The following is a 57,671-nucleotide window of genomic DNA, read 5'->3' as shown; positions in this document are numbered from 1 at the left end:
GCCCCCGACCTCGCGCGCCGCCCGTCAGGGCGAACTCGCGATCGAGGCGCGGCGAAGCTCTCAGGCCATATGACAGAGGGGGAGGCCCGTCGCGGCGCCGATGCGTCTCTGTCGGTTCTGCCTGACCTCCGGAGCGGCCTCTCATGCATGACGGCAGCGAGCAGAACGTCCCGCCGGTGGTGGTGCCACCCGGGTCCTATCCGCGTTTCGCCGATCGCCACATCGGCCCGGACCACAGCGCCCGTAAGGCGATGCTGGCCACGCTTGGTCACGACTCGCTGCGGTCCCTGACGGATGCGGCCGTGCCCGCGCTCATCGCCGACCGGTCCCTCGACCTTCCGCTTGCGCTCGACGAACCGGCCGTGCTGGCCGCGTTGCGGGCACTCGGTCGGGCGAACCGGCCGGTGCCCTCGATGATCGGCCTCGGCTTTCACCCGGCGGTGATGCCCGGCGTCATCCAGCGCAACGTGTTGGAGAACCCCGCCTGGTACACGGCCTACACGCCGTACCAGCCGGAGATCTCCCAGGGCCGGCTCGAGGCCCTGCTCAACTTCCAGACCATGATCACAGATCTGACCGGGTTGGCGGTGGCCGGCGCGTCGCTTTTGGACGAGCCCACGGCGGCGGCCGAGGCCATGCAGATCGCGTTGCGCCGGGCCAGGGGCGGGCGGCGGGTCTACCTCGTCGACGCCGACACCCTTCCGCAGACGATCGCGGTCGTGGCGACCCGCGCCGAGGCCCTGGGTGCCACCGTCCACCTCGTGGACCTCTCGGACGGCCCGTCCGGCGGCGACGGGCTTGCGGCGGTGCCGGCGGAGCTGCTCGACGCGGCGTTCGGGCTGCTGGTGTCCTACCCGGGGCCCAGCGGAGCGCTGCGTGAGCACCGGGAGGTGTTCGCGCGGGCCCGTGAGCGTGGCCTCCTCGTCACCGTCGCCGCCGATCTGCTGGCGCTCACCCTGCTGCGCTCACCCGGCGAACTCGGCGCGGACATCGCGGTCGGAAGCACCCAGCGGTTCGGTCTGCCGCTGTCGTTCGGCGGGCCGCACGCCGGTTACCTCGCCGTGCGTTCCGGCCTCGAACGCACGCTGCCCGGTCGGCTGGTCGGGGTGTCCATCGACGCGGCCGGTGACCCGGCCTACCGGCTCACCCTGCAGACCCGGGAACAGCACATTCGCCGGGAGAAGGCGACGAGCAACATCTGTACGGCCCAGGTGCTGCCCGCGGTGCTCGCCTCGATGTACGCGGTCTACCACGGCCCGCAGGGCCTGGCGGGGATCGCGCGGCGGGTCCACGGGCTCGCGGTGCGCCTCGCCGAGGGGCTGCGCGTCGGTGGAGTCACCCTCGGTGACTCGTCGTTCTTCGACACGGTCATCGCCGCGGCGCCGGGCCGTGCCGGCGAGGTGGTGGCCGCGGCGCTGGAACACGGGGTGAACATCCGTCTCGTCGATGACGACCACGTGGGCATCTCCTGCAACGAGACGACGGTGGAGGCGGATCTGCGGGCCGTCTGGGCCGCCTTCGGGGTGCCGCCGGCGGCGGCGGCCGAGGTGACGGCGCAGGCCGAACTGGACGGGCCGATCCCGACGACGACCGCGGTCGCGCTGCCCACGGAACTGGTGCGCACCGACAGGTACCTCGAGCATCCGGTGTTTCACGAGCACCGCTCCGAGACGGCGATGCTGCGCTATCTGCGCCGGCTGTCCGATCTCGATCTCGCCCTCGACCGCGGCATGATCCCGCTTGGTTCCTGCACGATGAAACTCAACGCCACGACCGAGATGGCCGCGGTCACCTGGCCGGAGTTCGCTGACATCCATCCGTATGCCCCGCTTGACCAGGCCGCCGGTTATCTCACCCTGATCCGCGATCTGGAGGAATGGCTCGCCCGGATCACCGGATATGCCGGTGTCTCGGTGCAGCCGAACGCCGGCAGTCAGGGCGAACTGGCCGGGCTGCTGGCCATCCGCGCCTATCACCGGGACCACACACCGGCCGGTGCGCCCGTGCGTGACGTGTGCCTGATCCCGTCGTCCGCCCATGGTACGAACGCGGCCAGCGCCGCGATGGCGGGAATGCGCGTCGTCGTCGTCGCGTGTGACGCTGACGGAAACGTCGATCTCGACGATCTCGCCCGCGCCGCCCGCACGCACACCGAGGTCCTGGCCGCGCTGATGGTCACCTATCCGTCGACGCATGGTGTGTACGAGGAGGGCATCGGTCAGGCCTGTGCCCTCGTGCACGAGGCGGGCGGTCTGGTCTACGTCGACGGGGCGAACCTGAACGCGCTGGTCGGTCTGGCCAAGCCCGGGCAGTTCGGTGCGGATGTCAGCCATCTGAACCTGCACAAGACCTTCTGTATTCCGCACGGCGGTGGCGGTCCGGGGGTCGGGCCGGTAGCCGTCGGCGAGAAACTGCTGCCGTATCTGCCGAACCATCCGCTGCGCGCCGAGGCCGGTCCGGCGACCGGGGTCGGCCCCATCTCCGGGTCGCCCTGGGGTTCCGCCGGCATCCTCATGATCCCGTGGGCGTATATCCAGATGATGGGGGCGGACGGTCTGCGGGAGGCCACCTCGGTGGCCGTGCTCAACGCCAACTACATCGCCCACCGGCTGCGCCCGCACTATCCCGTCCTCTACTCCGGACGGGGCGGCCTCGTGGCACACGAGTGCATTCTTGACCTGCGGCCGCTGACGCGCGCCACCGGCGTCACCGTGGACGACGTGGCGAAACGCCTCATCGACTACGGCTTTCACGCACCGACGATGTCCTTTCCGGTGGCCGGCACCCTGATGGTGGAGCCCACGGAAAGCGAGGACCTGGGCGAGATCGACCGCTTCTGCGATGCGATGACTGCCATCCGGGCGGAGGCGGACAAGGTCGGCGACGGCACCTGGCCGCTCGAGGACAATCCGCTGCGCAACGCGCCGCACACCGCGGCGATGGTGACCGCCGACGAGTGGGCGCATCCGTATCCGCGTTCGGTCGCCGCCTATCCGGTGGCCACGCTGCGTACCGGAAAGTACTGGCCACCGGTGCGGCGTATCGACGGGGCCTACGGCGACCGCAACCTGATGTGCACCTGCCCGCCGGTCGCCTCCTTCGCCGAACCGGTGGACGAGCCGGCGACGCTCGCGACCGTCGGCTGACACCCGACCGGTCGTCCCCGGGCGGTGGACGGAGGTCCCTGGGCCGACGCCCCCGCCGGGGATCGCCGTGCGGGCATGTCAGCCGCCCGCACGGCGATCCGCGCGCCAGCGGCCGCGCTCCGCCCCGGGCGTTGGCATGTAGCTGACCCACGGCGGGCCCTGTCCGGGTGGGGACGCAACGAGACCGGCGCACGTCCGTCCCGTCACTTGTTATTTTTTGCGTGATGCTGCGGTGCGTTAAAGTAGTGAATCCTCGCGGAAAGTAGCCGGCTTTGCGGCTCAGTGTCATTTCTGGTCGTTCTCGGCAGCTCTTCCCCAGCGTGAGGTATTGCTCGCCGGCTGGCGTTCCGTGGTCGAGGAACCGCCCTGCGGAAGGGCCTGCGGGCCCGTTGGGCCACCCTGCTGTTGACCACGGATGGACCGGCGCCAATAGTTGGACCCACCCGTCCGGTGGAAATCGGGGTCTGCTGCACTCGGGCGGGTCGTAGCTGGGACAACGGAAGGGCGGGGCCAATGGATCCGCGAATGGAGAAACAGCTTGCCGCACTCCGCCGTAAGGCGGTGGATCTGGGGCTCGGGCCGGCGCTGAAGCTGGTCCGAGACAATGTTGTGCCGACTGCGCGGCGTAACCGAAACGATGATCGACATCTGGCGTTGCTGATGTCGTTCGTACTCACCGAGACGTCGAACTGTATTGATGTGGGTGCGCACCGTGGCGATGTGCTGCGGACGATCCTGCGGCACGCGCCGCACGGAACCCATGTCGCCTACGAGCCGCTGCCGCACATGGCCGCCACTCTGCGGGCCGACTTTCCCACCGTCGACGTGCGTCAGGCCGCGCTGTCCGACACGCCGGGTGTGCTGCCCTTCACCTATGTGCGCAGCCGGCCGGCCTACAGCGGGCTGCGCGACCGGGTGCCGGACACCGAGGATGTCGAGCAGATCGAGGTCACCGTCGAGGTTCTCGACGACGTGCTGCCGGTGGACTACCACCCGACACTGATCAAGGTGGACGTCGAGGGCGCCGAATACGGCGTCTTCCGTGGTGCCACCAAGCTGATCGCAAACAGCCGCCCGCACCTGGTGTTCGAGTTCGGCGCCGGGGCTCGCGACTACGGGACGTCGGCGGACGACATGTATCTGCTGATCGACGGTGATCTCGGCCTTCGGATCTTCGACCTTGATGGCGAGGGCCCTTACACCCTGCCGAAGTTCCGGGACACGTTCGAGACGGGGCGGCACTTCAACTTCGTCGCGCACCCCTGAGCCGGCACGCCCGGGTGGGCACGCGCACCCACCCATGATGTGATGAAGATCACATAAGCTCCTTTCGTGTAGTGCTCCGCTCGTTCCCCCGCTTCGGGTCGCGCCGTGGCCGGTGCGCTTCCTGGGCGGGGGTGCGACCGGGACGGGGCAGGTCCGGGCGGGCCCATCCCGGCGATGCCGGCCTGGCATCGCCGGGTCGATGTGCGGGTACTTCTCTCCCACCCACCCAGACGGTCCTGACGCTGAGTGCCTGCTTGGATGCGAATAGTGCTGATTTCGCCGAATTCGCCGCTCGCGGACGGCGCGGCGTGATCGCCACCTGCCGGGACGGCAGCGGCGGATACCAGCCGGTAAATGGGGGGAGTGACGGATTCGGTCGCAACGCCGATACTTTGACGCTCCGGCACGTGTCATGTGTCGGAGCGGTCGTACCCGGGAGACCGTGAAGTCGATGCGGCGAACCCGGCGTACGGGAGGTACTGGAAACGGCCAGGTCACCGGAATCCAGGTGATGGTCGGACCGTAGCGGACGGAGGTGGCTAATCCACGGTCGGCGGCACGACCGGAAATTCCGCCAGGCTGTGTGATTCACCCCGCTGTCCACCGACGGATCCCCACCCCACCCGCTCCGCTGCCGGGCGATCCGTACCCCCACAAAGGTCACGAGAGAGGGGCGTCCGTGCGAACGCTCGAACCCACCGGCCTCGACCTCGACGCGATCGAGGCGGACAAGCTTGCCAAGGGCATCACCCTGAGCCTGCTGATCCCTGCCCGTGGCCCGGAGGCCGCCCGAACACTCGGCGATATCATCGCGCGGGATCGGCAGCACTGGATGCAGGAACGCCGGGTCCTGGACGAGATCGGCGTGGTCGTCGATCCCACCTCCGACGGCGATGAGCATGATCTGATGCGCATCGCGACCGAAGCCGGCGCGAGCTGGGTCGTGCGGGGAAACTCGGTGCTGCAGCGGCATGCCGGCCGCGAGGACACGACGACCGGCGGAAAGGCCGGGGCGATGCGCAGCCTGGCCTATCTCGCCTTCGGAAACCGGCTGATCTTTCACGACGCCGACCTGGAAAGTTACGATCCCGCGACGGTGGGGGTTCTCGCCGCGGCCACGACCGCCGGCAATGCCCCGCTGTTCGTGAACGGTAGTTCGCGACGGGTGACCGGTGACGGCCAGCCCGGCGGGCGCACGACCGAGATGCTGCGGTCGTTGCTGTCGAAACAGCTCGCCCGCTACGTGCCGTCGATCACCCGCACGCTCCAGCCACTGATCGGCGAGTTCGTCATCGACGCGGATGTCTTCGCCTCGCTGGCCTTCTCGCGCGGCTATGGGGTCGAAACATCCCTGAAGGTACTGGCCCTGGATCTGTTGGACTTCTCCGACAGCCTGCAGATCGAACTGCCGATCAAGTACCAGGTCGGCCAGCACTACCACGCGCTGGTAAAGCAGTTCCATGAGATCAGTTTCACAATCGATGTTCTTGAGGCCTACTTCCAGCGGCGTCGGGTCGACCCGCATGTGGCGATCTGGCAGATCGCCGACAACTACGACCTGTTGTTTCCGGGTCGTACCTACTCCCTGCACCGTCCGTCGGGTTACGACGACGCGGACTTCGTGCCGCGCATGGGGTTCTACCAGCCACTGGCGACCGCGCCGGCCTACCAGGCCCGGCTTCCCGAGATCAAGAGCTCTCGCCGACAGGCCCTGGACACCCTCGGCCGCCAGCTGCGGGCCTCCGCCTGACCCTGCTCGACGTGACCGGTCCGATCTCCCGAGTCAGACACTGACAGGGGGACGGACCGGTCATTGTGTGCACAAACGACCTTGACGTGGCGCACCGGTCGCGAACAGTGTCTCTCCCTGAGAGCCCGATCGAGGGAGGACACCGTGTTCGCGATCCTGGTGGCGTTGACCACGCGACGGACACGGCTGGTGCTCGCCGGCACGGCGGTCCTGGTGGTTCTCGGGGCGCTGCTGGGCAGCACCGCGTTCGGCAAGCTGCAGACCGGCGGGTTCGACGACCCCCGTTCGGATTCCAGCCGTGCCGTCGACGTCCTCGACGCGCACTTCCACGGACGGGCGAACGTGCTGCTGCTCGTCACCGCCCGGGTGGGCGAGGTCGACGACCCTCGGGTGGTCGCCGCCGGTCGGGCGGTCGCCGCGGACCTGGCCGCCCAGCCCGGCGCCCGCGACGTCGTGTCCTACTGGTCCGGCGCGGGCAGCGCGCTGCGCTCGCAGGACCGCCGTTCGGCCCTGGTGGTGGCCAGCGTCGCCGACGACGATGACGCGTCGGACGTGGTGAAGCGGTATGCCTCCCGGGCGTTCGACCCCCCCGAGGTGACCGTCGAGCCCGGGGGCGCGGCCGCGATCAACAACGACATCGGCGATCAGGTCTCCAGCGATCTCGCGGTGGCCGAGTCGATCGCCATCCCGATCACCCTGGTCCTGCTGGTCGTGGCGTTCGCCGGGGTGGTCGCGGCGCTGCTGCCGCTGGCCGTGGGTCTGCTCGGGATGGTGGGTGGCCTCGCGATCCTCGCGGTCATCGGTAGCGTCACCGATGTCTCGATCTTCGCGGTGAACCTGACCTCCGCGCTCGGCCTCGGCCTCGGCATCGACTACTCGCTGTTGATGGTCAGCCGATTCCGCGAGGAACTGGCCGCGGGTCATGACCGTGCGTCGGCGGTCTCGATCACCGTGCGCTCCGCCGGTCGAACCATCTTCTTCAGCGGCGCCACAGTGGTCGTGAGCCTGGTCGTGATGTTGCTGTTCCCGCCGTTCTTCCTGCGCTCCATGGCCTATGCCGGCATCTCGGTCACGGTGGTGGCGGTGCTCGCCGCGGTGGTCGTGCTGCCCGCGCTGCTCATGGTGCTGGGTGAGCGGGTGAACGCCTGGCACGTGGGTGGCCTGATCGGGCTGGTCCGTCGGCGCCGGCAGAAGGCACCCAAGGCCGCACCCGAGGCCGCGGAGTCGGCGTTCTGGCGGCGGGTGGCCTCGACCGTCATGGCCCACCCGGTCCTGACCGGACTACCGGTGATCGTGATCCTGCTCGTGCTCGCCGCCCCGTTCCTGCACGTCCAGTTCGGCACGCCGGACGACCGGGTGCTGCGGCCGGGAGCCGCCGCCAGCCGCACGGTCGGCGACGCGCTGCGCGAACGCTTCCCCGCTGACCTGTCCGGATCGATGGAGGTGGTCGTCCAGCAGGACGGGCGCGGCGCGCTCGATCCCGCCGCGCTGTCGGCCTACGCGAACACCCTGTCCCGGCTGCCTGACGTCGCCCGGGTGGACTACGCCCTCGGCACCGTCGTCCGTGGGAGCCAGACCGCACCCCCCAACGCGACCAGTGTGCGTTTCCGCGCCGCGGGTGACGACCTGTTGCAGGTGGTCCCCGCGGTGGACTACGCGTCCACCCAGGCCCGGGCGCTGGTCCATGCGACGCGTGCGCTGCCCGCGCCCAGCGGCAGCACCGTCCTGGTGGGGGGTGCGCCCGCCGTCCTCGTCGATGGCCGGTCGGCGATCGGTGATCGGCTGCCGCTGGCGCTCGGGCTCATCGCGCTGGCGACGTTCGTCCTGCTGTTCCTGTTCACCGGCAGTGTGCTGCTGCCGGTGAAGGCGATTCTGCTCAACGGACTGTGCACCTGCGCGGTGTTCGGCGCCGCGGTCTGGATCTTCAGTGACGGTCATCTGTCCGGCCTGCTCGACTTCACCCCGGGCCCGCTCGACACCTCCATGCCCGTGCTGCTGTTCTGTATCGCCTTCGGCCTGTCGATGGACTACGAGGTGTTCCTGCTGTCGCGGATCAAGGAGGTGCGTGACACCGGGGCGAGCAACGTCGAGGCGGTCGCCACCGGCCTCGCCCGGGTCGGCCGGATCGTCAGCACCGCCGCCGCCCTGCTCGCGGTCACCTTCGTCGCGTTCGCCACCTCCTCGGTGCGCTTCATCCAGATGTTCGGGGTCGGCACGGCGCTGGCCATCGTGCTTGACGCCACTCTCATCCGGGGGGTGCTGGTCCCGGCGTTCATGCGGGTCGCCGGCGGCGCGAACTGGTGGGCGCCCGGCCCGCTGCGGGTGCTGCACCGCCGGTTCGGACTACATGAGCACGTCGAGGACGTCCCCCAACCGGTGGCTGCGCCGCCGGCGCCCCGCGACAGCGCCACCGCCGACACCCCCGTCCGCTCGTCAGGCCCAGCCCACCAGCCCTGACCAGCCCGCCCTGACCTACCAGCCCTGACCCGCCCGTCAGTCCTGACCCGCCCGTTCGCTCGTCCGCTTGGGTGGTGCTCGGAGCGGTCCGTCCGGGCCGGGTCCGGAGCCGGCGGGGTCAGCTGCGCTCGAAGCCGCGCTGGCGCTCCCAGTCGGTGACGGTCCGCTCGTAGCCGGTCAGTTCGACCTCGCCCGCATGGGCCAGGTGGGCGACGACCCGTTCGCCGAAGGCCGCCCGGGCGACGGGGCTGGACCGCCACCGGTCGACGGCGGCGCGCAGCGTCGTCGGCAGCGGAGGCAGGCCGGGCATCGTGAACGCGTTACCGACCCGTCCGGGCTCCAGTTCCAGCCCGTGGCGAACTCCGTACAGGCCGGCGGCGAGGATGCCTGCGACGGCCAGGTACGGGTTCGCGTCCCCACCGGGCACCCGGTGCTCGATGCGCAGGCCTGCCCCGGCACCGACCACCCGCACCGCGCAGGTCCGGTTGTCCCGGCCCCAGCTGATCCCGGTCGGGGCGAACGCCCCGGGAGCGAGCCGCTTGTAGGAGTTGACGTTCGGCGCGAACAGCAGCGTGAAGTCGGCCAGGCAGGCCAGCTGCCCCGCCACGAAGGAGCACATCAGGGGCGACATGCCGACGGTGTCCGTGCGGGCGGGCCGTCCCGGTCGGTGAGGAGGCCGCCCGGTCCCAGCACCGGCTCCGGCCCCGTCACCGGGTGCGTCGTGCTGGTCGGGGGCGGCCGTGTTCTGGTCGGGGGTGGCCGCGAAGACGGGTTCCGCGCTGGTGGCGTCGCGCAGGGACAGGTGGATGTGGCAGGAGTTGCCCTCGCCCTGGTCGTACTTCGCCATGAAGGTCAACGCCTGCCCGCCGGCCGCGGCGATCCGCTTCGCGGTGATCTTGTACAGGGCGTGGATGTCGCAGGCCGCCAGCGCCTCGGCGTACCGGAACACGATCTCGTACTGGCCCGGATGGACCTCCCCCCGGGCCGATTCCACCGCGATGCCGGCCTCGCGCATCGCCAGCCGGATGCGCCGGGTCAGATCGTCCAGCCCCTCCGTGCCGAACAGGGCGTAGTCGATGTTGTAGCGGCTGGCCGGGGTGAGTCCGGCCCACGAACGTCGGGCCGCGCGGTCGTAGGACTCGCGGAAGGCCAGAAACTCCAGTTCGGTGCCGACCAGGGCCTGCTGGCCCGCCTCGCGCAGCACGTCGAGCTGACGGCGAAGGATGGCCCGGGGAGAGACATCCACCACCGTCCCGTCGGGCCAGTAGGCGTCCGCGAGGACCACCCCGCACGAGCGGCGCCACGGTGCCCGGCGAAGACTCGTCAGATCGGGACGCAGCCGCAGGTCCCCGAAACCACCGTGCCAGGGGGTGTGCGGAAAGCCGTCGTCGGTCCGCATGTCGACGTCGACGGCGTGCAGGTAGGTGCAGGCCCCGAGCCCCTGGGGGAGCACCTCGTCGGCGAAGTGCTCCGGGGACACCGCGCTGCCGACCAGCCGGCCCTGCAGGTCGACGGTGGCCACGACCATCTCGTCGATCGGGTCGTCACCGTGCGTCAGTTCGTGCAGCGTCTGGGTTCCTCGACGGTCGGTCGCCTCTGCGGGTGCGGCGGCCGGGGGGGTGAGCTCCTGCCCCGACCGGGCGGGTGGAATCGGCGCCGGCAACGACGTCATGTGCTCTCCGTTCGTCCCGTCCGTCTGGGCGGCGCCGGTGGGATGGGGCGGCCGGGCACACTGGCCACCGGATTGGCGACGGTACCCCGCATCAGGTCGAACCCGCCGTCACGTGCGGGTCGGTCGTGGAACCCGGCACCGGCGAACTGCTCTCGGTTCAGACAGACCCGGTCGAATCGGGGGATGAGCAGGTCGACCTCGCCGAAGCGGGCGGCGAGCTCGGGGAAACGGGCGTGGTAGTCGTCCATCGTCGCGCGGACCAGCCCCCAGAACTCCTCCTCGTCGACCTCGAGATGATCGGCGACGAGGACCGAGAAGTAGCGGAAGTGCCCGGCGAAGACGGCGGAGAGCACCGCATGTGCGAGCTCGCGGCCGGGCCAGCGACGGCAGTGCTCGTCCACCGCCGCCGGCAGCGGCCCACGCTCGGGGAAGTGGCCGTCGACCAGTTCGACGTCCGCCCCGAAATCCTTGATCGCGATGCGCCGGGGGATCTGCTCGGCGTCGAAGACACACAGCACGTTCTCGCCATGTGGGGTGAACGCGACGCCGTAGCGGTACAGGAAGTGCAGCAGGCCGGGGAGCAGCGCGGTGAACAGCGCCCGTAGCCAGACCCGGGGTTCCTGGCCCGATCGGGCCACGAGTTCGGCGAGCAGCGATCTCCCGTCCGAGCCGATCATGAGCAGCGCCGCGAGGCTGCGGGCCCGCTCCCCCTCGGCCAGGTAGGCGTCCACCGGCTCCCGCCAGATCACCCCGAGCAGTTCGTGCAGGCGATACGGCGCCGCGGGCAGGGCCTCGTAGGCGCTGTGGCTGACGGCGGCCCCGGCGACCTCGGGCAGCGGCTGGAGACCGCTGACCTCACGCAGGAACGGGTCGGCGGCGCACAGCGCGAGCAGCCAGCGGGACACCGGCGGCCCGGCGAGGGCATCGGCGGCCGACATCCCACGCCAGACCAGCGTGTTGCGGATCATCAGGGCGAGTTTGACGTTGCGCCGCCTCGGCCGGTCGACGTTGGCCAGGGTGCGCACCGCCTGCATCGGGACATAGCGGTCCGGCGCCTCGCCCAGATGGACCAGGCGTCCCGTGGCCAGTTCTGCCGCGAACAGCGCGACGACCACGTTCTCCCACTGCCAGGGATGCACCGGAAGCCACACGTACACCGGACCGGCCGGATCAGCGGTGGCGGCGGGCCGTGCGCTGCCCGAGGACGCCAGTTCGGCCAGGGTCGCCCTGAGCACCTCGGCGAACCGCAGCCGGACCGGCTCGTCGAGTTCCTGTGCCAGGAACCCGACCTGGCTCGGCTGACCGGAGAGTTCGGACCAGACAGCCAGGTCCGGATGGGCGGCGACCCACACCAGCCGGAAGGGACGATGGCTTTCGGGGCTGTAGCGCTCCACCGCCGCGGCGAAGCCGATGCGCCCCTTGTTCGCGACCAGGCAGGGGTGGCCGCTCTGAGATCCCTCGAGGTCGGTGAGGGACAGGTCCGCGAGCCGCGCCGCGGGCCGTGCGCCGGCCAGGAGCCGCGCATCGGCGGCCTGGGTCGCGAGCAGGTCCCGGATGACGTCGGCGAGGACGGGATCGGACCAGCCGAGCAGGGACTGCGCCTCCCGCAGGAACATCACCGGATCGTCCGCGGCCTGGTCCGCGCCGGCGGTGGGAGTCCGCGCCACGCTGGCGGGTTCGATCCACCATGAACCGAACGTGCCGCGCCGGGCCTGGAAGCGGTAGTCGGCGTGGGCGGTCGGCACCCGGTAGGCATGCACCGGACCCCGCCCGATCGCGGCATCCGCCGGTCGGATGTCCGGGGGGCTCGTCACCCGGCCCGACCGGCCGGCCGCTGGCCCGATCTCCGGTTCGGTCAGGGGGGTGATCAGCTCCTCGTAGGCCAGCTCGGCGAGAAGTCGGACCAGCAGGGCCCGACCGGCCTGCCGCCAGCGCGCGGCGGTCTCGCCCGCGGACGTCCGGGGATCCTCGACCAGGCCCGTCACGGTCGTACCCGGTCGAGGATCCCCGGATCGGGCCGGGTGGCACCTGGGACGTCGGCGGTCCGGACGCTGGCCGCGGTGTCGGTGTCGGTGTCGGTGGCAGAGCCGGTGTCGGTGTTGGTGGCCGCGGGCGGTGGCGCGGGCGGCGGGGCGCCGAAGGTGGTGAACGCGTTGGGCGGCGGGAGCCGGTGGGCGCGCCCACCGGTCAGGTCGTCGAGGATCACGGCGGATCGCCACGCACCGAGACCCAGATCGGGGGCGCCGACCCCATGGGTGTGCAGCTCGGCGTTCTGGACGTAGATGCGTCCGGTGACCTCGGAGGTGGTCGCCACGCGATAGCGGTCGTCGACCACGAAACGTCCGCTGGCATCAAGCTCGAGCAGGCCCGCGATCGGACCCAGCAGGCTGGGGCGACGGGCGGCGTACCCGGTGGCCAGCACGACGGCGTCCGCGGCCAGCGCGAAGGGGACGTCCTGCTCCCGATGGCGGCAGGCGAGGGTGATCTCGTCGTGCTCGTGGCACTGGCTCGCCGTCTCGACCGTGACACCCGGCAGCAGCGTGGCGCCAGGCTCGCCTCCGTCGATGGTGCGCTCGTAGAGCAGGTCGTAGATCTGCGCGATCGTGTCCGTGTCGATCGCCCTGTGCAGCTGCCACTGCGCCGGCACGAGGGCGTCCTTGCGGTGCTGGGCCAGACCATGGAAGTAGCGCACGTGGTCGGGGGTGAACTGTTCGAGTCCGAGCTTGGAGTACTCCATCGGGGCGAAGGCGGGGGTGCGGGTCACCCAGGTCAGATGGCGGCCCGCCGGCGCGGGGCCACGCAGCAGGTCGGCGACGATCTCCGCCCCCGACTGGCCCGATCCGACCACGGTGATCCTGGGCCGGTCGGCCAGTTCCGCCCGGCGCTGCCGGTAGTGCGCGCTGTGGAAGGCCCGATCGGGGGAGACACCGGTGAAGGCGGCCGGAACGGCCGGTTCGGTGCCGATGCCGAGGACCAGATTCCGGGCGTGGATCACCCGAGCGGACCAGGCCCTGGTCGGTTCGGGGGACGCGTCCCCACTCTGGCGGGAACCGCTGCGGCGCAGCGCGACCCGGAACAGGCCGGCGGTGGCGTCCCAGTGGACGGCCTCGGCCCGGACACCGAAGTGCGTCGAGGGCAGACCGCGGGCGACCCAGCGGCAGTAGGCGTCGTACTCCCGCCGCGGAATGTGGAAGCGCTCGTAGAAGTAGAAGCGAAACAGCCGGTCGTGGGCCCGCAGATAGGACAGGAACGACCACCGGCTGGTCGGATCGATGAGTGTGACCAGATCGGCCAGGAACGGCACCTGCAACGTGGTGCCGTCCAGCAGCAGCCCCGGATGCCAGCTGAAGGCCGGCGCCTGGTCGACAAAAACGGACCGCACGGCGGGCAGGCCGTCGGCGAGCGCGGCCAGCGACAGGTTGAACGGACCGAGCCCGATCCCGACGACGTCGTAGACGGTGTCCTGCGGCCGGGACGGACCGGCCCCGGCCGGCTCGCTGGCCGGCACGCTCCGGTCACCGCCGGTGGTCGCAACGGGGGATCTCACGGGGTGCCCTCCAACAGCGGATTCGGAATCTGCACGTAGACCGACTGGGTGGCCACCGGCCCGATCAGTTCGTCACGTCCGTCGACCAGGGTCAGCAGATTGCCCTTGCTGGGCAACGTGGTGGCGCCGAGCAGAGTCGACAGCAGCCGGCGACGAGCTCGCGGCGGGCGGTGGTCAGCCTGGCCCGTGCGGGCGGTGCGGTCCAGCCGCGTGAGCAGCGCGCGGACCCGGCCAAGGAGGCGGTGTTCGTCGGCGACACCGGCCGCTCCCAGCGCGCCGACGACCGCGAACACGTTGTTCACGAACAGGTAGTAGATGATCCGATCGATGATCAGCGTGTCCGGGAACACCACGTCGAGCCCGGTGGCGAAGCCCGGGAGCAGACGGCGCGTGGCCTCGACGGCCGACTCGCCGATGTAGTAGCCCTGGCTGTCGCGGTACCAGCCGGCCACCGGCCAGCCATCGTCGTCCAGGCTGACCAGGGTGTTCTGCAGATGTGCCTCGATCCCGACCCCGTGGTGCAGGTAGAGGTCCAGCACGGGGGTCACCAGGACGGCCAGGTACCGGTCGAACCACGCCTCGGCGAGGCTCCCGAGCGACTCGGCGTGGCGGGCGTGGCGGGCGATCAGCAGCGCGGGAAGCATCGCGGCGCGGGCCCGGCCGAGGCCGTCCACCGCCCGATCGGGCCGGATGGTGAGCAGGGCGGACAGGCACACCGCCCGATCGGCGGGCCCGAACGGATTGGTCCGCAGGGCCGTCTCCAGGCCCGGTGCGTCGACGGCGACCCAGTGCGGCTCCCCGATCAGGTGGAAGGCGGGATGCCGGGCGGCGAGGGCGGCGCCGAGCCCGGCGTCGACCAGCCGGGTGATCGTCTCGGCCAGGCGCAGCTCGTCACGCAGCAGGACCCGCCGGGAGTTGGTGATGCGCAGGCCCAATGACAGTTTCAGCATCACCGCGCGGTCCGGCCGCCAGACCGACCGCACCGAGGTGGTGGCGTGCCAGGCGGCACCGGCGACGCCGAGGTCGACCAGCCGGCCGTCCGCGAGCAGCGACCCGACCGGCCCGGCCGGGTCGGAAAGCAGCTCCCGGGCCTGCCAGGGGTGCGCCGGGATCGGCACGAACCCAGCCGGCGATGGGCCGCCGTCGTACAGGTCGGTGAGCAGTCGGATCAGGTCCGTGTGGGGGGTGGCACCGGACATGGCCAGAACGGTGGGGTGCGCGGCGAACCAGTGCAGGGCGAACGAGCCCCCCCGTTCGGGGGAGTAGCGGGCGATCGCCTCATCGGAGGCGCCGTGGCGGCTCTGCGCCGCCGGGTGGAACGGATGTCCGGTGAGTGAGGCCTGCTCCGCGACCAGAAAGGGCGCCTGGCGGACTGGCAGGGCCGACGCCGGGTGCGGGGATGCGCGGCGGGCCTGGAGATGGCCGGCGATCCGGGCGGTCGCCTCGGTGATGCGTTGCAGGGCGGTCAGGCTCGCCGTCGACGGGCCCCGCTCGCCGGTGATCTCCTCGACGATCAGCGCCGCGAGCAGGCCGGCGCTGATCGGTCCGGCGGAGGTCCCGTCCGCACCGACCAGTTCGGGCTGGTCGAAGCGGTGCCAGCCGGTCGGTGAGCGATAGGTCAGTCGAAGGCGCACGCGCAGCCCCGATGCCAGCAGCGGCACCCAGACGGTGTCCGAGTCGGTCCTGGCCGCTGGCAGGAGATCGCTTTCCCGCAGCCAGCAGCGCAGCAGGGTCTCAGCGGTGATGTCGGCGGCGACGACAGCCACGCTCGGCTGCCCACCGAGCGCGCCATCCGCACCCGCGCCATCCGCACCCGCGCCCGCGTCCGCTCCGGCCTGGTGGCTCACGGCGCGGTTCCCCTGGGGGGCGGCTCCTCGTCCGTGGCCTGGCCCGGTTGGGCCAGCAGATCACCGGTGGTGGCGATCAGGCGCAGCAGCGCCGTCACATCCGCCTGGGTGGCAGCCGGGTTGAGCAGGGTGAGCTTGAGCTGGACCGATCGTTGCGGCCCGGTCCGGGTGCGGCCGATGACGGCCCGACCGTCATGGAGCAGCCGGCGCCGGATCCGCGCGTTCACCTCGTCCGGATCGCCTGGGCCGGTTGGGCGGTAGCGAAAGACGACGGTGCTCAGTGTGACGGGGAAGGCGAGTTCCAGCCGCGGATCGGCGGCCACCTGCCGCTGCGCGTGCAGCGCGAGCTCGTGGCAGGCGTCCACCCGGCTGCCCAGACCGCGACGGCCGAACGCGCGCAGGGTCACGGCGATCGGGAAGCTGTCGGGTCGCCGGGTGGTGCGCAGTGAACGGTCGAGCAGGCTCGGGTAGCCCGCCGCCTCGTCGTCGTCCGCCCGCAGGTAGTCCGCGTGGGCGGCCCGCAGGCTGGGCCAGCCGTCCGGACGGGGGGTGAGGAACACCCCGGCCGGCGCCGGCTGCCACCCCCACTTGTGCAGGTCCAGTGCGACCGAGTCGGCCTCGGTGAGGCCGGTCAGCAGCCCGGCCAGACGCGTGGAGAACAACGCCCCGCCGCCGTAGGCCGCGTCGACGTGCAGCCAGCCGCGGGTGGTGGGATCGACGGGGGGCGCGTCCGGGCGATGCGCTGCCGCCGGCCCGCCGGTGCCCCAGGGCCTACGGCGGTGCTCCGCGAGCGCCGCCGCGATCTGGGGCAGGGGGTCGATCGCGCCAGCGTCGGTGGTGCCGGCCGTGGCGACCACCACGGCCGGTCCCTCGTGCTCGGCCAGCGCCTGACGCAACAGGTCGACCCGCATCCGGTCGTGCTCGTCGGTGGGAATCTCGACGACCCCCGGGTCGGGCAGGCCGAGCACGGCGGCGGCCCGGTCCACCGACAGGTGCGCGGCACTCGAGCGGAACACCCGCGGCGCACGTCGGTCGTGGTGCGCCGCGCGGCCCAGGGCCGCGTCCCGGGCCAGCAGCAGGCCCAGCAGGTTGGACTCGCTGCCGCCGGTGGTGATCGTGCCGGTGGCCCGCCGGGGATCGAAGCCGACCAGCGTCGCGAGGGCGGCGACGACCTCGGTCTCCACCGTCGTCGCCGCCGGCGCCTGATCCCAGGAGTCCAGGGAGGGATTGAGCGCGCTGACCGCGAGGTCCGCGGCCACCGCCACCGGCAGCGGTGGGCAGTGCAGATGGGCGGCGCACCAGGGATCAGCCGGTGCCACGCTGCCCGCGGCAAGCGCGGTGACCAGGTCGGTCAACGCCGCCGCGGCGCCGATCCCGTCCGCGGTCAACAGCCCGGACGGCTCCGTCGGCTCCGTCGGTTCCGTCGGTTCCGTCGGTTCCGTCGGTTCCGTCGGGTCGCTGGCCCCCTCGGGGGAGGCGCCCAGCGCCGCGAGGATGTCGGCCCGCACCCGCGCGGGCCCACCGGCGGGCAGTGGGCCGCCCCGTCGGCGTTGCCCGTCGTCCAGCGCGGCCAGACACAGAGTGACGAGTTCGGCGAGTACCAGCGGGGGCCCGGCTGGACTACTCATGTGGCCTCGCGGCCGGTGTCCGGTCTCTCCCGTGATCCGCAGCCGGCGTGCAGGCGCCGCCCCGGGCCCGATCCGGGCAGACCGGGCGGGCCGGGGGCGGCCGGTGTGGCCGGCGTCGAGCCGAGTCGGCGCACCGCGGCGTCGACCGCGTCGGCCAGCATGGCCAGGGCCCGTTCGATCTGCGCCTCGGTGATGATCAGGGGTGGTAGCAGGCGGATCACCGCCGAGTGCCGGCCGCCGAGCTCGATGATCAGGCCTCGGTGCAGGCTCTCCGCCCGGATCAGGGCGGCCAGCCGAGGGTCGGCCGGATACGCGCCGGCGCTGTCCGGTTCGCCGCTCGGGTCGACGATCTCGGCGCCGAGCATGAGCCCGCGGCCACGCACATGGCCGATCTGCGGGCGCCCATGGGAGATCTCGGCGAGCCCGGCCAGCATCCGCGCACCGAGGCGCGCGCAGCGGTCGTCCAGCCCGTCGAGCCGGACCCGACGCAGGGTGGCGCGCCCCGCGGCCATGGCGAGCTGGTTACCGCGGAAGGTGCCGGTGTGCGCCCCGGGCAGCCAGACATCCAGCTCCGCCCGGTAGGCGATCACCGCGAGGGGCTGCCCGCCGCCGATCGCCTTGGACATCACCAGGATGTCGGGGGTGATCCCGCTGTGTTCGACAGCCCAGAACCGGCCCGTTCGGGCCACTCCGGTCTGCACCTCGTCGACGATCATCGGGATGCCGCGCCGCCGGGTGATCTCGCGGACCGCCGTGAGCCACTCGTCCGGTGCCGGTACCACCCCCCCTTCGCCCTGGACGGGTTCGACGACCAGGGCGGCCGGACTGGTGACCCCCCCGAGCGGGTCATCCAGCAGTCGTTCGATGTAGCTGATGGACAGCTGGGCACCGCCCGGACCGGCGTTGCGATCACTGGCCTCGCCCACCCCGAACGGGCAGCGGTAGGGGTGCGGGAACGGCAGGCGGACCACCGACCCCGACGCGGGCAGCGGATTCTTCACCGCGACGTTGCCCGTGACCGCGAGGGCCCCCGCGGTCATGCCGTGGTAGCCGCCGGTGAAGGCCAGCAGGGTCTGGTTGCCGGTCGCGGTCTGGGCGAGCTTGATCGCCGCTTCCACCGCGTCGGAGCCGCTCGGGCCGCAGAAGTGCAGCTTCGCGTCCGGACCAAGGCCCGCCGGCAGGCTGGCCCGCAACTCCTCGACGAAGGCGTCCTTCTCCGGGGTGGCCAGGTCCAGGGTGTGCAGGGGGGCGCCGCTGGCGAGCGTCTCGCTGATCGCCTGGATGACATCCGGATGGTTGTGACCCAGAGCCAGCGTGCCGGCGCCGGACAGGCAGTCCAGATAGCGCCGCCCGTCCGCGCCATGGATGATCGCGCCTTCCGCCCGGACCGGGACGATCGGGAGGGTGCGTGCATAGGTGCGAGCAGCGGACTCTCGGCTGCGCTGGCGCGTAAGGATCGCGGCCGCATCGACCGCCGGAACGGAAGAACCGGCATTTGTGCCGCTGTGAGCGGAAATCGTCAAGGGGGCGACTCCCTTTTGAGCGGACCTGTTTGAGGGAAGCCTAACCTAACTTATCGGAGAATGGTGTGACGCGCGCCGGCAACGGCAGGTTCGGTCGTGCCTGGCGCGGCCACCGCCGGGCGGCGATCAGCCCATAGTCCGCCTGCATACCCCGCATCGTCGCGCAAACGCTCCATGAGGTGGTGGAGCACGCCGCCGGCCGGGAAGTGTGCGGTCAGTCTCATGCGTGTGGGTGGTCACCGGGGGCGGACACACCGAATCCGTCGGTGTTGGGCGTGTGATCGAGTTGCGGCCGCAATCTGACAGTGGTGATGCGCGGATGCGGTGATCCGGTGGGACCACTCCGGGTGCCCGCGGTGACCAATCCGTGCGGATTGGCGGGAAGCGATGTTCGTTCGCGCGCTGTTTCAGCGTATCGCCCCGATGGATGGTCCGCAGGGGGCAAGCTGCGGCCCAGACCCGGGACCCATCGGTTGTCGTGCGACGCGAAGCCCACCGGACACGGTCCCGAGCCGCGGAGAGGAGCGCACGGATGGAACTGCCGCCGTCGGCCGCCGGACTGCCCGCCCTGGCGGCGCACAGCCTGCCCAGCACGGTGCTGGACGCGGTGCGCCAGGGCCGGGCCGGCACGGCTGCCAGCAGTGCCTATCTGTATGATCCGGCGGTCGCGGCCGGTAATGCCGCGGCCCTGCGGGAGTGCCTGCCGGACTGGGCCGAGATCTGCTACGCGATCAAGGCGAACGGATTTCCGCCGGTTCTCGACGCCCTGCTGGCCGGCCCGCGGCGGGCCGAACCGGCCACGTCGGGTCAGCCGGGCCTGGGAATCCACGGTTTCGAGGTCTCGTCGACCAGCGAGGTGCGCCACGCCCTGGCGGCCTTCGACCGGGCGGCCGCTGAGCGTGCGGCCGTCGACCGGGTGGGATCGAGGCGACCCGGGGTGGCCTCCAGCCGGCGGCGACTGGTCAGTTCGGGCCCGGCCAAGTCGGCCGCCCTGCTGACCGCGCTGGCCGAGCTACCGGATGCGGCCCAGCACGTGGACGCCGTGATCAACGTGGAGAGCGCGGGTGAGCTGCGCCGGCTGGAGGACCTCGCGGCCCGCCTCGGCCGGCGGGTCACGGTGGCGCTGCGGGTCAATCCCCGGCAGGTGCACCTCACCGGGTCGCTGCGGATGGGCGGACGGCCGAGCGCGTTCGGCATCCCGGAACCGGAGGTGCCCGCCGTGCTCGAACTGGCGGGGCGCCTGCCCCATCTGGACGTGGCCGGCTTCCACGTCCACGCGGTGGCCGCGAACCTCGATGCGCTGGCCCACCTGGACTATGTCCGCTGGTGCCTCGACTTCGCCATCCGCACGGCCCGGACCGCCCGGATGGAGCTGCGTGTGGTCGACGTGGGGGGTGGCTTCGGGGTGCCGTTCGAGCCCGATCGCCGGGACGAACGCCCCTTCGCCCTGGCCCGGTTCGGGGAGGGGCTGGACCGCCTGAGGATCCCCGCCGACGTGCGTGTGATCTTCGAGCCGGGCCGGCTGCTCGTCGCCGACTGCGGCTGGTACACCGCCGAGGTGATCGATGTGAAGCACTCCTACGGCACCGACTTCGTCGTGCTGCGCGGTGGCATCCACCACTTCGCGCTGCCGATCTCCTGGGAGATCGTGCACAACTTCGCCGTGGTGCGCCGCGGCGGCACCGCGGCGGCGCCGGTGCCGTCGGCGCCGCGTGCGGTGACCGTGGTCGGGGAGCTGTGCACCCCGGAGGACACGCTGGCCCGCGACATCACGGTCGACTCGGTGCGTCCCGGTGACGTCGTCGTCTTCCCGATGGCCGGCGCCTACGGATACGAGTTCGCCCTCACCGAGTTCCTGGGGCATGCCCGACCCCGCCGGGTCGTCCTCGCGCTCGCACCGGCGGACGAGACGAGCGGGGACGACCCGGGCGGGGACACGGCGATCAGAGCACCAGGTTCACGACCCGCGGCACCCGAATGATCATCTTGCGGACCTCGGCGCCGGCCAGCAGCCCGCGGATCTTCGGCGCGTCGAGGGCGAGGTCACGCAGTTCGTCCTCGGTCACCGCCGTCGGCACCTCGATCCGGTCCCGGACCTTTCCGTTGACCTGAATGACACAGGTCACGGTCTCCTCGACGAGCAGCGTCGGATCGAACGAGGGCCAGCCGGCGTCGGTGACCGACGGCTGGTTCCCCAGCAGCGACCAGGCCTCCTCGGCGGTGAACGGCGCGACGACGGACAGCATCCGCACGAGCGAGGACGCTCCCTCGCGCACGGCGGCATCCGGGGTCGCACGTGCGTCGTGGGCCTTCTTCACCGCCGTCGTCAGTTCCATCAGCCGGGCGATCGCCACGTTGATCCGCTTGCCCTCCATCGCCTGCGTCACCGCGGCGATCAGCGCATGCACCTGCTTGCGGACCGCCGGATCACCGGTGTCCGCCCCGCCGCCCGCGGCAGCTTCCGGGGCGGAACCATCCGTGGTGGGCTTACCTATGTCGTGCACGAGCCGCAGCACCCGGTTGAGCCATTTGGTGGAGCCGCCCGGGGACACATCGGCCCAGTCGATGTCCTCCTCGGGGGGGCTCGCGAACAGCATGGTGATCCGGACCGCGTCCGGCCCGTACTGGGCGAGCTGGTCCTGCAGGTTGACCAGGTTCCCCAGACTCTTGCTCATCGCCTTGCCGTTCATGATGACCTGACCCTGGTTGGTCAGGCGGGTGAACGGCTCGGTGAACGGCAGATAACCCAGGTCGTGCAGCACCTTGGTCATGAAACGGGCGTAGAAGAGATGGCCGGTGGCATGTTCCTTGCCGCCGACGTACTCGTCCACCGGCAGCCAGGCGCGGACCCCGGCCGGGTCGAACGGGCCGTCGGTGTAGGTCGGGTTCGGGAAACGCAGGAAATACCAGGACGAGTCGACGAACGTGTCCATCGTGTCGGTGTCCCGCGTGGCCGGCGCGCCACAGGTGGGGCAGGTGACCTTCAGCCACTGCGTCGCGGACTGCAACGGCGAACTGCCGTCCTGGGAACGCAGCTCATAGCCGGTGGTCGGCAGCCGGACCGGCAGCTGGTCATCGGGCACCGGAACCTCACCGCAGGATTCGCAGTGAATGATCGGAATGGGGGTGCCCCAGTAACGCTGCCGGGAGATGAGCCAGTCGCGCACGCGGAACGTCACCGCGGCGGTGCCCGCGCCGCGGGCCTCGAGATCCGCGATGACCGCGGCCTTCGCCGCCGGCACGGTCAGCCCGTCCAGCGGACCGGAGTTCACCAGCCGACCATCGCCCGAGGTCGCGACGCCGGTCGTGGCCGGGTCCGGCTCGTCGGTGGCGACGACGACCCGCACGGGCAGCCCGAGCGTCCGCGCGAAGTTGAGGTCACGCTGGTCGTGCGCGGGTACCGCCATCACGGCGCCGGTGCCGTACTCGGCCAGCACGTAGTCGGACGCGTAGATCGGCACCGCGTCGCCGGTCAGCGGGTTGCGGGCCGTCCGGCCGAGGGAGACACCGGTCATCGGCCGGTCTGTGGCCAGCCGCTCCAGCTCCGGTGTGGCGCGGGTGCGTGCCTGGTAGTCGGCGAGCGTGGCGGCCTGCTCCGGCGCGCACAGCTCGTCGGCCAGCGGTGAGTCCGCGGCCACGACGAAGAACGTCGCCCCGTACAACGTGTCAGGACGTGTGCTGAAGACCCGGACGGGCTCGGCGCGGCCGTCGACGGCGAAGTCGATGTGGGCGCCGACCGAACGGCCGATCCAGTTCCGCTGCATCGCCAGGACGTCGTCCGGCCAGTTGCCGGCGAGCTGGGCCATGTCGTCCAACAGGCGCTGGGCGTAGTCGGAGATGCGGAAGAACCACTGGGTGAGTTTCCGCTTGATGACCTCGGTACCGCACCGCTCACATTTACCCTGGATGACCTGCTCGTTGGCGAGCACGGTCTTGTCCGTCGGGCACCAGTTCACCGGGGCCGCCTTGCGATAGGCGAGGCCCTTCTCGAACATCCGCAGGAAAATCCACTGGTTCCAGCGGTAGTACTCGGGGTCGGAGGTGTGCAGCCGGGTGCGCCAGTCGAAGGAAATGCCGAGCCGCTTGAACGACTCCGCCTGCACCTCGATGTTCTGGTACGTCCACTCGGCCGGATCCAGGTTGCGGCGCAGCGCCGCGTTCTCCGCGGGAAGGCCGAACGAGTCCCAGCCGATGGGATGGACAACGGCGCCGCCGCGCAGACGCTCGAACCGGGCGATCGCGTCGCTGATGCTGTACACCTCGGCGTGGCCCATGTGCAGGTCCCCGGAAGGATAGGGGAACATGCTCACGACATAACGCCGCCGCTTGTCGTCGTCCGCGGGCAGAAGGTCGGCCACCTCGAAGGAGTGCCGATCCTGCCAGAGCTTGAGCGTGGCCTCGTTGTCCACGGACGGTTCGAAGACGTCGGTGGTGTCGTTCTGCGCCATGTAACAGTCCTTGTCGGGGGAGTCGGCCGCACCGACCCGCACGTCCAGCCGTTGTTGAGGTGATTGGTCGACAGTTATAATTCCGCTGACATGGCTTTCTGCTGGCTATAAATCCCACCGGATCTCGCGACTTCCAACCTGGAGCGCAAGTATACCCGCAGGCCAAAGGCGCGGTTTGCCGCGCGCCGCGCACCGATGGTCCTTCGAGCGCCGGCCGGATGACCGCCGTAGCCCGCGATCGTCAGGTCGGGCGAATGATCGTCAGGTGGGCTGGCCGCCGCGTCGGGCGCGGCCCGCTGGCGGACATGCGCGCTCGGCCGGCGCCGCGGCGGATCTCAGAGCAGCCGGGTGACGATCGTCGGATCGGCCTCGGTCGTCTCATCCCGGCCGTCCCGGACGTCCCGGACGTCTCGGTTGTCCCGGCCGCCGTGGCCCGCCTGGGCGTCGCGGGCCAGCCGGGACTCCCGACCGGGGCGGGTCTGGGCGCCGCGGGGATCGGAGGTGGGGTGGGGCCGCGCGGTCAGCGACCGGGCCGGGTCGCTCAGCCGACCCATGGTGAACAGGGTCGAGTGGGACGACGAGAAGGACGCGGGTGGTCGGCTGGGCGCCGCGATCGTGCCCGCGGCGGCCGGACTCCCGGCGGCGGAGACGGGCGGCGCGCCACCGGGGCGCGCGCCGCCGAGGGGATGCTCGGTGGCGCCCGGCGCGGGCGCCGACCTCGGCGGAGTCGCGGGCGGCACCACCTGGTCAGGCAGCGAGCCGGTGTTGTCCCGGGAGGTGTGGTCGTCCCGGGAGGTGGTGTCATCCGGTGCGGTGGTGCCCTGGGGCGGGGTGGCCGGCGGGTCGGATCGGTCGGACGAACCCTGGGCCCGCGCGGTCGAGCCGGGGGTGGTCGAGCCTGCGGTCGTCGAGTCGGTGGTGCTCGCGTCGGGGGTGAGCGGGGGCACCGGCAGGTCGAACCAGAGGTACTTGCCGGACTCCGCGGCCACGGTTCCCCAGCTGCCGGCCAGGGCGTCGAGGACGAGCAGGCCACGGCCGCCCTCGGCGTCGGCGTCGGCGGTGCGGCGCTGCGGCAGCACGGTGGACGTGTCCGACACCGAGGCGTGGATGAGACCGGGCCGCATCTCGATGAACAGCCACAGCGGTGGCTCGCCGTACTTGACGGCGTTGGTCACCAGCTCGCTCACGAGCAGCTCAGCGGTGCTGCGGACGTCCTCCGGGATGGAGGCCAGCCGCATGCCCTCCCGCAGGACATGCCGGGCCTGCGGAACGGCCGAGGGAAGGTACGGCAGTTCGGCGAGAATATGGGTTGCGGGCGGGCATCGCGTCGTCGCCTGCCGCACCACGTCCATCGGAACCGAAGACGCGCTCATCGACCACCAAGCCTGAACAACGAGGACATCGAGATGTGGTGTACCCGCCGGGGCCGGATTGAAGCGTCGGTATCCGGATCGCGCCGATTAACCCGATGCCAGGCGGGCATCCAACTCGGTTCGGGCCTGCTGACCTGGGCGGATGTCGGGCACCGGGGGATCGCCACCGGGGGATTACTCGGGCACGCGGGCGACGAGGATCGCGACGTCGTCGCGCAGGTTGCCACCGGCGAAGCGTTCGGCGGCGGTGCGGACCCGGTCGGCGATGCCCTGCGCGGACAGTCCGGCGCAGTCGCCGACGGCGGCCAGCAACCGGTCCTCACCGAGCAGTTCGTTGCCGGCCCGGGCCTCGATGACACCGTCGGTGTAGAAGATCAACGCCTCGCCGGGGCGCAGCGTGACATCGATGGCGGGGAAGGCCACCTCGTCGTCGTCGAGCACGCCCAGCAGTGTCCCGGGTCGGCCGACGAGCACGGCCTGCCCGTCGGCGCGCAGCACGACCGGCTGCGGGTGCCCGGCGAGGAAGAGTCGTAGCCGCACGCCCGCCGCCCCGGTGCCGCTCGCGGACGGGTCCGGTTCGGACAGCACGGGGCCGAGCACGGAGGCCGCGGCCAGGGTGCAGAAGCGCCCCTGACCGTTCGGGTGGGCCGCGGCGGCGTCACGCAGCGTCCGGTTCAGTTCGAGCAGGACCTCACCGAGGTCGGTGCCGCGACCGGTGAGCAGCCGCAGCACGGCGCGGGCCACCCCGGTGACGGTGGCGGCCTCGGCGCCCTTGCCGCAGACGTCACCGATCGCGATCGTCCAACCGAGCGGGCCCCACAGCAGGTCGAAGAAGTCACCGCCGACGTCGAGGCCGGCGGACTGCGCGGCGCCGTAGGCGGAGCCGAGGTCGAGGCCGGTGATCTCGGGCAGCTCGGGCGGACGCAGGCCGGCCTGCAAGGTGCCGGCGAGTTCCACCTGCCGGCTGTAGAGCCGGGCGTTGTCGATGGCGAACGCGGCCCGGCGGGCGAGGTCGGCGAGCAGGTCGATCTCGTCGGCGGCGAACGCGTTGCCTTCGGGACGGCCCAGGGCCAGCACACCGAGTACCCGACGGCGGGCCCGCAGCACCATGACGAGTGCCGGACCGCCGAACGCGGCCAGGGAACGGGCCCGGTCTCCGCTGGCGCCGCGCACCGCGGCCATCAGCGGGCCGGTCGGGTCCGCGGCCGCGTCGGCGAGCGCGCTCTCCATGCTCTCCTCGGCGTGGGTGGCCTGCCACAGCGTCGGATCGGCGTTCTCCCGATGCAGGTAGACGGTGCACCACTGGGCGAGGCGTGGGACGGGCAGCCGTGCCAGCAGCGCCATCGAGTGGCCGATGTCGAGGCTGCCGGCGAGCAGGTCGGACGCCTCGGCGAGAAACGACAGCATGCCGATGCGACGTTCCTCGGCTCGGCGCATGTCGCCACCGCCGAGGGCCAGGGCCATCCAGCGGGTGGCCAACCGCACCCGTTCGACGTCACCGTGGGTCAGGCCCGCCGTCGACTCCGGCCACAGCAGCAGTTCACCGAGGCTGCCCTGGGTGGGGTCGAGGGGGAAGGCGAGGGCGTCGATGTCCTCGCCGAGGGCACCGAGGGTCGCCACGACCTCGACCCGTCCACCGTCGCGCCCGGGCCGGCGGACCTCACCGGCGTTGACCGCGAGCGCGTCGACGAGCTGCGCCAGCAGTTCGTTCACCTCACCTTCGGCGGTGAGCGCGCGGGCGGTGTCGCGGGCGATCAGCCGTGGCGGCCGGGCCTGCGCCGGCACCACGACGGCCACCTCGGTGCCGTCACCGCCGGGGTCGGCATTCTCGTCCGTCAGGTCGGCGGAGATGGTCTCGGCGGAGATGGTCTCGGAGGGGACGTCGGGGGGTGCGAGCAGGAACCAGACGGTCTTGCCGCCGCGGCCGTGCTCGGTACCCCAGCTGGTGGCCAACGCGTCCACGAGGGCGAGGCCACGGCCGTCCTCGCGGAGCCCGTCGATGCCGAAGTCGGCCTCCTCGGCGAACGCGGACGGCGGCCGGGGCACCTCGACCTTCTTGACCCGGGACATCCCGATGCGCACGGGATGGCGGTCCGCGACGCCGATGCGCACGCCGGGGCCCTGTGGGCGCACGTCGACGGTGGCGGCGGTGCCCGCGTGCACCACGACGTTGGTGACCAGTTCCGTCACGAGCAGTAGTGCGGAATCCAGCAGATCATCGTCGAGACGTCCGCGTAGGGTTTCGAGTACGAACCGTCGCGCGGACCGAGGGGAGTCGGGCGTGGGCGGCAGCGTGATGGCATGCGTCGATGTGGCCGGACCCCCTCCTGCGCCAGTCATGTCGCTTAGTCTCTCCTGCGTTGTCCGTCGTGGGGCGGATACTGGCGGCTGGTGTCACCTGTCCACCGACGTCCGCCACGTCGGTGCCCCATGGAGATCGCCCCCTGGCCCGGGCAGCTCCGCCCGGCCTGTCGTCCGAGACGATCGTGCCGACCGAGCTCAGCTAGGAGACCGATGAGTGCCACTGACGACCACCAGTCCCCGGCCCGCCGCGACTCTGCTGTGCCCGCCGATGCGCCCGCCCCCAGTGCCGATCCTGCCGTGTCGAGCGCCGACGCCTTGTTCGTTGGTGCCGCTGCTGTCTCGTCCGGTGCTGTCTCGTCCGCTGCTGTCTCGTCCGGCCGCGACGTTACCGCGACCATCGTCCCCCATGCACCACACGACCCGCATGCACCCCAGGTCGGTGGGGATGTCGGGGTGGCCCGGCCGTCGTCGGACGATCTGATCGCCGATCTGCTGGTCGGGCTGACCAGGCTGGGCGAGGGCGACTTCTCCACCCGGCTCTCGGTGCCGGGTGCGGCCCAGGGTGGTGTGGCGGGTGAGGTGCTGCGACGGTTCGACGAACTGGCGGCGCTGCAGGAGCGCCACGCGCGCGAACTGGCCCGGGTCAGCAAGGTCATCCGCCGGGACGGGCGGCTCACCCTGCGGATGGAGGATCTGGGCAGCCCGGGTGGCTGGTCGGACATGACGCAGGCGGTCAACTCCCTCATCGACGACCTGGCCCGGCCGACGCACGAGGTCGCCCGGGTCATCGCCGCGGTGGCCGAGGGCGACCTGTCCCAGCATATGGCGCTGGAGATCGCCGGCCAGCCGGTGCGCGGCGAGTTCCTGCGGATCGGTACCACCGTGAACACCATGGTGGACCAGCTGTCCTCGTTCGCGGACGAGGTGACCCGGGTGGCCCGCGAGGTGGGCACCGAGGGCAACCTGGGCGGGCAGGCGAAGGTCAAGGGGGTCTCCGGGGTCTGGGCGGACCTGACCGAGTCGGTGAACTCGATGGCGGGCAACCTGACCAGCCAGGTCCGCAACATCGCCCAGGTGACCACGGCGGTGGCCCAGGGCGACCTGTCCCAGAAGATCACCGTGGACGCGCGGGGTGAGATCCACGAGCTCAAGTCGACCGTCAACACGATGGTCGACCAGCTCTCGGCGTTCGCCGACGAGGTCACCCGGATGGCCAAGGAGGTCGGCACCGAGGGCAAGCTCGGCGGCCAGGCCCAGGTCAAGGGGGTCTCCGGGGTCTGGCGGGACCTCACCGATTCGGTCAACGTGATGGCCGGCAATCTGACCACCCAGGTGCGCAGCATCGCCGAGGTGGCGGCGGCGGTGGCCCGTGGCGACCTGACCAGACAGATCACCGTCGACGCCCGCGGTGAGGTCGCCGGCCTCGCGCACACGCTGAACACGATGGTCGACCAGCTGTCGTCGTTCGCGGACGAGGTGACCCGGGTGGCCTGGGAGGTGGGCACCGAGGGCAACCTGGGCGGGCAGGCGCACGTGCGTGGGGTGTCCGGGGTGTGGCGCGACCTGACCGAGTCGGTGAACTCGATGGCGGGCAACCTGACCAGCCAGGTCCGCAACATCGCCCTGGTGGCCACGGCGGTGGCCCGCGGCGACCTGTCGCAGAAGATCACCGTCACCGCGCAGGGCGAGATCCTCGAACTCAAGGACACCCTGAACACGATGGTCGACCAGCTGTCGTCGTTCGCGGACGAGGTGACCCGGGTGGCCCGCGAGGTCGGCACGGAGGGGGCGCTCGGCGGGCAGGCGCACGTGCGTGGGGTGTCCGGGGTGTGGCGGGATCTCACCGAGTCGGTGAACTCGATGGCCGGGAACCTGACCAGCCAGGTCCGCAACATCGCCCTGGTGACGACGGCGGTGGCCCGCGGCGACCTGTCGCAGAAGATCACCGTGTCGGCGCAGGGTGAGATCGCCGAGCTCAAGGACACCGTCAACACGATGGTCGACCAGCTCTCCTCGTTCGCCGCGGAGATCACCCGGGTCGGCTGGGAGGTCGGTGTCGAGGGCAAACTCGGCGGCCAGGCCACCGTCGCCGGGGTCGCCGGCACCTGGAAGGACCTCACCGACAACGTCAACCAGTTGGCGACGACGCTGACGATCCAGCTTCGTGCCATCGGCGACGTGTCCACCGCCGTCACCCGCGGTGACCTGACCCGGTCCATCACGGTGGAGGCCGAGGGTGAGGTCGCCGAGCTCAAGGACAACATCAACCGGATGATCGCCCGGCTGCGGGAGACCACCGAGGTCAACGAGCAGCAGGACTGGCTGAAGTCGAACCTGGCCCGCATCGGCGGCAAGATGCAGGGCCAGCGCGACCTCTACGCGGTCTGCCAGATGATCATAAGCGAGATGGCGCCCGCGGTCGGCGCCCAGCATGGCACCGTCTACCTGCTGGACTTCATCGAAGGCGACAAACTGCGCTACGTCGCCGGCTACGGTTCGGTGCCGCGCCGCCGCTCGGACGGCACGTTCCTGTTCGGCGAGGGTCTGATCGGCCAGGCGGCGCTCGAACGCAACCGGATTCGGGTCGAGCACGTACCCGCCGGCTACCTCAACATCCGCAGCGGGCTCGGTGAGGCGCCGCCGTGTGACCTCGTCGTCGTCCCGGTGGTGTTCGAGAACCAGGTTCTCGGTGTGATCGAGCTGGCGTCGTTCACACCGTTCTCCGAGCTGCATCTCATCCTGGTCGACCAGCTCGTCGACACCATCGGCGTCGTGCTCAACACGATCATGGCGAACGCGCGGACCGAGGAGCTGCTCGCCCAGTCCCAGCGGCTCACCCAGGAGCTGCGTTCGCAGTCGGTCGAGCTGCAGCGCACCAACAACGAGCTGGAGGAGAAGGCGGCGCTGCTCGAGGACAAGAACCGCGAGATCGAGCTCGCCCGGATCGGCCTCGAGGAGAAGGCCGAGCAGCTCGCGCTGTCCTCGCAGTACAAGACCGAGTTCCTGGCGAACATGAGCCACGAGCTGCGAACCCCGCTCAACAGCCTGCTGATCCTCGCCAAGCTGCTCGCCGACAACCCCGACCGCAACCTCTCCCAGAAGCAGATCGACTTCGCCGAGACGATCCACTCCGCCGGTTCGGAGCTGCTCGGCCTGATCAACGACATCCTCGACCTGTCGAAGGTCGAGGCCGGCAAGATGGACGTGGACGCCACCACGGTGCGCACCGGCGCGCTGTGCGACGCGGTCGCCACCGTCTTCGGGCCGGTCGCGGACGAGAAGGGGCTGGCGTTCGAGGTCAGCCTGGCCGCCAACGTGCCGGACGAGTTCGTCACCGACGAGCAGCGTCTGCAGCAGGTGCTCAAGAACCTGCTGTCGAACTCGGTGAAGTTCACCGACAGCGGCACGGTGCGTCTGGACGTCACCCTCGTCCGTCCCGACACCCCGCACCTGGCCAGCCACCTGCGCTCGGCGGGCACCGTCCTGTCGTTCGCCGTCAGCGACACCGGGATCGGGATCGCCGCCGAGAAGCTCCGCATGATCTTCGAGGCGTTCCAGCAGGCCGACGGCACCACCTCACGCCGCTACGGCGGTACCGGGCTCGGCCTGTCCATCTCCAAGGAGATCGCCCGCCTGCTCGGCGGTTCGATCGCGGTCTCCAGCGTCGTCGGCCATGGCAGCACGTTCACGCTGTACCTGCCGTCGGCGCCGTTGGCGCAGATGCCGGCGTTCGGCGTCACACCCGGTGAGCCCGACGATGTCCTCATGATCGTCGGAGCTGCCGACAGCGGGCCGGGCCGGGCCATCGGCGAGTTGCTGCCGGCCTCCTCACCCGGCGGGGGCGGCGAGGCGCCGGCCACGGTCGAGCGCCCCGCTGTGGCGATGCCGGAGCTTCCCGCCGGCACCGGGCTCACCCCCGGCCCGGCCAGCCCGGGTGCCGCCGGTGGTCAGGGTGGTGCGGCCGGCGAGTCGGGTGCCGCGGGCGGCTCGAGCGGCGTGCACACCGTGTGGTCCTCATCGGGCGCTGGTGGGGTCATGAAGGGCTCCGCCGGTGGGGTCGGCCTCGGCGGGACGGGGCGGGGTTCGGGCATGAGCGCGGGCGGTTCCGCGGAACCGGGCAGCGGCTGGCGAGCGACCGAGAACACGGGCATCCCGTTCCTCACCGAGCCCGCCGATGTGGACGGACGGGCCCCGGCCGACGCCCACGACGGGCCGGATCCGCTGATCGACACGACGGTGCTGGTCGTGGACGACGATGTCCGCAACGTGTTCGCGCTGACAAGTGCCCTGGAGATGTACGGGATGCGGGTCCTCTACGCCGACAACGGCCATGACGCGATCCGCACCCTGCAACAGGACACCGGGCCGGTGCATCTCGTTCTGATGGACGTCATGCTTCCCGGGATGGACGGCAACGAGACGACGTCGATGATCCGTGACATGTCGGCGTTCGCGGATCTTCCGATCCTCGTCCTGACCGCGAAGGCGATGCCCGGAGATCGCGAGAAGAGCATTACCGCCGGTGCGTCGGACTACATCACCAAGCCGGTTGACCTGGAACACCTCCTCGGGGTGATGCGCGCGCATCTGTGTTGATCAGATCGCGTATGGTGCCCATTCGGGCGTGTATCGGTGGGGCGGTGCATCGTCCACCCGGGCAGTCGGCGATGGTGGTGTGGGCGATGCTGGTGTGGTGGCCGCGTCCAGTACGGGCCGGCAGGGCGACCGTGCCGGCCGGCAGGGTGACCGCGAAGGAGGAGGCAGGCGGGTGACCGAGCGGACCGGCGGTTTCGTCGAGGGCGAAGGCGGGCCGACCACGGAGCGACCCCGCAGCAAGATCCTGCTGGTCGATGACCGTGCCGACAATCTCATGGCGCTGGAGGCGATTCTCGCCTCGCTGGACCAGGATCTGGTGACCGCCTCGTCCGGCGAGGAGGCGCTCAAGCGGCTGCTCGTCGATGACTTCGCGGTGATCCTGCTTGATGTTCAGATGCCCGGAATGGATGGTTTCGAGACGGCGCATCGGATCAAGCAGCGGGGTCGGACCAGGGATACGCCGATCATCTTTCTGACGGCGATCGACCGGGAACCGCATCACGCCTTTCGCGGGTACGCCGTGGGTGCGGTCGACTACATCGCGAAGCCCTTCGATCCGTGGTTGCTGCGTGCCAAGGTCAGCGTCTTCGTCGAGCTGTTCGAAAAGAACGAGCGGCTGTCGGAGCTCGCCCATCAGCGGGTGCGGGACTTCGACCTGATGACCGAGGTCGCCGAGCGGCTGATCGCGCTCGACGTGCTGCTGGAGGCCAGCAGCGACGCCACCAAGGAGGAGCGGCTCGCGGCCGCCGGCGCCGAGGTCCGTGGGCTGGTCGCCCGGTTGCAGCCGTTCGCCCGCTCCGCCAACAGCTGACCCGGCGCGTCCCGATGGGCGCTGCCCCGGTGGGCTCGGCCGCGTCGGGTGCCCCCGCGCGGGGGTGGGCTGGCTGGTCCGTTCGGGTGAGCCGGTCGCGGTGACCGTCCGTTCGGCGGGTGGAATCCGTCACACCTGAGCGGCCGGTCACGGCGGTGACGGTTCCCGCCTGTGGTGTCTGTCCGCCCAGATCCGTCTACGTACGGTCAGCTCGGACGACACGGCGCGGACTGAACCTCCCAGAACGTCACTGTTGACCGTCCACTTCGGATGGTCTGGTGGGATGGATCGCCGGCCGGCGGGGAGCATGCACCAAATGGTTGCGCCGTCCGGCTTCGGTCAGCGCCGATAGCATGGATTTGTCGGGCAGATCCGCAGCCGTGCCCCGTGCAGCCGCCTTTTCCGCCGTAGGAGGTTCCGTCGTATGGCAATGGCCAGGCGCGCTCCCTATGGATCCACTGTGAATGATCCGGCCACCCTTGGTCCGTACGAGATAGACCGTAGGATCTCGGACACCGGAAGCGGCACGGTCTTTCTCGGCCGTAGCCATGGTCGTCCGGTCCTGATCAAAACGATCGCCACGGACCTCGCGCGGGATGCCTGGTTCCGCCAGCGGCTGACGGCCGACATCGAACGCCTGCGCCAGCTGAACCCGTTCTGCCTGGCCGCGGTCCTGGGCGCGGACATCATGGCGAAGACGCCTTACGTCGTGGTGGAGTACGTGGACGCGCCGACCCTGGCCGCGAGCATCGAGGACGAGGGGCCGCTGGCCACCGCCGACACCGTCCGGCTGGCCCTCGGGCTGGCCGCCGCGCTGGCCACCCTGCACCGCCACGACCTTGCGTTCACGGATCTGAAACCCACCAACCTGGTGCTTTCCCGACGTGGCCTGCGACTGGTCGATTTCGGTCTCGCTCGTGTTCTGAACACGTTTTCAGCGGATCGTCCCGGTCAGGCCGGTCGGGGCATGGGAAACCTTTCCTTCCTGAGTCCGGAGCAGCTTCTGGGCCGGGCCGCCACAGTCGCATCGGATGTTTTCACCTGGGGTGGCGTCGTGTTGTACGCGGCGACCGGTCAGGCGCCGTTCGGCGGCGGCCCGCGGCGTGCGATGTTGCAGCGAGTGGTCTACGCCGAGCCGGATCTGTCCGTCCTGCCGGCTACGTTGCGTGAGCTGGTCGGCGCCGCGATGGGCAAGGATCCCCGGCATCGGCCCACCGCCGGCGAGCTGTTCGGTGAGCTCGCCGAGCTTGTGCCGCTCGAGCCGACGGTGCCCCGCCAGCCCACGGCGACGGACCTGACCGAGCCGACGCAGAAGACCGAGCTCGCCTCGGTGGACCGTGCGCCGATCGACCACAGCGTCCTCGATGATCTGCCGACCCAGCGCGCCGGGCAGCGGCCCACGCCGGTCATCCTGACGAAGATCCCCAGCTCGGCCCGCGCCACCGCGGCAGCCGTGGCCGCGGCAGCACCGGTACCGGCGCCCATGCCGGCGCTGGCGCTGGCAGCGACCGCGGCGCCGGTGGTGACGGCGGTGACCGGAGTGACGGCGGTGACGGGAGTGGCGGCGGTGACCGGAGTGACGGCGGCGCCGGCGGTGACCGTGGCATCGGCCGCGGTCGCCGGTCTCCTGCTCACCCTGCCCGGGCCGCAGCGCGGCGCGGCGCAGGTCGCGGACGCGGGACAACCGGCCGGCTCGGAGGCGACCGCCGGCGAAGCTGGGACGTCCGGGAGGCCGGAGGTGCCCGCGGTGTCCAGCGGGCCGCGGCCGCGGCTGGCTGGTGTGGTGGCGCTCCTGACGCGGCGCCGATCCGGTGGAGCAGGTCCGATCACGACGGCCCTCGGGCTGGTCGGCCGGCGTACCTCGCGGCGACGGGTGGACGTCAGCGGCTGAAGTGACGAGCGGCGCCGTAGCCGGGGCCCTGCTCGGGGCGCCCGGTCCGTGACGTCCACCGCCACTGCACCGAGATCCGCCCGCCGATCTGGCCCGGCACCCGGGGCACGCCGTGCAGCCAGTCCGCCTGCGCGCGTCCACCCAGCACGATCAGGTCGCCGCCGGCCGGCGCCAGATCCCGCCCGCCAGGGTCCTGCGGGTCGTTGAGCAGCCGCCGGCCGGGGGGAAGATGACGGGACTTCACCAGGAACGGGCGACGTGCGCCGAGGGTGAGGATGGCGATGACCGTGTCATCGAGCCAGCGCATCTCCCGGTCGCGGTGCAGGGCGACCGCGTCGTTGCCGTCCCGGTACAGCGACAGGCCGAAGCCGTCGAACTCGACCCCGTAGGTGCGCCGCAGCGCCCGGTAGGCCGCGGTGAGCGCGGGGAACGGCACCGGCCCGCCGCGGGGAATCCACGTGCTCAACCGGGGTTCGGTGACCGTGCGCTCGTAGCGCCACATGGTGCCCTGCCGCCAGGGCAGGCCGGTGCGCATCTGGTCGTACAACGTGTCGGCATCGCGCAGCCAGCCACGCGTGACATCGACCCAGGAGCGTTCATCCAGCCAGATGCGCGTGGCGGGCGCCGTGGAATCCACCGTCGCGACATCGGTCACCCTCGCCAGGATACCGACACCGGATGATCCGGTCGGTTCAGGGCGGCCGCCGTGACGATGGCCCGAGCGGGCGGTCACGTCCGCCGACGGCCGAGTAGCCTCGCTGATCCAGGGGACCAGCCACGGAATGGATGTCAGGATGCGCTGCACAGCACCGCGGTGCCATCGGCCCGGAGGGCCCGCCACGACCGGCGCACCACGGACCCGATGAGCGACCCGCGCGGCGAGTCCCCGGACGTGCGTCAGCTCACCGAGGTGGTGACGCGGCTGCGTCGCGTGCTGCGGGCCAGCATCCGCACCGAGTACACCTGGGAGTCGTTGCCGATGGCCCAGGTCGAACTGCTGCAGTGCGTGGCCGAGCGGGACGGCACCCGGGTCGGGGAGCTCGCGGTGCTGCTGCGGTTGGCACCGAACAGCGTCTCGACCCTGGTGCAGCAGCTTGTCGACGCCGGCTACCTGCACCGGGAGCGCGACCCGGCGGACCGGCGAGCGGCCCTGCTACGGCTGACCTCCGCTGGCAGGCAGGCACTCGGCGGCTGGCAGCAGGCCCATGAGCGGCGGCTGGGCTCGGCGCTGGCCCGCCTCGGCGAGCAGGACCGCGCGGCCATCGTCACGGCGTTGCCCGCGCTGACGAACCTCGTCGAAGCCCTGGGCGACCGCGGCGACACCGCCCGCTGAGGAGCACCCCACGCGGCAGGCCCGCCGGACCACCGGCGCGCGGGACGGGCCAGCGCCCGCGGCCGGTCAGGACCTGATCAGACGGGCGATGGCGGCGGAGGCCTCGCGGAGCTTCTCGTCGGCGACCGGGCCGCCCTCGGCCGCCGCGTGGGCCACGCAGTGCGCGAGATGGTCCTCGAGCAGGCCGAGAGCGACGGACTGCAACGCCCTGGTCGCCGCCGACACCTGGGTGAGGATGTCGATGCAGTACTTGTCCTCGGCGATCATCCGTTGTAGGCCTCGGACCTGGCCTTCGATGCGTCGTAGTCGGGCGGTGTACTCGTCCTTGGAATCGGTGTAGCCGTGCATCCGCCGTGCCCTCCCCCCACTGATCCATACCCCCCTACGGTACGTCCACGGTGGACGGGGATGGACTCGCGGTGGCGAGGTACGGCCGCCAGCCGCCGAGGTCGGTGATGTCCTCGGCGCCCTCGACCGCCGCGGACTCGCACAGAAAGCCGAGGGTGGGTCCGCCGACGAGCTCGACGGTTCCGATCGCCAACGGCGAGCCGACGCCGAGCAGGAAGCGGCCGGCGGCCTGCGTGGACAACCGCCAGACCTCCACCTCGATGGCCGATCCGCCCCGCGTCGTACGCAGCAGCCCCGGACGTCGCGGCGGCCCGCCGGCCAGCGCGTACAGGCGGTAGCGCGGCAGCGTCCGATCACGTCGGACGAGGACCGCTCCCAGCCGGGTCAGCTCCCCGTTGAGCGGCAGACCACTCAGATGCGCCCCCACCACCGCCAGATCGACGACATCCCGTCCCGGCCCCGCCGGGACCAGCGGCGTCGGTGGGACCAGTGGCGTCGGTGGGGCCGGCGCGGTGGCTTCGGCCAGGGGATGACCGGTGGCGCCGGTCGGCAGGCCGGTGCAGGCGTGCAGGCGGGCGGCGAGGTCGGCGAGGAACGCGTCCTGGCCCGCGGGGGCCAGCAGGGTCGCCCCGTGCGGCAGCCCGCCATGAAAGCCGACGGGGACCGCGACCGCGGCCAGGTCGAGCAGGTTCGCGAAGGTCGTGTACCGGCCCAGGCGGCTGTTCAGCCCGATCGGGTCGGCCAGCACCGCGGCGACCGGGTAGCTGGTGGGCACGGTGGGCAGTACCAGCGCGTCCACGTCCTGCCAGAGGGCTTCCGCCTGCCGACGCAACACGCGCAGCCTGGTCAGGCCACGATGGACCTCGACCCCGGTGATCGCCGCGCCGGGCTCGATCACGGCCCGGACGGTGGGGTGCACCTGGTCCGGATGGGCCAGCACGAACTCGCCCACGGACGCGAACCGTTCGGCCAGCCACGGCCCCTCGTAGAGCAGTCGGCCCGCGGCGAGAAACGGTTCGAGATCCACCGGGACGAGTTCGACGCCGAGCTCACGCAGCAGTGACAGGCCGTGCTCGTGCACGGCCCGGGCGCCCGCGTCCCCGAAGAAGGTCAGTTCCCGCGGCCGGGCCATGGCCACCCGCGGGCGCCGCCCGGAGTTCGACACGGTCGGCCACCCGGGCCCGGCGAGGCCGGGCAGCCTGCGGGAGTACGGATCAGCCGGGTCGTAGCCGGCCATGACCGACAGGGCCAGCCGCGCGTCCGCCACGCTGAGCGCGAAGACACTCGGACAGTCCAGCGAGCGGCACGCCGGCACCAGACCGCGGGTGCTGACCAGCCCACGGGACGGCTTGATGCCGACGACGTTGGTCAGTGCCGCCGGCACCCGGCCCGACCCCGCCGTGTCGGTCCCCACCGCGAAGGTCACCAGTCCGGCGGCCACCGCGACACCGGAGCCGGAGCTGGAACCGCCCGCGATCATCTCCGGGTCGAACGGAGACACCGGCGTGCCATAGGGAGAGCGGGCCCCGGACAGGCCAGTCGCGAACTGGTCGAGATTGGTCTTTCCCAGGCAGACCGCGCCGGCGGCGAGCAGCGCGGCCACGGCGGGGGCGTCGCTGGTCGGCTCGCGGGCGAACCCGGGGCAGCCGGCCGTCGTCGCCAGCCCGGCGACGTCGATGTTGTCCTTGACCGCGAACGGTAGTCCGAACAGGGCAGGCAACCGCGAGTCGGCGCCTGCCCGCCCACCGCCCGCTGGCCCGAACAGGGCATCGCGCATCGCGTCGAGCGCCGCGGCGCGGGCCATCGCCTGCGGCCGCGGCACCATCGAGATCCACACCGCGTCGTCGCCGCGGGCCTCGATCCGGTCGTACACCGCGGCGATCACCTCGGTGACCCGCAGGGTGCCGCGGTGGTAGCCGTCCCGCAGGACCGTCGCCTGAAGGTCGGGGACCGGTACCAGGCCGTCTGGACGCGGGCCGGTCATGAGCTCGGTCGTCATCGATCGGTGCGGGTCAGCCGGCCAGCTGCGCGGCGCGGGTCGCGGCGTCGACGGCGGCACCGACCGCCGTGGAGTCCGCCACCGCGCCGAAGACGCCGCCCTGCATGGTGACCATGTGCAGCGCCGCCGCGTGGTTGGCCGGGTCGGTGGCACCGGTGCAGTCCGACAGCAACAGGCACTCGTACCCGCGGTCGTTGGCGTCGCGCATCGTCGTGTGCACGCAGACGTCCGTCGTGATGCCGGTCAGGATGATGTGGGTGATGCCGTGCCGGCGCAGGACGAGCTCCAGGTCGGTCGCGTGGAACGAGCCCTTGCCGGGCTTGTCGATCACCACCTCGCCGGGCAGTGGCGCCACCTCCGGGACGATCTCCCAGCCGGGTTCGCCGCGGGTGAGGATGCGCCCGCGGGGGCCACGATCACCGATGCCGGCGCCGATCCGCTTCGAGCGCCACAGCTTGTTCGGCGGGCAGTCGGCCAGGTCCGGGCGATGCCCCTCCCGGGTGTGCACGATGAGGAAGCCCAGTGGCCGCAGCAACGCCAGCAGTCGGGCGGTCGGCGCGAGGCCCGCACGGGTGAGGGCGAGGTCGTAGCCCATCGCGTCCACGTAGCCACCGTGCCCGCAGAAGTCGACCTGCCAGTCGATGTTGACCACGGCGGTGGTCGCCGGGCTGAAGGACCCGTCATAGGGCCAGGCGTACGGCGCCGCCTCGACCGGGCCGATCCGCAGTGACCCGGCCGCGGCGAGGCGTCCGGGCTCCGGCAGCGCCGGTCCGACGGAGACGGCCGGACGCGTCTGGCCCGGCTGGCCCGGCTGGCCCGGCTGGCCCGGCTGGCCCGGCTGGGCCAGGACATCGGCATCGGCATCGGTGGTCGCGGCCGAGGGAGCGAGGGTCATGAGGAAGGTGGCCCTTTCTGACGGGGACGGTTCGAGGTCAGGGCCGCCCGGACGGGCGGCTGCGGCGCAGCACCATCTGGGTGATCGCCTGGGCCGCGCGCTTCTCGACGACGTCCATCGATTCGCCGACGTGCTGGCGCAAAGCGACGACGCTGCCCTCGAGATCACCGGCGAGCACCCGGTCGACGATCTCGAGGTGCTGACTGATCGTCAGGTGGACGCGGTCCGCGGTCACGAAGTCATGCATCCGCACCGGCCGAATCCGGGCGTTCACCGAGTCCAGGAGGTTCGCCAGTTCCGCATTGCCGGAGGCGCGGCTCAGCGTGAGGTGGAAATCCTCGTCGAGCGCGACGAAGTCGGGATCGGGGGCCGGCGGGCTTTCCCGCAGCGCCCGCCAGGAATCGCGCAACGGTTCGAGCAAAGCCGGATCATGGGCCGTGCCGGTCTCCACGGCCCGCAGCAGCCCCCGCAGCTCCAGGGTGACCCGGATCTCGTACAGATCCCGCAGGCCGCCGAGGTCGGGTTCGGCCGGGTAGTAACCGCCGTCGGGCCGCTTCTCCACCAGGCCGTCGCTGGCCAGCCTGGTCAGCGCCTCCCGCACCGGCGTACGGGACACCCCGAGCAGCGCGGCGAGACGCTCCTCGGTAAGCCGGTCCCGGAAGGAGAACTCGCCGGACATGAGTTGACTACGCAGCGCGACATAGGCATGGTCGCGCAGGTTGCCGGCGGCGGGTCGCGCGGACCCGGGCCGGGCAGCGATGGGCCCCGCTGCGGTGGCGCCCGTGGACAGGGGACCAGTGGGGGACGTCGAAGTCATACCGCCGAGCATCCGCCATCGCCGACCCGAACGCGCCGACCGCCTGCGGACGGCGACGGCCCGACGCCGATGCCGACGTCGGGTCTGCCCGAGGGCGCCCGACGACGATCGTGGCGACCTTTCCCGCAGCACTGCATACTGACCTGTATACAGGACCGTGTACATGATGAGAACGGTAAAGGACCAATGCGTTTCTCATCAACCGGGAAGTTGTTACGTTCACTCCGACTGTTATTGCGACCGCGTTAACCGGCCAGTTGATCGGTCGGCGCCGGCGGGGCTCGCCAGGATGTCGGAGGGGGCGACATCGGGATGGAGGAGCGAGATGGCGCCGGACGCGACGGCGGGCGGTGTCGCCCGGGCTGCGCATGACAGTTCCGCGGGATGCCCGGGGTCGGTGGGTGAGGTCGCGGCACCGCCCGTTGTCCTGGTGCACGGGACGGCGACGACCGGGGCGATCTGGGGACGGGTGCGTCGGGAACTCGCCGGACGGCGGGTCAGCGCGCCGGACCGGCCGTCCAGCGGCAGCCTGCCTGCCGAACTGGCGGCACTGCGGCCCTGGGTGGACGGCGCTGTCTACGGCGGGGTCAGTGGAGGTGCGACGCTGGGCCTGGCGCTGCTCGCGGCCGGGGTGCCGTTGGCCGGCGCGGTGCTGCACGAGCCGGCGGTCGGCTCGCTGCTGCCGGGCCTGCTCGCGCCGGTCGCCGCGGCCTACGCCGCGGGCGGCGTGCCCGCACTCGCCCGGACGCTGTACGGCCCCGCCTGGCAGCTGACGGACGCACCGTCCGACCCGGGGGCCGTCGAGCGGGACCTGGCGATGTTCCTCGAGTTCGAACCGGGACCGCTGCCCGATCGGGCCATCCCCATCATCATCACCGTCGGCGCGGACTCGCCGCCGGTACGTCATCGCGCCGCCGCGGTGCTCCACGATCGACTGGAACTGCCCGTTCGGGTCATCCCAGGGTGTGGCCACGCCGCCCATCTGGAGGCGCCGGCCGCCTTCGCCCGCCTGCTCGCGATGGTCCACCGCGGCTGATTCGTGGGGCCAGCCGAATTCATGCGGCGATGAATCCGGCCGACCCCACGGACCCCTTCTCCCCGCTCGATCCGATGGTCAGTGGTCGGTGGACCGTAGCCGGCGGACCCACCGTAATTCGATAGCGGATTCAGTCCTGGCCGCGGCCCGCACGTGCAATCAGTTGACGGGTAGGCGGGGAAGGCCACCGGTCGCTATTTCGCTCTAACCGCGCCGCGCTGACGTGCGGGATCGGGGGTCAGCGGTCGACGTGGTGCGGGGGCACATCGTCACGTAGCCGGATGATGTCGGAGTCCTCGCCTTCGGACAATGACTCGTCTCCCCATCCGATGTCGCGATCGTCGCCGCGGTCGTCGTCGGACCAGTCGTCACGCGGTGTTGTCATGCTTCTCCTCTCCCCTTCGGTGCGGTGGACGCACTGTCACGATGGCGGTGTCGTCGGATCGGATAGAACCTCGTATCCGTCTGCCGCGCCTCGCGACCCACTACTGCCAAGCCTCGTTCCAGCGTGTCGGCAGTGAGGCACCGGCGCAATGGGCATACCTGTGAGCCTGGTTGCGTGGGCCCGGTCGTGGTCGCCAGCGCCGCGCTGACCGCCGCAGCGGCACCACACCGCCGTTCCGACGCAGGCGCGCGGGCCGCACAGGGCCATGGGAGCCGCACAGGGCCATGGGAGCCGCACAGGGCCATGGGAGCGCAGGGCGTGCGGGCGCACAGGGCACGCGGGGCGCATCGGCGCGGGAATGTCGGCCGCTCGGCGGGTGGGGTCAGTGCCCTTCGCGGGCGGGGGGTGGTGTGGTGAGGGCATGGCCGAGCACCTCGATGACGAGGCGCAGGGCCGCCCGGCTGCCGGCCAGATAGGCGTCCGCCTCGCGCTGGGACCAGGCAGTGGCCACGATTCCGGGTTCCGGTGGCCTGGCGGACAGGGCCGCGCGGATAGCCGCGCGGTACCGCGCGACCGTGATCGGAGGATCTCCGACGGGCTCCTCGTCGTACTCCTCGTCGCGATCTATCAGGGCTCCGACCTCGTCTGCGCGCCGTGCTGTGGGGTGCATGGTTTCCTCCTCCTTAATTTGCTGACCAGCAAATTAGACCCTAGCGAGGTTCTTGGGGAAGAGCAAAGTGGTTACGATGTTCCCCGTGGACGACGGTGAGCAGTTGGTCGGCATCGGGGACATCGCGTTCCAACTCAAGATCACCCGCCAGGCGGTGGACTACTGGACTCGCAAGGACGCTCGGTTTCCGGCGCCCTTGCAGGTCATCAACGCACCGACCGGTAGTGGTGCCAAAGGCACTCGGGTTTGGCGCAAGCGAGAGGTAGACGCCTGGATCGTGGAGCACTATCGGCGGCGCAAACAGTAGGCGTTTTGCCTGGTGGCGGCGGCGTGGGCGGGATGGCCTGATCCCACGCCGGCGGACCGGCACGTCCGATCGCGGCGCCGATCTCGGCGATGCAGCAAAAACCGTGCGATCAGGACGAAGCATGTCGGTTGGTGCATTCTCCCGGTCGCGGGGGAATGGAAGCGGTACACCCCGGACGGGCCGGGCGTGCCACGTGCCGTGATGATCAGTGCTGCTCGGCCGGCCCGGCGGCAGGGGGCGTCCGGCGGACGTCGAGCGCCGACGGTGCCTGTGGCACGAGTCGTGTCTGTTTGGTGCGCGCTGGCCCGATCGGGTGATGCGGGCGGCTCGACTGGCCGGGTGCGGCCATCAGCCGCGTTCGGCCGCCGGACACGGCGAAGCCCCTGGACACGGCGAAGCCCCTGGACACGGCGAAGCTCCAGGTATGGGGAAGCCCCGGGGTACGGCGAAGCCTCTGGGTACGGCGAAGCTTCTGGGTACGGCGAACATCCCGGGCGGGGTGACGTCCCCGGGGGTCGGTGAGGTCCCCGTACGCCGTGAAGGCGCCCCACCCTGCCGGGGGTGGGGCGCCTTCACGGCGACGAACCGGGGTCGCGGCTGTTCAGGCCGCCGCGGTACTCGAGGTCGAGGGCGACGAACTGCCCGCTCCGCTGCCCGCTGTCACACCGGTCGACGAGGACGACGACGAGTCCGACGAGGACGACGAGGACGTGTCGCTGCCGCTGGAGCCGCCCGCGTCGGAGCTGGAACCGGCGCCGGTCGACTCGCCGGGGGTGTCCTTCGGGCGTTGCTGGACCGACCCGCCGGACGAACTCGAACGGCTGTCGTTCTTGTAGAAACCGCTGCCCTTGAACACCACGCCCACCGAACCGAACACCTTCCGAAGTCGTCCGGCGCAGGTCGGGCACTCGGTCAGTGACGCGTCGCTGAAGCTCTGCACAACCTCGAGGTCGCGGCCGCAGTCGGTGCAGCGGTACTGGTAGGTAGGCACGTACTCCTCCCGGAGTTGGCACTCAGAAGTGACGACTGCCAACTTTAGCCTGTGGACGGCTCCGGATGTTCCCCGGTCACGCCGTCCGGTCCGCAGTGCAGGATACGGCTCGGGGTGACCACAAGGTGGACGCCACGGTCATGCGGTGCGGTGGGCACATGATCCAGGAGCTCCTGATCGTGCACCACGGCGATCACCGTGGCCTGTGCGGCCACCCGAACGAGCGCCCGGTCGTAGGAGCCGCCGCCGCGGCCGAGCCGCCGGCCGCGGCGGTCGACGGCCAGCGCCGGCACGATCACGACGCCGGCCAGGCCGAGATCACCGACCGGTGCCGCCGACGGCGGTTCCCGGGTGCCCAGCGCGCCTGGGACGAGAGTGCCGAGATAGGTCCGGAAGTCCAGGTCAAGGTCCGTGCGCAGGGCGGGCAGGAGGACCTGGGTGCCGGCGGCCAGCAGCCGGTCCAGCAGGTCACCCAGCTCCGGTTCGCCCGGCAGTCCCACATAGGCGGCCACGCACGTCGCCCGCGCGACCTCGGGCAGCGCCAGGATGCGCGGCGCGAGCCCCCCTACGTCACCCGCACCCGCACCCGCACCCGCGCCGGTGCCCGCGCCGCCGGCGGTCAGCGCGGCGAGCGCGGTCCGACGCCGGGCCAGCAGGCGGGCACGTAGCCGCTGCTTGGCCAGGTCGATGCGAGCGGTGGCCTGTTCGTCCAGCACACGACCAGCCTCTCGCAGTCGGCGATCACAGGCGCGTCTGGCGGGGTGTGCCGGCCCGGTCAGGTCACAGCGTCATCCCGGGCGCGATCCCGAGTGTTTGCCACATCACAGATCGATTCGTCACGGATCCGAGCCGGGCGGCGGTCGTCCGGTGGGCGGGCTCGGGTGCGCTCGGTGGGCCTGGGATGGGGGCACCTGGAGTTCTGGTGCCGGCGGGACATCGGGGTCGGGATGGCCGGCCAGGCGGAAACATCCGCCGGATGGATCGGCTGAGCTGTGTATTGCGTATGGAGGGCGGGCGCCGTCATGCCGGTGAACTGCAGCCCGGCTAAGGTCTGTCCATGCCAGTGACGAAGGCGGTAATTCCGGCTGCGGGTCTGGGGACCCGCTTCCTCCCGGCGACGAAGGCGGTGCCCAAGGAGATGCTGCCGGTTGTTGACCGGCCGGCCATCGAATACGTCGTCGAGGAGGCGTCGCGCGTGGGGCTGCGCGACGTCCTGTTGGTCACAAGTCGGAGCAAAAAGGCTGTCGAGGATCATTTCGACCGCGAGACGGAGATCGAGGCCGCGCTGGAGCGCAAGGGCGATGAAGTACGCCTGCGTCGGGTGCGGGCATCGGCCGAGCTCGCCGAGGTGCACTCGGTGCGTCAGCAGTCGCCACGCGGCCTCGGGCACGCCGTGCTGTGCGCGGCCGCGCACGTGGGCAACGAGCCGTTCGCCGTCCTGCTCGGCGACGATCTCATCGACGAGCGGGACCCGTTGCTGGCGGAGATGCTCGCCGTGCAGGAGCGTTTCGGTGGCAGTGTCATCGCGCTGATGGAGGTCCCACGCGAGCAGGTGTCGATGTACGGGGTCGCGACGGTGCGCCCGATCCCCAGCGGTCCGGATGATCGTTACGGCATCGTGCGGATCGAGGATCTGGTCGAGAAGCCTCCGATCGAGGAGGCGCCGAGCAACCTGGCGATCATCGGCCGCTACGTCCTCGCGCCGGAGATCTTCGACGTGTTGCGGGAGACCCCGCCGGGTCGCGGCGGCGAGATCCAGATCACCGACGCGCTGCGCACCCTGGCCCGTCGGGAGCAGGAGGACCCGGGCGCGGCACCCGTGCACGGGGTGGTGTTCACCGGCCGGCGCTACGACACCGGTGACCGGGTCGACTACCTCAAGGCGGTCATCCGGCTGGCGTGCGAACGGGCCGATCTCGGGCCCGAGCTGTACCCCTGGATCGAGGAGTATGTCGCCGCGGGCGGTCCCAAGAGCGGACTGTCCTGATTGCGGTCATTCATCCACTTGTCATCTTCCCGACAAGACTGATTGCATTCAGCTGAACCTTGACGGCCCGCTCGCGGGTCGGGAACGCCCCCGGAATCGGCCGGCGCGCGCTCCGTGGGCGCCGGCCGTGGCCGGTCCCACCGGGGATTCCGGTCGCACGGACGGGGGCGGACGCCATGACAACGGTGGACGAACACACAGCGCGCATCCTGGCGGCGGTCGCGCCGACCAGGCCGCGACGCGTCGATCTGGCCCACGCGCACGGTTGCGTGCTCGCCGCGGACGTGCGGGCCACGGTCGCCGTCCCCAGCTTCGACAACTCCGCGATGGACGGCTACGCCGTGCGCGCCGCCGACGTCGCTGACACCAGCGCGCAGACCCCCGTCGTCCTGCCCGTCGAGGCCGACATACCGGCCGGCCCGGGTATCCCGGTGCCGCTACGTCCCGGCGCCGCCGCCCGGATCATGACGGGCGCGCCGCTGCCGGCCGGGGCGGACGCGGTCGTCCAGCTGGAATGGACCGATGCCGGCCGGGAGGCGGTCGCCGTCCACCAGGCGCCCCGCCGTGGCCTGCACATCCGCCGGGTGGGGGAGGACGTCAAACCGGGCTCGCTCGTCCTGTCCGCCGGCACGATCCTCGGCTCGGCGCAGATCGGCCTGCTCGCGGCCGTGAACGTGGCCCGTCCACCGGTGTGTCCGCGGCCGCGGGTGGCGGTGCTGTCCACCGGCAGTGAACTCGTCGAGGTCGGCTCGCCGCCGCGGCCCGGGCAGATCGTCGACTCCAACAGCCACGCGATCGCCGCCGCGGTCCGCGAGTGCGGCGGGCTCGTGCGCCGGCTCGTGGGCGTGTCGGACGACGCGGACGCCTTCACCAAGTCCTTCTACGACGTGCTCGCCGAGGTCGACGCGGTGGTGACCACCGGCGGGGTCAGCGTCGGCGCGTACGACGTGGTCAAGGAGGTGCTGACCGGCGCCGGCAGCATGCGGTTCGACCATGTCGCGATGCAGCCCGGCCGGCCCCAGGGGTTCGGACTGATCGAGGGCGTTCCGGTGTTCACCCTGCCCGGCAACCCGGTGAGCGCCCTGGTGTCGTTCGACCTGTTCGTCCGCCCGGCGCTGGCCCGGCTGCGCGGTCTGCCCGCGACCGGCCTGCCGACCCTCGAAGTCACCGTGGGCACGGCGCTGCGTTCGTCCCCCGGGCGGCGCGCCTACATCCGGGTACGCCTGGACGGGCCCGGCCCGGATGGGCGGTACGGCCCCGGCGGACCGGTGGCCCATCCGGTCGCGGCCCAGGGCTCGCATCAGCTCACCTCGCTCGCCGCCGCGCAGGCTCTGCTGGTCGTGCCGGAGGAGGTCACCGAGGTCCCGGTCGGGTCCCGGCTCACCGCGTTGTTGCTTGGCGCGGATTCGGGGTCCATCCTCTCCGGCATGGGCTGGACGGATGCGGACGTGACGGACGACCGATGACGGGTTCCGGTCTCACGCATGTCGACGAGCGCGGCAGCGCCCGGATGGTCGATGTCGCGGCGAAGGACGTCACCGTCCGTACGGCCATGGCGACCGGCCTGCTGCTCGTCTCCGCCGAGGTGATCACCCTGCTGCGCGGCCCCGGGGTCGCCAAGGGGGACGCGCTGGGCACCGCCCGGATCGCCGGGATCATGGCGGCCAAGCGCACCCCGGACCTCGTCCCGCTGTGCCATCCGATCGCGCTGTCCGGGGTGACGGTGGAGCTCACCGTGCACGACGACGCCGTGGAGATCGTCGCGACCGTGCGCACCGCCGACCGGACCGGGGTGGAGATGGAGGCGCTGACCGCCGTCACCGTCGCCGCGCTGACCCTGCACGACATGGTCAAGGCGGTCGACCCCGGCGCGCAGCTCTCCGAGGTGCGGGTGCTGTCGAAGTCGGGCGGTCGCACCGGTGACTGGCAGGCCGCCGCGCCCCGCCACCGCGGCGCCGCCCCGCACTCACACCCCGACAGCGCCCCGAGGCCCCCCCTCGGCGCCGCTGGGCACCGGGCCGGGGCGGCGTCGACGAGTCGGCTGCCGGCGGGCGCCCGGGCGCGGGTCGTGACCGTGTCCGACCGGGCCCATCGCGGCGTCTACCAGGACCGGTCGGGGCCGCTGCTGGCCGACGGGCTGGCCGCGCTCGGCTTCCAGGTCGACCCGCCCACGGTGGTGCCCGACGAACGGGCCGACATCGAGACCGCGCTGCGTGCGGCGATCGCCGACGGCGTCGAACTGGTCGTCACCACCGGTGGCACCGGCCTTGGTGCCCGGGACGTCACCCCCGAGGCGACCGCGACCGTGCTGGAGCGCCCGGTTCCCGGCCTCGCCGAGGCGCTGCGTGCCGCCGGCCGCGACACGGTGCCCGCGGCGGCGCTGTCGCGCGGCCTGGTCGGTACGGCGGGCGACACCCTGGTGGTGAATCTCCCCGGTTCCACCGGTGGCGTCCGCGACGGCCTGGCCGTGCTCGCCGACGTCGTCGTCCACGCCGTCGCGCAACTCGGCGGTCAGGACGACCATCCGCGCCGGTACGGCGCCGAACCGGCCGGTTGAGAGGCGGGCGGTGGTGCGGGCACCGGGGTGGCCGGCGGTCCTGACCGAGGGACCGGTCGTCGTGCGGCCGTTGCGGCTGCGGGACGCGTCGAGCTGGGTGGAGGTCCGGCTGCGCAACGCCGACTGGCTGGCACCGTGGGAGGCGACTCCGCCGGGCCTGATGATGGTCCGTGAGACCTGGGACCAGCGGCAGACCATCGCCGTCTACCGGCAGATGTGGCACCGTCTGCGCCAGCAGGCCCGGGTCGGCGTGGCGTTGCCGTTCGCGGTGGTGGTCTCGGGCCGTCTGGTGGGCCAGGTGACCGTCGCGCCGGTCCTGCGGGGCGCTTTCAACAGCGCGCAGATCGGCTACTGGGTGGACAGCCAGTACGCCGGGCGCGGTATCACCCCGACTGCCATCGCGCTGATCGTCGATCACTGTTTCGGACCCGTCGGGCTGCATCGCGTCGAGGCGAACGTGCGTCCGGAGAACGCCGCGAGCCGACGGGTCCTCGCGAAGCTCGGCTTCCGCGAGGAGGGCCTGCACCGGCGCTATCTCACCATCGACGGTCACTACCGCGACCATCTCGGATTCGCGTTGACCACCGAGGACGTGCCCGAGGGTCTGGTCTGCCGTTGGCGGGAGAGCCACCTGCGCCAGCAGTAGCCGCCTCCACCCGATCGCTGATCGCTGATCTCTGGTCGCTGTCGCGATCGCGCGAGGATCCCCCGTCTGTGGGGATTCGCGTCGTTCTGGTCAAGGGGACCTTCTACCCCATCCTGGGGTAGCTGGACGGTGGATGGGGACCCACATCCGGGTAAGCCGGCGTGGGTGACGAGTTCCACTTCCGGCGTCGCGTGGGTGTCGGCAACCGGACCAGGGTCGCGCGCGGTCACCGGCTGGTGTCCTCGCACGCACTCCCGAGTGGATTCCCAGTGCCCGTCGACGGCCTCGTGCTTTACGGGAGTGCTTCCACATGTTTCGTTCTGATCTTCCCTGGGGCATCTGGTGTGATACACGATGGTGCCACGATGCGCACACACTGCATTGCGTATGCGACACGCGGGGTTCGGGTCGGTGACCACGTGGATTTCGCTCACTAGCGTTCAACCACGAAAACGCAATCCGCTGGTGTCGAGATGAGGCTCCGCATGGTCAGCACCGCCGCTCCCGCTGCGTCCGTCGCATCCGGCACGGTCCGCACGGCCGGCCTGGCGGTGATGGTCCGGTGAGCGCGTTGATCTGGGTCGCGATCGTCGCGGTCTGGGGCTTCGTGCTGATACCCATGTGGCTGCGCCGGCACGACACGCTCTCCGAACAGCGTTCCTCGGAGCGGTTCACCGGGGCGATGCGGGTGCTCTCCCGTCGCCCGTCCTCGCCGCACGACCTGACCGACGAGGACCTGATCGACCTGGCCAGCGACGACCTGGTCAGCGACGACCTGGCCGGTGACGGGTCGGCCAGCGATGGCCTCTCCGCCGGAGACGATCTCGCAGTCGCGGGCGACGAGCTGGCCCACGGCGGCCGAGACGTCCACCAGAGCCCGAACCCGCAGCGCCTCGACGTGGTGAAAGGAGCGGCCATGCCTCACGCCGACTCGACCGGCCCGCGCGCCGCCCGTCCCCTGGCCGCCCGCTCCACGACCCAGCCCCGCTCCACGACCCAGCCCCGCTCGGCGACCCAGTCCAGGGTCGCAGCCCAGACGCAGCTCGCCGCTGACCGGCGGATCAGCGCGGAGCGGGCCGCTCTCATGCGTACGCGTCGTCAGCGGCTGGCGGTGCTGGCCGTGCTGGTGCCGGTGACGGCGCTGCTCGCCGCGGTCCTCGGCGGCCTGTGGATCGGTCTGCAGCTGCTGGTCGACGTCGGCCTCGCGGCCTACGTCGTGCATCTGCGCCGCACGACGCGCCTGGAGCGTCGACTCGAGATCACCCGGGAGGCGATCGAGCGGCGCATCGAGGCCGAACGGATCGCCCGTGTCCGTCGACGCCCGGTCGGCGCCAGCTTCGCCTACCACGAGCGCACCGGCGACGAGGCGGACGAGGCCGACGAGCTCACCGAGGAGGAACTCGCCCACGCCCAGGCCGAGACCATCGACCTCGGCGCGCTGATGGGCGGGGTCCGCGGCGTCGGGGACGCATCGTCCGGCCACGGCCACAACTACAGCCACGATCACGAGTACGACCCGTACGCCGACGGCGACACCGACTGGGCCGACGAGTCCGTTCCGGCCGGCTTCGGTCAGGTCGAATACGCGCGGTCACCGAGCGCGCAGTCCGCTCACGCCGAGTCGCCGTACGAGGAGTCGGACTACCCGGAGTCGGCCTACGCGCGGGACGCCCAGGTGCGGGCCGCGCGTGGCCAGGGCGCGGAGGAGCCGGTCGGGTACGGCCAGGGCTGGTCCGGGCAGCCGGTCGAGGTCGAGCTCGAGGTGGGTGTCGAGGTCGCGGTGGACCTGGACGAGGCCGACGCGGTCGCCGTCCGCGCGGCATCGCGGCCGATCGGTCGGGCGGGTTCGCGACCCACGACCTCCCGTCCCGGTCGGGGCCAGCTCAACCCGCAGGGCACCCACGGCGGGCTCTTCCCCGCGACCGCCGACGCGCCCCCCGCGACCGGCGCCCACGGCCAGAGCGCCGACCCGGACGACCTGCCGTCCGACTACGAGCCGCTGCTGCACCGCCACGCGGTAGGTAGCTGACACGCGGTAGGTAGCTGACACGCGCGTCGCACCTCCCGGGTTCACCCGGGGGGTGACAGGCCGGCCCTCGGTGTCAGGGGGTTTCGCGCGCCCGGGTGGGGTCGCGTCGAGGTGCGCCGAGCCGGGCGACGGCGCGCACGGGGGCGCCGTCCGTCCCGGCCAGTGGCAGCGGGAACAGGAACATCTCGATCGGGCGGCCCAGCCGGGCGGCCGTCACCAGCCGGTCCAGCCCGGTGAGGTTCTCGACGATCACCGCGCCGGCCCCGCACAGGACCCGGTGCGCCGCCAGCCCGTCCGAGGAAGCCGCCAGCCCGTCCGAGGAAGCGGCCAGCCCGTCCGAGGAGGGGGATGGGTCGACGCTGGCGGCGTCGATACCGATGGTGCGGATGCCGGCGTCGACGAGGGCCTGGGCGGTGGCGGCGGCCAGGTAGGGATGGTCGAGGTAGCTGGGGTGCCCGAAGCGGGTCGACCAGCCGGTGACGATCAGGACGATGTCCCCGGGGCGCAGGTCGGCGGGCAGGATCGACGGCGGCAGGGGCGTCCGAGGGGCGAGGCCGCGGGCGTCGACGGGTAGGGCGGGGCCGGTGAAGCGCTCCAGCGGGATCTGGTCCAGGCGGGGCAGGGCGTCGTCGATGTGCCAGGGGGCGTCCACGTGGGTGCCGGTCTGTGAGCCCAGGTGCAGTCGCTGCACGTTGGCGCCGTCCGTGGCCGCCCGCAGCGCGGGTACCACCGTGACCGGCGGATCGCCAGGGTAGACCGGCATGCCGTCGACGATCGGCACCGACAGGTCGATCAGTTCACCGCTGCTCAGGGCGAACCTCCAGCCAGGGAAGGGAGGGGCGGTGGTGACGTCAGGAGTGACATCGGACACCAGGAGTGACGTAGGCGACGGGGGAGACCTGGACAACAGAACCTTGGTGGGGGAGATGCATGTATGTAGCATGCATGTAGGCCGACGAAGGGAAGAACATGTCTCCAGGCGTACGGATCTCCAAGGTTCCACCGGCGGTGTCGGTGGCGGCGCTGTGCCTCGGCGGGATGACCGCCGCGCTCTCCCAGACGCTCGTCATCCCCATCCAGTCCGACCTGCCTGACCTGCTCGGCACCTCGGCGTCCAGCGCCGCCTGGGTGGTGACGGTGACGCTGCTGGCCGCCGCGGTCGCCATGGTGGTCGCGGGGCGCCTGGCGGACCTGTTCGGCAAGCAGCGGGTGCTGGTGGCCAGCGCCGCGACGCTCGTCGTCGGCTCGCTGGTGTGCGCCATGTCCAGCTCGATTCTGCCGATGCTGACCGGTCGGGCGTTGCAGGGGCTGGGGATGGGCTTCATCCCGGTCGGTATCTCGCTGATCAGGGAGATCACGCCGCCGAAGATGGCGGCGACGTCGCTGGCCGCGATGAGCGCCACGCTCGGTGTCGGTGGTGCCATCGGTCTGCCGCTGGCCGCCTGGATCGTCAACAGCCTCAACTGGCACGCCCTGTTCTGGGTGTCGGCCGGGATCGCGGGGCTGGTGCTGCTGGCCAGCGTGTTCGCGGTGCCGCACGTGCGGGACTCGCACGGCGGAAGCATGGACATCGGCGGCGCGCTGGGGCTCGCCGCGGGTCTGGTCGCCTTCCTGGTCGGTATCTCCAAGGGCAACGACTGGGGCTGGGCGTCCGTGAACACCCTGGGCGCGATCATCGGCGGGGTGGTCATCCTGGTCGCCTGGGGCGCCTACGAGCTGCGCCAGGCCGAGCCGCTGGTCGACCTGCGGGCGACCGCGAAGCGGCCGGTGCTGATGACCAACATCGCGGCCGTCGCTGTCGGGTTCGGCATGATGGCGCAGTCCATCGTCGTCCCGCAGCTGCTGCAGCTGCCGAAGGCCACCGGTTTCGGGCTCGGCCAGTCGGTGCTCGCTGCCGGGCTGTGGATGGCGCCCGGTGGGCTGATGATGCTGCTGTTCGCCCCGGTGTCCAGCAAGCTGATCGCCACCCTCGGCGCCCGGATCACCCTGATGACCGGGGCGACCGTGCTGGCGTTCGGCTACGTCATCGCCGCCCTGTGGATGGACGCGTCCTGGCAGCTGCTGCTGGTCTCCTGCGTGGCGTCCGCCGGTGTCGGCATCGGCTACGCCGCGATGCCCACCCTCATCATGGACGCGACGCCGCCGGCGGAGGCCGGTGCCGCGGTGGGCCTGAACGCGCTGAGCCGTTCGGTCGGCGCGACCCTCGCCGCCGCCCTGATGGGCACCCTGCTCGCCAGCAACACGATCACTCTGGGCAACACCCAGGTGCCCGACCAGGACGCGTTCCGGCTCTGCTTCATCGTCGGTGCCGTCGCCGCCCTGCTGGGTGCGGGCCTGGCCACCTTCATCAGTGCCCGTCGCCCGGCCCGCTCCACCGACATCGTCTCCGGCGGCTCCCCGCAGAACGGCATCGGCGGTCCGGCGGCCGTCTCCCTGATCGACCCGCAGGACGCCCCGTTCGCCCCGGCGGCCCGGACGTCCGACGACACGTCCACCGTCACCACCAAGGTGTGAGACCCCGCCCGGCCGGGTCCGGGCGACGAAACAGATCGGGCACGCCTCGGAGCGGTTCATCGGCCGCCAGCTCCGGGGCGTGTCCGACGGACGACCCACCCGCGTGGTGGCCGTCCGTGGCAGGATTTCGGTCCCGCGGGCTGGCGGTGGAGATGGGCCCGTCGTGGCCCCCCGGGACCTGGTTTGGACGAGGTGAGATCGGTGATGGAGCAGCTGGACGGGAAACCGGTGGGCAGCGAGCCGGACGAGGACGATTTGTTGCGGGCCATCGCCCGTGAGGTGCTGCGGCTGAGCCGCCGACGGATCATGACGCCGGAGGGTTCGACCCTGGACCGGTCGATGTTCCGCATCCTGTGGGCCCTGGCCGAGTCGGGTCCGTGCACGATGGCGGACCTCGAATGCACGCTGCATCTGGAGCAGTCGACGGTGAGCCGTCAGGTGAAGAACGCGATCGGTCGCGGCCTGGTCGAATCGCACATGCCGCCCGGCTCGCGGCGCCGGGTGTTCCAGGCGACCAGCGAAGGCGCGCGCATCTACCAGCAGGAGGCCGCCTTACAGTCGGACGTCTTCAAGAAGGCGCTCGCCGAGTTCGGCCCGTCCCGCTTCCACGCCTTCACCTCCGAACTGACCGCGCTCAACGACGCGCTCGACCATGCGGCCAACGCCGCGGACCCCGCCACCTCCCACGACTTCCGGTAGGGGAAGCCGCGGAAGATGGCGGGACGTGGTCAGCCGGCGTTCACGGCGCTGACCACACGCACCGAACTGACCGCGGGCACTGAATCGCCTTCTTCCTTCTCGTGACCGAGTACGCCACCCTGCCCGGTATCGGACCCGCGTCACGGCAGCACGAAGGAACCCACCGTGCGGCATGCCGATTTTCGGACTGGGTCCGGGGTGCGCTGATGTCGGGCTTCAGCACTGCCGGTTGACCAGGTCAGGATGACGCGCCCATGCGGTCAGCAATGTGACGCAAAGGGACATCAGGGAACCAGGGAAGCGCGCCGGACCGGGCGGCTCCTGGGAGTCGTACCGAGGACCCGAGCGTCCCCGCGCCTTTTTCGTGCTCTTCGTCAGGCATCTGCGGCTACTCGTGCGGCCTGACCTGCGGATCGTCTCGCGTGACGGTTCCAGCCGTGGCTGCCGGGTTGGATCCTCGGCAGGGCTCGTGGCGTCCGATCACCTCTTGCCACGTATGGTGGTGATCTGCCGGCGTTGGGTGGCCGAGGGGGTTGCGTGGCGGGGGAGCGTGCCGCTCCGAATCAGTGGCCAGCTATGTGGACACCGTCGGGCATCCCCTACGGGTCGCTCCATGCTTCGGAGTGCAAGCAGGCGTTCAGCCTCGCCTTCACCCACGCGATCGCGGCTGCGGCGCGGTGCACGATCTCCGATCTGAGATCCGACGTCGAGACGATCGACTACACCGTGCGACAGGTCGCCCACCACCGTCGCTACAGCTCGTCGGTGGTGGATGTGCAGATGAAGTGCACATCGCAGGACGTTCTCCGGGAAGATGGTGTGCACTGGGAACTGTCAGGTGCCCACTACAACAAGCTACAGGACCCGAGGACCTATAACCGAAAAATACTTGTTGTCCTTGTTGTTCCTGGAGATCCCGTCGACTGGCTGGCAACCGAGAAGGATCGCATGATCCTCAATGGCTCGGCCTTCTGGACCTGCATCGAAGGCAGCGGTCCGACCTCGGGATCCACCAAAACGGTGGTACTGCCCCGGAAAAATGTCTACAATGTAGAGCAGCTTCTGGGAATTCTTTATCGGATAGGGAGCGGAGGGAAGCCGTGAGCGTCGACTCGACGACGATCGAAGACCTTCCTTCGCTTGACGTGGATCCAGGCGAAATTGAATCCTTCTTGCTGGTCAACGGGTGGCAGCGGGTCGCGCACAGCCTCGGTGTGAGCGCCATCTGGGAAAACACCGCGCTGGATTCGAGCGTGATGGTCCCTTATGATTCAGAATATCGGGATTTCGGGATGCGGGTCAGGGATGCGCTTCGGACGATATCCCTGGTGCACGGCATCGAACGCACCGCGCTGCCGCTTCGAATTCTGAGCGCGCGAAGCGACATCGTTCTCCTGCGGGCGGACCAGCTCACCCCAGGTGATTCGATTCCGCTGAGTGAGGCAAAGGTCCTGGTGGACGGGATCTCGCGCATGATGCTGGTCGCCGCGTGCAGCGCGATCAGGCCAAGGCCGGCGCATCCGGGTAGAAGACCCGGAGCCGCGACGGATTTCGTGGCCAACGATCTCCGGCTCGGCCACACGATTCGAGGTAGTTTCGTGCTACCTGTTTTTGTTCGTCATGAAGGCGCTGTGGAAGATTCCAGCGCTGATCCTGCTTCTGGTCCGGTTGTTTTCTCGCGCCGAGTCGTCGAGACCCTCGCCAGCGGTCTGGAAGCAACGCGGGAACTTCTGGATCCGCAGGGCAGCATCACGCTCGACGACGCGGTGGAGCGAGGTGCCAGCGCGGAGATGGTGGAGGCGGTCGGCGCGATGGGCGGGCAGGAAGGGGTCCGTGCGCTGGAACTGCGGTTTGTCCTTTCGGGATCCATACCCGCCGGTTCGGATACGCCGAGTCGTATCGAAGTTCCGCGGCCCCAGGCCGACCAGGTGGAGAAAATTGTCGGCCTTCTCAGAAGAAGGCCGACCGAAGCTCAGGGTCGAGTCGTCGGCCAGGTGGTCCGTCTGGAGCGGGCGGGCAATGACGACGGCGGCACGGCGGTGATTGACGGATACCTGGGAAGATCCCGACGTCGGGTCAGAGTGAACCTTTCGGGCGACTCCTACCGGCTGGCGATCCGTGCCCACGAGGAGCGAGCCCCGGTGGTGGCCACCGGAGAGGTCTCGCTCGTCGGCCGCTCCTGGTATCTCACCGGTGACACGGACGTCCAGGTCCGCACGGTCTAGCCTTCTGGTGGTTTCCCCGGTCTTATTCGGGTGTTTCTTGCTGGTCGATGCCGCCCTGGGCGCTGGGCCTGCGTCCGGCGAAGTCGAGTAGGCCGACCCAGGTCGGCCGCAGTGCGATGCGGGCCTGGACCGTGCCGGGGGCGTCGACCTGGCTGAGCATGCCGGCAGCCGCCTGCGGCCCGAGGTAGCGGTGCGCCGCCGCGACGTACTCGGGTGCGAGGCCGTCCACCTCGGTGATCTCGACCTGGCCGCGCAGGCTGAGCGACTCGGGTGGGAAGCCCTCGGTGTCGATGGTGACGGCGGCGCCCGGCCGGTGCCGCAGCGCGGCCAGCCGCTTCGCGGGATGGCTGATGGCGGGACCGTCGACGTAGGTGACCGTCACCAGCTCCTCGCCGGTCCAGTGGAACCAGGTCGGCACCACGCGGGGCGTGCCGTCGAGGGCGACATAGGCGAACCGTGCGGGGATCGTCGACGCCAGCAGGCGCTGGGCGGCAGGAGTGTCGAGCAGGGCGAGGTCGCCCTGCCGCGGCGCGGCGGCGGTGGCTGACACGCGCACGCCCGTGGGCGTGGGCGTGGGTATGGCGTTGTCGTGCGGCTGGCTCATCATCAGCATCCCTTCATTCAGTTTCCTGACGGAACGGACGCTAGCACGGGTGGTTCCTTCAGGGAACTCATGGACGTAGGATGACGTCGTGCAACGCACCCAGTTCTCCGATCGGGCCTGCTCGATCGCGCGCACCCTCGACCTGATCGGCGAGCCCTGGTCGCCGCTGATCCTGCGCGACGTGATGGTCGGCATCCGCCGCTTCGACCAGATCCAGGCCGAACTCGGCATCTCCCGCAAGGTTCTCGCCGAACGGCTGAAATGGCTGGTCGAGTGCGGTGTCCTCGCCCGCAGCGAGTACTCGGCCCGGCCCAGGCGGTACGAGTACGTGCTCACCGCCGAGGGGGTCGACCTGTGCGACGTCCTGATCGCCATGGCCCGCTTCGGCGACCGGTGGCTCGCCGGGTCGGCCGGCCCGCCCGTTCTCTACCAGCACCGGCCATGCGGCCACATCGCGCCCGCCGCCCCCCGCTGTGAGCGGTGCGGCGAGCCCATCCGCGCCGACACGATCGACGTGCTGCCCGGTCCCGGCGCCTCCCCGGCGGTGGATGCCGGGGTCAGCCCGAGCATCTGACCCAGCTGTGCTGGTCGGCGGACGACCTCCTACCGCGGAATCCGGCCGAGCGCTCGCGCCTGCTTCCGTAGCGGCAGGGATATCACGTGCCATTCGGCGTCTGGAGATCGCTGGCGCCGGCCAGGACTTCTACCAGGTGATCGATGTTGATTTCATCAGATGACGTATCCGGGCCTAAGGAACATCGCTGGCCAGTAGTGGGGCGTAAGCAGCACCGACACCTTCGGTGATGGCGGTGGCGAGTAGTTGGCGGTGCGCCTCAATCCGCGGCTCGTGCGGAAATCTCAGACCGATCTCGTCGAGGGCGACCACGCCCGCCGGGCCGAGCAGGTCACGATGGCTCTCCAGGTAGGCAGCGGACTCCCGGATGGTCGGAGCATTCAGCCAGTCGACCACCTGTCGCAGAACAGCGTCGGGCAGCACCAGCCAGCCCGGATAGCCACCGGGATGTACCGCAGTCCAAAACTGGTCAAAGCTGGCTGGGTTCGCACTCAACAGTTCCCGCAGCATGCCGTGCACCTCAGCGAGGGCCTCGGGGGCATCCTCGCCATCGAGGATTTCCAGCGCGGCGATCGCATCAGCTGCGCGCCGAGGGAAAGGGCGTTCTGTGACAGCAGCCCGACGGCACAGCAGAAACCCTTGTCCCCACCTCACCGGAAACTCGGAGATCAACCCGGCGGCCAGATCTTCCCCATCCTGCCCCACCTCCGACAGGCGGTTCGCCAGGTTGTTCAGCGATGCGGCGAGGTCGGGGAGGTAGGCGTCGGGGCTGTCGGCGGCCAGCTGCCGGCGGAGG

The 57,671-nt window shown here is 71.1% G+C and carries 42 protein-coding genes and 1 riboswitch (1 of these 43 running past the window's edge); of the genes, 21 read left to right on the top strand and 21 right to left on the bottom strand.

Going from position 1 to position 57,671, the window contains the following annotated elements; translation table 11 throughout:
- Positions 1-83: riboswitch (glycine riboswitch) on the top strand (it extends 47 nt beyond the left edge of the window).
- A gap of 60 nt (positions 84-143) precedes the next feature.
- The 4 genes from gcvP (at position 144) to MXD59_RS00195 (ending at position 8,619) form a co-directional block, all read left to right on the top strand.
- Entirely contained in the window at positions 144-3,146 is a 3,003-nt protein-coding gene (gene gcvP / locus MXD59_RS00210) for an aminomethyl-transferring glycine dehydrogenase (protein WP_248822931.1), read from the top strand.
- A 513-nt stretch (positions 3,147-3,659) separates the two neighbouring features.
- Positions 3,660-4,412 carry an FkbM family methyltransferase gene (locus tag MXD59_RS00205; RefSeq protein ID WP_163547486.1) on the top strand — a complete coding sequence of 251 codons (753 nt, stop codon included), beginning with the start codon at positions 3,660-3,662 and terminating at the stop codon, positions 4,410-4,412.
- A 679-nt stretch (positions 4,413-5,091) separates the two neighbouring features.
- Entirely contained in the window at positions 5,092-6,162 is a 1,071-nt protein-coding gene (locus MXD59_RS00200) for a glycosyltransferase family protein (RefSeq protein WP_163547487.1), read from the top strand.
- 144 nt (positions 6,163-6,306) lie between these two features.
- Entirely contained in the window at positions 6,307-8,619 is a 2,313-nt protein-coding gene (locus tag MXD59_RS00195) for an MMPL family transporter (RefSeq protein ID WP_248822930.1), read from the top strand.
- A 118-nt stretch (positions 8,620-8,737) separates the two neighbouring features.
- On the opposite strand, the gene MXD59_RS00190 is transcribed toward MXD59_RS00195, so the two are convergent.
- Genes MXD59_RS00190 through MXD59_RS00165 form a run of 6 tightly spaced genes read right to left on the bottom strand, consistent with a single transcriptional unit; the run spans position 8,738 to position 18,836 of the window.
- A complete protein-coding gene (locus tag MXD59_RS00190; RefSeq protein WP_248822929.1) occupies positions 8,738-10,291 on the bottom strand; it encodes a glutamine synthetase family protein in 1,554 nt (517 codons plus the stop codon).
- A complete protein-coding gene (locus MXD59_RS00185; protein WP_248822928.1) occupies positions 10,288-12,276 on the bottom strand; it encodes an IucA/IucC family protein in 1,989 nt (662 codons plus the stop codon). Before MXD59_RS00185 ends, MXD59_RS00190 begins: the two co-directional genes overlap by 4 nt.
- Positions 12,273-13,838: a lysine N(6)-hydroxylase/L-ornithine N(5)-oxygenase family protein gene (locus MXD59_RS00180; RefSeq protein ID WP_372511829.1), complete on the bottom strand. Its 1,566-nt coding sequence runs from the start codon at positions 13,836-13,838 to the stop codon at positions 12,273-12,275. The genes MXD59_RS00185 and MXD59_RS00180 overlap by 4 nt, the downstream gene beginning before the upstream one ends.
- Positions 13,835-15,685 (bottom strand): IucA/IucC family protein, encoded by a 1,851-nt coding sequence (locus tag MXD59_RS00175; protein ID WP_248822926.1) that lies wholly within the window; start codon positions 15,683-15,685, stop codon positions 13,835-13,837. The genes MXD59_RS00180 and MXD59_RS00175 overlap by 4 nt, the downstream gene beginning before the upstream one ends.
- On the bottom strand, positions 15,682-17,313 hold the full coding sequence (locus MXD59_RS00170) for a pyridoxal phosphate-dependent decarboxylase family protein (RefSeq protein WP_248822924.1): 1,632 nt from the start codon (positions 17,311-17,313) through the stop codon (positions 15,682-15,684). Before MXD59_RS00170 ends, MXD59_RS00175 begins: the two co-directional genes overlap by 4 nt.
- Complete coding sequence (locus tag MXD59_RS00165) at positions 17,310-18,836, bottom strand: diaminobutyrate--2-oxoglutarate transaminase family protein (protein WP_248822921.1); 1,527 nt, start codon at positions 18,834-18,836, stop codon at positions 17,310-17,312. The genes MXD59_RS00170 and MXD59_RS00165 overlap by 4 nt, the downstream gene beginning before the upstream one ends.
- Before the next feature lie 532 nt (positions 18,837-19,368).
- Between MXD59_RS00165 and MXD59_RS00160 the strand changes: the two genes are divergently transcribed.
- Entirely contained in the window at positions 19,369-20,817 is a 1,449-nt protein-coding gene (locus MXD59_RS00160; protein ID WP_248822919.1) for a type III PLP-dependent enzyme domain-containing protein, read from the top strand.
- Here MXD59_RS00160 and leuS read toward each other — a convergent pair.
- From leuS to MXD59_RS00145, 3 genes are all read right to left on the bottom strand, one after another.
- Positions 20,780-23,326, bottom strand: coding sequence for a leucine--tRNA ligase (leuS, locus tag MXD59_RS00155; RefSeq protein WP_248822916.1), 2,547 nt, complete (start codon positions 23,324-23,326; stop codon positions 20,780-20,782). The two genes, MXD59_RS00160 and leuS, sit on opposite strands and share 38 nt — an antisense overlap.
- Before the next feature lie 293 nt (positions 23,327-23,619).
- Complete coding sequence (locus MXD59_RS00150) at positions 23,620-24,657, bottom strand: ATP-binding protein (protein ID WP_248822914.1); 1,038 nt, start codon at positions 24,655-24,657, stop codon at positions 23,620-23,622.
- Between the two features lie 174 nt (positions 24,658-24,831).
- Entirely contained in the window at positions 24,832-26,997 is a 2,166-nt protein-coding gene (locus MXD59_RS00145) for a SpoIIE family protein phosphatase (RefSeq protein ID WP_248822911.1), read from the bottom strand.
- A 174-nt stretch (positions 26,998-27,171) separates the two neighbouring features.
- On the opposite strand from MXD59_RS00145, the gene MXD59_RS00140 reads away from it, so the two are divergent.
- The 3 genes from MXD59_RS00140 to MXD59_RS00130 all read left to right on the top strand — a co-directional run bounded on the left by MXD59_RS00140 (position 27,172) and on the right by MXD59_RS00130 (position 34,259).
- Positions 27,172-31,557, top strand: coding sequence for a hybrid sensor histidine kinase/response regulator (locus MXD59_RS00140; RefSeq protein WP_248822909.1), 4,386 nt, complete (start codon positions 27,172-27,174; stop codon positions 31,555-31,557).
- 172 nt (positions 31,558-31,729) lie between these two features.
- Positions 31,730-32,368, top strand: coding sequence for a response regulator (locus MXD59_RS00135; protein WP_248811414.1), 639 nt, complete (start codon positions 31,730-31,732; stop codon positions 32,366-32,368).
- A 460-nt stretch (positions 32,369-32,828) separates the two neighbouring features.
- Positions 32,829-34,259, top strand: coding sequence for a serine/threonine protein kinase (locus MXD59_RS00130; protein ID WP_248822906.1), 1,431 nt, complete (start codon positions 32,829-32,831; stop codon positions 34,257-34,259).
- Here MXD59_RS00130 and MXD59_RS00125 read toward each other — a convergent pair.
- Positions 34,249-35,022, bottom strand: a complete 774-nt coding sequence (locus tag MXD59_RS00125; protein ID WP_372511858.1) for an alpha-ketoglutarate-dependent dioxygenase AlkB — start codon at positions 35,020-35,022, stop codon at positions 34,249-34,251. The two genes, MXD59_RS00130 and MXD59_RS00125, sit on opposite strands and share 11 nt — an antisense overlap.
- Before the next feature lie 99 nt (positions 35,023-35,121).
- Here MXD59_RS00125 and MXD59_RS00120 point away from each other — a divergent pair, with 99 nt between their 5' ends.
- Positions 35,122-35,592 carry a MarR family winged helix-turn-helix transcriptional regulator gene (locus tag MXD59_RS00120; RefSeq protein ID WP_248822904.1) on the top strand — a complete coding sequence of 157 codons (471 nt, stop codon included), beginning with the start codon at positions 35,122-35,124 and terminating at the stop codon, positions 35,590-35,592.
- 66 nt (positions 35,593-35,658) lie between these two features.
- On the opposite strand, the gene MXD59_RS00115 is transcribed toward MXD59_RS00120, so the two are convergent.
- The 4 genes from MXD59_RS00115 to MXD59_RS00100 are packed head-to-tail and all read right to left on the bottom strand — an operon-like array spanning position 35,659 to position 39,651.
- Complete coding sequence (locus MXD59_RS00115; protein WP_163547498.1) at positions 35,659-35,940, bottom strand: metal-sensitive transcriptional regulator; 282 nt, start codon at positions 35,938-35,940, stop codon at positions 35,659-35,661.
- Positions 35,941-35,974: 34 nt separating this feature from the next.
- A complete protein-coding gene (gene atzF / locus MXD59_RS00110; RefSeq protein WP_248822901.1) occupies positions 35,975-37,939 on the bottom strand; it encodes an allophanate hydrolase in 1,965 nt (654 codons plus the stop codon).
- A 13-nt stretch (positions 37,940-37,952) separates the two neighbouring features.
- Complete coding sequence (biuH, locus tag MXD59_RS00105; RefSeq protein ID WP_308301605.1) at positions 37,953-38,834, bottom strand: biuret amidohydrolase; 882 nt, start codon at positions 38,832-38,834, stop codon at positions 37,953-37,955.
- Between the two features lie 37 nt (positions 38,835-38,871).
- Positions 38,872-39,651: a GntR family transcriptional regulator gene (locus MXD59_RS00100; protein WP_248822899.1), complete on the bottom strand. Its 780-nt coding sequence runs from the start codon at positions 39,649-39,651 to the stop codon at positions 38,872-38,874.
- A 325-nt stretch (positions 39,652-39,976) separates the two neighbouring features.
- Between MXD59_RS00100 and MXD59_RS00095 the strand changes: the two genes are divergently transcribed.
- Positions 39,977-40,687 carry an alpha/beta fold hydrolase gene (locus MXD59_RS00095; RefSeq protein WP_248822897.1) on the top strand — a complete coding sequence of 237 codons (711 nt, stop codon included), beginning with the start codon at positions 39,977-39,979 and terminating at the stop codon, positions 40,685-40,687.
- Between the two features lie 238 nt (positions 40,688-40,925).
- Here the strand turns inward: MXD59_RS00095 and MXD59_RS00090 are convergent, their stop codons facing one another.
- Both MXD59_RS00090 and MXD59_RS00085 read right to left on the bottom strand, forming a co-directional pair.
- Complete coding sequence (locus MXD59_RS00090) at positions 40,926-41,072, bottom strand: hypothetical protein (RefSeq protein ID WP_175084859.1); 147 nt, start codon at positions 41,070-41,072, stop codon at positions 40,926-40,928.
- 382 nt (positions 41,073-41,454) lie between these two features.
- Complete coding sequence (locus MXD59_RS00085; protein ID WP_163548924.1) at positions 41,455-41,742, bottom strand: hypothetical protein; 288 nt, start codon at positions 41,740-41,742, stop codon at positions 41,455-41,457.
- A gap of 76 nt (positions 41,743-41,818) precedes the next feature.
- Here MXD59_RS00085 and MXD59_RS00080 point away from each other — a divergent pair, with 76 nt between their 5' ends.
- Complete coding sequence (locus MXD59_RS00080) at positions 41,819-42,049, top strand: hypothetical protein (protein ID WP_248822895.1); 231 nt, start codon at positions 41,819-41,821, stop codon at positions 42,047-42,049.
- A gap of 601 nt (positions 42,050-42,650) precedes the next feature.
- Here the strand turns inward: MXD59_RS00080 and MXD59_RS00075 are convergent.
- The gene (locus MXD59_RS00075) at positions 42,651-43,040 is read right to left on the bottom strand and encodes an FmdB family zinc ribbon protein (protein ID WP_248822893.1); all 390 of its coding nucleotides are present in this window, start codon (positions 43,038-43,040) and stop codon (positions 42,651-42,653) included.
- Positions 43,041-43,084: 44 nt separating this feature from the next.
- On the bottom strand, positions 43,085-43,756 hold the full coding sequence (locus MXD59_RS00070) for a 5-formyltetrahydrofolate cyclo-ligase (protein WP_248822890.1): 672 nt from the start codon (positions 43,754-43,756) through the stop codon (positions 43,085-43,087).
- Positions 43,757-44,097: 341 nt separating this feature from the next.
- Between MXD59_RS00070 and galU the strand changes: the two genes are divergently transcribed.
- The 5 genes from galU (at position 44,098) to MXD59_RS00045 (ending at position 50,259) form a co-directional block, all read left to right on the top strand.
- A complete protein-coding gene (gene galU, locus MXD59_RS00065) occupies positions 44,098-45,027 on the top strand; it encodes a UTP--glucose-1-phosphate uridylyltransferase GalU (protein WP_248811404.1) in 930 nt (309 codons plus the stop codon).
- A 176-nt stretch (positions 45,028-45,203) separates the two neighbouring features.
- Positions 45,204-46,493: a molybdotransferase-like divisome protein Glp gene (gene glp, locus MXD59_RS00060; RefSeq protein WP_248822888.1), complete on the top strand. Its 1,290-nt coding sequence runs from the start codon at positions 45,204-45,206 to the stop codon at positions 46,491-46,493.
- The gene (gene moaCB / locus MXD59_RS00055; RefSeq protein ID WP_248822886.1) at positions 46,490-47,584 is read left to right on the top strand and encodes a bifunctional molybdenum cofactor biosynthesis protein MoaC/MoaB; all 1,095 of its coding nucleotides are present in this window, start codon (positions 46,490-46,492) and stop codon (positions 47,582-47,584) included. Before glp ends, moaCB begins: the two co-directional genes overlap by 4 nt.
- A 13-nt stretch (positions 47,585-47,597) precedes the next feature.
- Positions 47,598-48,230: a GNAT family N-acetyltransferase gene (locus MXD59_RS00050; protein WP_248822883.1), complete on the top strand. Its 633-nt coding sequence runs from the start codon at positions 47,598-47,600 to the stop codon at positions 48,228-48,230.
- 562 nt (positions 48,231-48,792) lie between these two features.
- Entirely contained in the window at positions 48,793-50,259 is a 1,467-nt protein-coding gene (locus MXD59_RS00045) for a SepX/GlpR family protein (RefSeq protein ID WP_248822880.1), read from the top strand.
- Positions 50,260-50,332: 73 nt separating this feature from the next.
- Here the strand turns inward: MXD59_RS00045 and MXD59_RS00040 are convergent, their stop codons facing one another.
- The gene (locus MXD59_RS00040) at positions 50,333-51,130 is read right to left on the bottom strand and encodes a cyclase family protein (RefSeq protein ID WP_248822878.1); all 798 of its coding nucleotides are present in this window, start codon (positions 51,128-51,130) and stop codon (positions 50,333-50,335) included.
- Positions 51,131-51,228: 98 nt separating this feature from the next.
- Here MXD59_RS00040 and MXD59_RS00035 point away from each other — a divergent pair, with 98 nt between their 5' ends.
- From MXD59_RS00035 to MXD59_RS00020, 4 genes are all read left to right on the top strand, one after another.
- Entirely contained in the window at positions 51,229-52,773 is a 1,545-nt protein-coding gene (locus tag MXD59_RS00035; protein ID WP_248822875.1) for an MFS transporter, read from the top strand.
- A 204-nt stretch (positions 52,774-52,977) separates the two neighbouring features.
- The gene (locus MXD59_RS00030) at positions 52,978-53,472 is read left to right on the top strand and encodes a MarR family winged helix-turn-helix transcriptional regulator (protein WP_248823212.1); all 495 of its coding nucleotides are present in this window, start codon (positions 52,978-52,980) and stop codon (positions 53,470-53,472) included.
- Positions 53,473-54,009: 537 nt separating this feature from the next.
- The gene (locus tag MXD59_RS00025; RefSeq protein ID WP_248811396.1) at positions 54,010-54,576 is read left to right on the top strand and encodes a DUF4365 domain-containing protein; all 567 of its coding nucleotides are present in this window, start codon (positions 54,010-54,012) and stop codon (positions 54,574-54,576) included.
- The gene (locus tag MXD59_RS00020) at positions 54,573-55,697 is read left to right on the top strand and encodes a hypothetical protein (RefSeq protein ID WP_248822872.1); all 1,125 of its coding nucleotides are present in this window, start codon (positions 54,573-54,575) and stop codon (positions 55,695-55,697) included. The genes MXD59_RS00025 and MXD59_RS00020 overlap by 4 nt, the downstream gene beginning before the upstream one ends.
- Before the next feature lie 22 nt (positions 55,698-55,719).
- Here the strand turns inward: MXD59_RS00020 and MXD59_RS00015 are convergent, their stop codons facing one another.
- Positions 55,720-56,301 (bottom strand): pyridoxamine 5'-phosphate oxidase family protein, encoded by a 582-nt coding sequence (locus MXD59_RS00015; RefSeq protein WP_248822870.1) that lies wholly within the window; start codon positions 56,299-56,301, stop codon positions 55,720-55,722.
- 88 nt (positions 56,302-56,389) lie between these two features.
- Here MXD59_RS00015 and MXD59_RS00010 point away from each other — a divergent pair, with 88 nt between their 5' ends.
- Positions 56,390-56,875, top strand: coding sequence for a winged helix-turn-helix transcriptional regulator (locus MXD59_RS00010; protein ID WP_248822867.1), 486 nt, complete (start codon positions 56,390-56,392; stop codon positions 56,873-56,875).
- 174 nt (positions 56,876-57,049) lie between these two features.
- Here MXD59_RS00010 and MXD59_RS00005 read toward each other — a convergent pair.
- A partial coding sequence (locus tag MXD59_RS00005; RefSeq protein ID WP_248822864.1) for a hypothetical protein occupies positions 57,050-57,671 on the bottom strand: 622 nt, incomplete at its 5' end.

It is taken from the genome of Frankia umida (genome assembly GCF_023242945.1).
Classification (GTDB): domain Bacteria; phylum Actinomycetota; class Actinomycetes; order Frankiales; family Frankiaceae; genus Frankia; species Frankia umida.
Note: the sequence above shows the minus strand (reverse complement) of the source record. Positions and strands in the feature narration are given on the sequence as shown.

What these genes read in the sequence shown, in the direction of transcription:
- gcvP (WP_248822931.1), top strand. Translation starts at nt 144, where the DNA reads ATGCATGACGGCAGCGAGCAGAACGTCCCGCCGGTGGTGGTGCCACCC.
- MXD59_RS00205 (WP_163547486.1), top strand. Translation starts at nt 3,660, where the DNA reads ATGGATCCGCGAATGGAGAAACAGCTTGCCGCACTCCGCCGTAAGGCG.
- MXD59_RS00190 (WP_248822929.1), bottom strand. Translation starts at nt 10,291, where the DNA reads ATGACGTCGTTGCCGGCGCCGATTCCACCCGCCCGGTCGGGGCAGGAG.
- MXD59_RS00170 (WP_248822924.1), bottom strand. Translation starts at nt 17,313, where the DNA reads ATGAGTAGTCCAGCCGGGCCCCCGCTGGTACTCGCCGAACTCGTCACT.
- MXD59_RS00160 (WP_248822919.1), top strand. Translation starts at nt 19,369, where the DNA reads ATGGAACTGCCGCCGTCGGCCGCCGGACTGCCCGCCCTGGCGGCGCAC.
- MXD59_RS00150 (WP_248822914.1), bottom strand. Translation starts at nt 24,657, where the DNA reads ATGAGCGCGTCTTCGGTTCCGATGGACGTGGTGCGGCAGGCGACGACG.
- MXD59_RS00145 (WP_248822911.1), bottom strand. Translation starts at nt 26,997, where the DNA reads ATGACTGGCGCAGGAGGGGGTCCGGCCACATCGACGCATGCCATCACG.
- MXD59_RS00140 (WP_248822909.1), top strand. Translation starts at nt 27,172, where the DNA reads ATGAGTGCCACTGACGACCACCAGTCCCCGGCCCGCCGCGACTCTGCT.
- MXD59_RS00120 (WP_248822904.1), top strand. Translation starts at nt 35,122, where the DNA reads ATGAGCGACCCGCGCGGCGAGTCCCCGGACGTGCGTCAGCTCACCGAG.
- MXD59_RS00115 (WP_163547498.1), bottom strand. Translation starts at nt 35,940, where the DNA reads ATGCACGGCTACACCGATTCCAAGGACGAGTACACCGCCCGACTACGA.
- atzF (WP_248822901.1), bottom strand. Translation starts at nt 37,939, where the DNA reads ATGACGACCGAGCTCATGACCGGCCCGCGTCCAGACGGCCTGGTACCG.
- biuH (WP_308301605.1), bottom strand. Translation starts at nt 38,834, where the DNA reads ATGACCCTCGCTCCCTCGGCCGCGACCACCGATGCCGATGCCGATGTC.
- MXD59_RS00100 (WP_248822899.1), bottom strand. Translation starts at nt 39,651, where the DNA reads ATGACTTCGACGTCCCCCACTGGTCCCCTGTCCACGGGCGCCACCGCA.
- MXD59_RS00095 (WP_248822897.1), top strand. Translation starts at nt 39,977, where the DNA reads ATGGCGCCGGACGCGACGGCGGGCGGTGTCGCCCGGGCTGCGCATGAC.
- MXD59_RS00090 (WP_175084859.1), bottom strand. Translation starts at nt 41,072, where the DNA reads ATGACAACACCGCGTGACGACTGGTCCGACGACGACCGCGGCGACGAT.
- MXD59_RS00085 (WP_163548924.1), bottom strand. Translation starts at nt 41,742, where the DNA reads ATGCACCCCACAGCACGGCGCGCAGACGAGGTCGGAGCCCTGATAGAT.
- MXD59_RS00080 (WP_248822895.1), top strand. Translation starts at nt 41,819, where the DNA reads ATGTTCCCCGTGGACGACGGTGAGCAGTTGGTCGGCATCGGGGACATC.
- galU (WP_248811404.1), top strand. Translation starts at nt 44,098, where the DNA reads ATGCCAGTGACGAAGGCGGTAATTCCGGCTGCGGGTCTGGGGACCCGC.
- glp (WP_248822888.1), top strand. Translation starts at nt 45,204, where the DNA reads ATGACAACGGTGGACGAACACACAGCGCGCATCCTGGCGGCGGTCGCG.
- moaCB (WP_248822886.1), top strand. Translation starts at nt 46,490, where the DNA reads ATGACGGGTTCCGGTCTCACGCATGTCGACGAGCGCGGCAGCGCCCGG.
- MXD59_RS00035 (WP_248822875.1), top strand. Translation starts at nt 51,229, where the DNA reads ATGTCTCCAGGCGTACGGATCTCCAAGGTTCCACCGGCGGTGTCGGTG.
- MXD59_RS00030 (WP_248823212.1), top strand. Translation starts at nt 52,978, where the DNA reads ATGGAGCAGCTGGACGGGAAACCGGTGGGCAGCGAGCCGGACGAGGAC.
- MXD59_RS00015 (WP_248822870.1), bottom strand. Translation starts at nt 56,301, where the DNA reads ATGAGCCAGCCGCACGACAACGCCATACCCACGCCCACGCCCACGGGC.